Below are 55654 nucleotides of genomic sequence, written 5' to 3'. Positions count from 1 at the left end.
CCGGTAGCTACGTTCGGAATCGATAACCGCTGAAAGCATCTAAGCGGGAAGCGAGTCCTAAGATGAGTCATCCCTAGGAATTTAATTCCTCTAAAGAGCCGTTCGAGACTAGGACGTTGATAGGCAGGGTGTGTAAGCGTTGTGAGGCGTTGAGCTAACCTGTACTAATGACTCGTGAGGCTTAACCATACAACCCTAATGGGTTTTGTATACAAGCTGTGTTACAGACTTAGTGAAAGAATATATAGCGCTTAATGAAGTGCGAACTCAAAAAAATCTCGAAAGAGTTATCAGATTTCCGAATTATTATTTACTGCATTTGCGGTAGATAAAGCAAGAATTTGCTTGGTGACAATAGCATTGTGGTACCACCTGATCCCATCCCGAACTCAGTAGTGAAACGCAATCGCGCCGATGATAGTGTGGGGTCTCCCCATGTGAAAGTAGGTCATCGCCAAGCGCCTAATATCTCTCGTAAGAGAAGCTCGAAAGAGCAAGTCTACTAACTTTGACATGTTAGCGACTTTAAAAGAATTTAGTATACTGCGTAAGCAATTTACTAAAGGAGCGGTAGTTCAGTTGGTTAGAATACCGGCCTGTCACGCCGGGGGTCGCGGGTTCGAGTCCCGTCCGCTCCGCCAACATTACGATAAGCCCTGCTAGCAATAGCAGGGCTTTTTCGTATCTGTTATTTAAAGAATGAATAATAGTGACCTGTTAAAGTAGTTTGCTAAAGCAGCGGTAATTCAGTTGCTTAGACGCTTGATTAGAGATCAACGGCCTGTCACGCCGGGGGCGAGGGTTCGTCTCTTGATAAGAGTAAGTCCGCTCCGCCAACATTACGATAAGCCCTGCTAGCAATAGCAGGGCTTTTTCGTATCTGTTATTTAAAGAATGAATAATAGTGACATGCAAAAGTAGTTTGCTAAAGCAGCGGTAATTCAGTTGCTTAGACGCTTGATTAGAGATCATCGGCCTGTCACGTCGGGGGCGAGGGTTCGTCTCTTGATAAGAGTAAGTCCGCACCGCCAACATTACGATAAGCCCTGCTAGCAATAGCAGGGCTTTTTCGTATCTGTTATTTAAAGAATGAATAATAGTGACATGCAAAAGTAGTTTGCTAAAGCAGTGGTAATTCAGTTGCTTAGACGCTTGATTAGAGGTCAACGGCCTGTCACGCCGGGGGCGAGGGGTCGTCTCTTGATAAGAGTAAGTCCGCTCCGCCAACATTACGATAAGCCCTGCTAGCAATAGCAGGGCTTTTTCGTATCTGTTATTTAAAGAATGAATAATAGTGACCTGCTAAAGTAGTTTGCTAAAGCAGCGGTAATTTAGTTGCTTAGACGCTTGATTAGAGGTCAACGGCCTGTCACGCCGTGGGCGAGGGTTCGTCTCTTGATAAGAGTAAGTCCGCTCCGCCAACATTACGATAAGCCCTGCTAGCAATAGCAGGGCTTTTTCGTATCTGTTATTTAAAGAATGAATAATAGTGACCTGCAAAAGTAGTTTGCTAAAGCAGCGGTAATTCAGTTGCTTAGACGCTTGATTAGAGATCAACGGCCTGTCACGCCGTGGGCGAGGGCTCGTCTCTTGATAAGAGTAAGTCCGCTCCGCCAACGTAAAGACGAAAGCCTATACAGCAATGTAGAGGCTTATTTCGTTTTAGAAATGAATGAATTGTCAGCGAGAAAGCGAAAGTTCAGCTGTGTGAATCTGATAATGTGATTGTTATTAGAGACTGTCGACTCGTCACACGCTAAGACGCACTGGTATAACTCTTGATAAGAGTAAGTTAGCTGCGGCAACATAAAGAATAAAGATCAAAGCCTCTACCGTAGTGATTTAGTGCAAGGTAGAGGCTTTTTTAGTTCTGGAATTTAGTTTTTATTTACTCAATATTAATGCAGAAGTAGAATATTCGGTTGGTCAGGATGTTTTTAGAAACTGCCGACCTATGAGACGTTCGAATTTCAAGATCCAAGAATTAAGGTTCTATTGCAACATGCAGACTTTTTGTTTTTAGCAAATTAAGAAAGTTTTTGGCTTATTGCATCAATCTTGTCTAAATGAAAGTAAAGGCTTTTTGTCATTATGGGTAAAGGCTTTGACTCTTTAACTCTAGTCAATACAGATACAAGTAGTTTCGATTGTACCCAAAACTCACATTTTTAAACAAAAGATGCATTTAATGTACTTTTTTTGATTTAGATGTTTTTATATTAGTGATGAGTAAGATATATTGCTCTTTTAAGCAGGTAGGTGGAAGTATGGATTGTCGTTTAGGTTGTGGTGCATGTTGTATTGCTCCGTCAATTACCAGTCCAATACCCGGCATGCCTAACGGTAAACCTGCAGGGGTTCGCTGTATTCAGTTAAATGACGATAATTTGTGTAAGATTTTCGGCGATCCATCAAGACCTGCTGTTTGCGCAGAATTTACCGCGACAATGGATGTTTGCAGTACATCAAATGAGCAAGCATTGATTTTGATCACTGAGCTAGAAGCTTCAACGTCTTAGTATGTACCTTTAATTAGTTTGGATATGACTTTATGCAACTGACCCGTTATACCGATTATGGCATCCGTATTTTAATGTACCTTGCTGCACAGCCAAAAAGAGAGACTTTATTTCGTATTGCTGAAGTCACGGAAGTCTTTGAGCTGTCTTCTAATCATGTTGCAAAGATTATTCATCATCTGGGTAAGCTAGGTTATATACAAACTTTACGTGGTAAAAGTGGTGGGTTTAAATTAGCAGTGAAGCCTAGTGACATTAATCTTGGTCAGCTTGTTGGTGAATTAGAGCCTTCACTGGCCCCTGTTAATTGCAGTGAACCCTATTGCCGCTTTACGCCAGCATGTAGTTTAAAAGGTATTCTTGCGAACGCAGTTGCTGCATATATGAACGTGCTGAATGACTGCACTTTGGCTGATATCGTTAAGAATGCAGATGAGTTAATGGATACCTTACCTGATTTATCTATCTCAATACTTGAACTGAACTAGTGGCTTTATTACTGATCATTGTTACGGGCAACAGCTTTGAAGTATGGACTAGGCTAATTCCTTCGGCTTCTAAGCGATGTAAATTTTGATTCAAAAAGTGCACTGTTTCAGGATATGGGTGTGCTATTACAACAATATTTTCATCGTTTTTTGCTTTTAGTATGATCTGCTTAAATTGTTTCTCTAGTGCCTGCTCACTGACATCGTTATCTAAAAAAATTTGTCTGCGTAATAATGGCACCTCATGTTGCTGCGCCTGCTCACTGGCAACACTAAAGCGGGTTGTCCTGCTATCGACAAAATACAAGTCCTGCTCTTTTAAGCTTTGCATCAGCCAAGTCATTGGGCTTTCAAGTTGTGTGAGCAAACTGCCCATATGGTTATTTGCCCCTTTAGCATAAGGGATATTGGCAATAGAATCTTTTAGCTGGTGTTTTAACTCTTGCTCATCCATTTCATTCGTTAAACCACCTTGGCCTAGGTTTTTACCATTGAGTGCCTGCATGGGAATATGCAGCATAATTTCATGGCCACGCTGATGGCCTTGCTTTGCAAGTTGCTGACCTAATGGAGTATGAGGTATTACCGAAAGGGTAATGCCGTTTGGTAAAGACAAAACCGCCTCATCGGTTTGACGATAACCAATATCGTCAATGATGATAGCGATTTGGGTTGCTTGAACTGGAACCGTTAACAGTAAAGCTAAAAGTATCAATATATAGCGCACAAAGTCTGCTTTAATTATGAGTTGTTATCCATGCAATAGCGGAAGAAATTTGACCATCCTGTGGTTCATCATATTGCGCTGTAGTTTGTTCAATTATATCCAGATAATCTGTTTTTAGGATAGCATCATTTGATATTTTAATGTCCGGTTCAATGCCTTTAGTGTGAATGTCGTTACCATCTGGCGTGCTATATTTTGCAATCGTGAGCTTTATAGCGTTGCCCATATCCAGCATGGGGATCAAACTTTGCACCGTACCTTTTCCAAAGCTGGTTTCTCCCACTAGCGTGGCGCGGTTATTTTCTTGTAATGCTGCAGCCAGTACTTCTGATGCCGATGCTGAGCCCTTATTAATAAGTACTACCATAGGCACGCCTTTAAATATGGTAGGTTGCGATGCATAGTAGTTTTCATTTGCATCGAAAAAACGCCCTTCAGTTGAAACAATTAAACCTTTTTGCAAAAACAAATCAGCAATACTGATGGCTTGACTGAGTAGCCCGCCGGGATTGTTTCTAACATCAATAATAAGACCTTTTAATTGCTGTTGTTGCCATAGTTTAGCTTGGTTAATAATGGCATTGGTAGCGTCTTCCTGAAACGAGTTAAGTTGTATATAGCCGATATTATTATCAATAATTTTCGCATTAATTGATTTAATATGAATTAGCTCAGGGGCGAGATTAAATAGAAGTGTTTCGTTAGCTTGGCGCTCAATGGTGAGTGTTATTGGTCGCTTGTTGATACTGTGTTGCTTAATCTCGGTAAGTACATCGGTTAAATTGGTTTGATCAATCAGGGTGTCGTTAAGTTGCAGGACCTTATCGCCAGGTTGAATATTAGCGCGGGCCGCAGGTGAGTTGGCATAAGGAGTAATGATAGTGATTTGGTTGTCATCAGTTGCCACTTCAAAGCCGAAACCAAAGTACTGGCCATTATTACTGTCATTAATGCTTTGATAATCGCCAGTATCTAAAAAGCCTGAATAGGGGTCTAGTTTATTGAATATTCCTTCGATGGCGTATTCAATTAAGTCTTCGCGGTCTACTTCATTAAAGTAATAGGTATGAACCGTATCGATGACATCAAGTAAGAGTGAGTAACTGTATTCAGATTGGGTTTTATAGTGTTGCTCTGAACTGGATAAGTTCAATGAAAATGCAACGCTAACGCCTAATATGAAGCACAAGAAATAACGTGTAATTTGCATCATAACTGCCCCTTAGATACCTTGCGGTATTATTAGGGCGTCGATTGATCAACGATTAAACCTACGGAAGGTTTGATAACCGCCAAAGATTAAATTACTTTATTATTAGCGTGTTATCGACAATATCTCGCTGGGTTAATGGCTTGCCCTTTGTGTCTTATTTCAAAGTATAGGCCAGATTCTGTTTGTCCGCCTGAACTCCCAACAAGTGCAATGGATTCTCCTTTTTTAACGGTTTCGCCAGGTGGAATAAGTAATGACTGCGCGTGACCATATAAACTCATATAGCCTTCGCCGTGATCGATCACCATAACCATACCAAAGCCTCGTAACCAGTCTGAATAAATAACGGTGCCATGAGCAATAGCGGTGATGGTTTGTCCTTCAGGAGCGGCAATTACCGCACCTTTCCAGCTGATTTGTCCTGAGCGGCTACTGCCAAATTTGGACGAAACTCGTCCTTTAGTTGGCCATTTTAATTTACCGCGCAGCTTGGCTAAGCCATCCATTGAGGGGCTATTTTTGGCCGCCAGCACCGCTTGTTCAATAAGGTGTTTTAAGCTGGCTTCTTCAATTTGTAGTTGTTCAAGCTCTGCGCCTTTGCTGGTCAAGGTGCGTTGAATTTGTGCTAAGGTTTGTTGACGTTGTGATTGTTCTTTAGCGAGTTGTTTAGCCTGCTTTTGTTGCTCAAGAATTAAGGAATTAAGTTTTTGCTGTTCATTAACTTGCTCAACTTTAACTAGCTCTAATTGCTCAATAGTTGTTTTTAAACTGGTAATGGCTTTAATACGGGCATTATTAAGGTATTGATAATACGCTAACATCCGCTCAACTGTGGCGGGATTTTGCTGGTTAAGCATCATCTTTGAATAGTCATGGTTACCGGCAAGGTAAGCGCTAGATAATTGTTTAGATAAGGTCTTTTGCTGCGTAACTCGCAGTGTATCTAAGTTGACTTTTTCAGCATCAAGTTCGCGAAGTTTAGTATTTACCGCAGACAGTGAGTTTTGGGTTTGATTAACTTTTTGAGCAGCATTAGAGATAGCTTGCTCATCTCGCTTTAACAACGAAATGAGCTTTTCTCGTTGACGACTGGTGTCCTTCAAAGAGCTTTGTTGTTGGTTAATCTGAGCCTGAATAGATTTCAGCTCTGATTGACGCTTACCAAGATCGGCACTTTGAACTGATGATGTCAGTATCACCAAGCCAGCAAACATGCTGGCTTTAAACAAAAGTCGTTTTTTCACGAGTGGCTAGTTACTCTTTGAGTTTAATGATTGAACGGCCGGTCATTTCCTGCGGCACTTCTTGTTCCATCAAGGTTAACATAGTCGGCGCAATATCGCTCAATCGTCCACCTGCATCAATGGTGGCTTCACGGCCTACATAAATGAAAGGTACCAACTCACTGGTATGGGCAGTATGAGCTTGACCCGTTTGTTCATTGGTCATTTGCTCAGCATTACCATGATCGGCAGTAATAATGCATTCGCCGCCGACTTTCGCTAGCGCCTCTACTACACGACCAATACAAGCATCGACTGCTTCACAGGCTTTAACCGCAGCATCAAATTTACCGGTATGACCGACCATGTCACCATTTGGATAATTACAAATAATCACGTCATAGTCAGTAGACTCAATGGCAGCAACTAATTTATCAGTGAGCTCGGTTGAGTTCATTTCAGGCTGCAAATCATAAGTTGCCACATCTGGCGACTTAATCAAGGTGCGATCTTCGCCTTCAAATGGCTCTTCTTTGCCGCCATTAAAAAAGAAGGTCACATGGGCATATTTTTCTGTTTCAGAAATACGCAGCTGTTTTTTACCCTGTTTTTGTAAGGTTTCACCTAAGGTATTGACCAGATCTGTTGATGGAAATGCCACCACAGCGTCAATGTCATTAGCATAGTTGGTTAGCATCACGAAGTTGATTGCAGGGGTAACTTCACGTGTAAAGCCAGCAAAATCGGTTTCGACAAAACAACGAGTGATTTCTCGGGCGCGGTCAGCGCGAAAGTTCATGAAGATTAACGCATCGCCATCAGCTAAGCTTGCGGCCTCACCTATGGTCGATGCAGCGACAAACTCATCGTTTTCATCACGTTCGTAAGCGGCGTCTAGTGCATCAACAGCACTGTCATAGTTGAATTCACCTTTACCTTGAGCAATTAAGTTGAACGCTTTTTCAACTCGATCCCAGCGGTTGTCGCGATCCATGGCGTAGTAACGACCAATCAATGAGGCTACCTTACCGTGACCCAAGCTTGCAAATAACTCATCAAAATGGATCAAAGAGTTTTTTGCGCTACGAGGTGGGGTATCACGACCATCTAAAAAGGCATGTAAATACACCTTAGTGGCACCGCGCTCAACCGCCATGCGGCACATGGCTTCAATGTGCTCTTCATGGCTGTGAACACCACCTGGCGACATTAAACCCATAATATGCACAGCGCCATTATTGGCGATAGCTTTATCGATTGAAGCGCACAGTGCCTCATTTTGATTAAACTCATTGTCAGCAATGGCTTTGCTAATGCGGGTAAGCTCTTGGTAAACAATACGGCCAGAACCAATATTGATATGACCCACTTCTGAGTTGCCCATTTGACCGTCAGGTAGGCCAACATCCATACCTGATCCGGAAATTAAACTGCTTGCATATTGGGCGGTTAACTTATCTAAAACTGGAGTTTTCGCATGAAAAACCGCATTTTTATGCGTATTTTCACGATGACCCCAGCCATCTAAGATAAGTAATGCCAGTGGACGTTTTGGTGTCGTCATGGGAGTACCTTTAAGTTTTAAAAGAAAAAGTTTTAAGAGAAAGCTAAAATTTTAATGGTATGGATATTACTTCTTTTTCAGCTCCTGAAAAAGAAATTTACCTTTGAAGAGGGGCTCAGTAGAGGCAATTTACGATGAATAGCTTGCCCAGTCACAATCTCGTGCAAGATGAATAAGGCTCAATAACAACACATTTAGTCAAAAACCTGTGAGCTATTGCCCTTAGGGTAGTAAGCAAATGCAATGTTTCGTCGTTAAAGTGCTGCCCATGGCACAGTAGAGAAGATGATTAGGCTTGAATTTGCTGCATTATAAAGATGCAATCGGTATACTCTGTGGCTTATTAATTTTAGCCATTTTTAAAGTAGGCAGAGAAGATGCAAGAATATATCGAATTTTTTCAAGCTAACCCTGTATTAAGTATCGCATGGGTTGGTTTATTTGCTGCAGTTGTGGTGATGACCATTAAATCAGCAACCTCAAAAGTGAGCAACGTCAATACTCAAGAACTGACCATGCTAATGAACAAGCAAGGCGCTAAAGTTGTTGATGTGCGCTCTCAAGACGATTACCGCAAAGGTCACATCGTTGACGCTATTCATGTGCCATTAGCAGAAATCAAAAATAATAAAGCGACTGCCCTTGAAAAGTTTAAAACCAGTCCCATTATTACTGTATGTGCTGCTGGAATGACATCTTCGCAAGCTGCTCAACTTCTTGTCGCTCAAGGGTTTGAGAATGTTCATAACCTAAAAGGCGGTATGGGTGATTGGCAAGCGGCAAACTTACCTGTTGTTAAAGGTAAGAAGTAAGATAACAAACTGGTGAGACCCAATTTACCGGGATGGTCTAAAATGTTGTCTAACGGCCACATTTTAGCGACAAGCCCAAATTTACGATTAGCTTCGCAGAAGAGCTAAAAAACATTTGAAGGTAGGAAATCATGGCTGAAGTAGCAAACAACGAAGAGCAAGCACCACAATTCAACATCCAACGCGTTTACACAAAAGATGTGTCTTTTGAAACGCCAAACAGCCCAGAAGTTTTCCAAAAAGAATGGAATCCAGAAGTTAAGCTGGATCTTGATACTCGTAGCAACAAGCTATCTGATGATGTTTATGAAGTGATCCTTTCTCTAACTGTTACTGCACAAAATGGCGAGCAAACTGCTTTCTTATGTGAAGTTCAACAAGCGGGTATCTTCTCTATCACTGGCTTAACTGAGCAACAACTTGCTCACTCTTTAGGTGCTTACTGCCCTAACGTACTATTCCCATACGCACGTGAAACAGTAGGTAACTTAGTTTCTCGTGGTACTTTCCCACAGCTTAACCTTGCTCCAGTGAACTTTGATGCACTATTTGCACAATATGTTCAACAGCGTCAGCAAGAAGCTGCTGCAGCACCAGCTGCTGAAGAAACAAACGCATAATATATGAATAACACTGCTGAAATTGCGGTTTTAGGGGCGGGGTCTTACGGCACCGCCCTTGCCATTTCTCTTGCAAGAAGTGGCCACAAGACCTTACTTTGGGGTCATGAGCCTGAGCACATGACCGCGTTAACTAACGATCGCGCCAATAATGCCTTTCTACCAGGGATTACCTTTCCTGATAGTCTTGAAATTGAAGCCGACTTAGCCACCGCACTTGCTGCCACTAAAAATGTATTGGTTGTGGTGCCAAGCCATGTGTTTGGTTTAGTACTGCAACAGGCCAAGCCTTTGCTACGAGATGATGCACGCATTGTCTGGGCGACAAAAGGTTTAGAGCCTGAAACAGGTCGATTACTGCAAGATGTTGCTCTTGAGCATCTTGGGGATAAATTTCCATTAGCAGTATTATCAGGCCCAACCTTTGCAAAAGAACTGGCTGCAGGTATGCCAACAGCAATTTCGGTAGCGGGCACCTGCCCAAGCTTCACTAATGATTTAGTGGAACTACTGCATAGCCCGAAACGTTTACGTGTTTACGCTAATGATGATTTTACCGGCTTACAATTAGGTGGCGCAGTTAAAAACGTTATCGCAATTGGCGCTGGCATGTCTGATGGCATTGGCTTTGGTGCCAATGCACGCACCGCATTAATCACTCGTGGTTTGGTTGAGCTAACCCGTTTAGGCGTTGCTTTAGGTGCTGATGCTAATACCTTTATGGGTATGGCAGGCCTTGGTGACTTAGTACTAACTTGTACCGATAACCAATCACGTAACCGTCGTTTTGGCTTGGCATTAGGTAAAGGCTGCGATGTCGATACTGCTCAAGACGAAATCGGTCAAGTGGTTGAAGGCTATCGCAACACCAAAGAAGTTTACACTTTAGCTAAACGTCTTAATGTTGAAATGCCTATCACTGAGCAAATTTACCAAGTATTATATCAAGGTAAAAGCCCAACAGATGCCGCTAAAGAGCTACTGGGTCGAGACCAAAAGTCTGAAACCATTAGTGAATAGCTAAAGGCATTGTGTAAGTGTGAATGCGACTAAAAGGGTGCTAATATAGCGCCCTTTTTTGTGGCTTAAATATACCGCTTGCTAGCTGATTAACGCTGTCGAGTAGGCAGCGTAAACTGTCACAATAATCGCCCCCAATCATTTTAAAGAGAGTAAGCTTGTGAAACATCATGACGTGATCATTATTGGCGCTGGCGCAGCAGGACTCATGTGCGCCTCTACTGCTGGCTATCGAGGTCGTGATGTTCTAGTGCTAGATAATGCTAAGCAAGCAGGCCGTAAAATTCTCATCAGTGGCGGCGGTCGTTGTAACTTCACTAATCAAAAAGTGGAACCTCACAACTTCTTGTGTGGTAACAGCCACTTTGTAAAATCTGCCTTAGCACGTTACCGTTCAAGTGACTTTATCGAGTTAGTTGAGCGTCATGGCATTGAATATCACGAGCGTGATCATGGGCAGTTATTTTGTAATGACTCAGCTAAAGACATTGTCAGCATGTTAATTACAGAGTGTGAATGGGCTGGCGCGCAAATACAGCTACGCACTGAGATTGTGTCGGTCACCAAAAATGATGCTGGGCAGTTTGCAGTCGTGACCTCAAACGGTGAGTTTAGTTGTGAGTCACTGGTGATTGCCACCGGCGGCCTATCCATGCCGAAGCTTGGCGCATCACCTTACGGTTACAAGCTTGCAGAGCAATTTGGACTAAAAGTGTTACCGACCACAGCAGGCTTAGTGCCGTTTACATGGCATGCCGAGCAAAAAACGCGTTTTGAACCGCTTTCAGGCATTGCAGTTCCATCGACTATTACTGCGGAAGACGGCACCCAATTTAGCGAAGCATTGTTATTTACCCATCGCGGTCTTTCAGGGCCCGCTATTTTACAAATTTCAAATTACTGGCAAGCAGGCCAAAGTATTAGCATTAACCTGTTACCCAATGAGTCAGCGAAAGATAAAATCGACCTAGCGCTTGCAAATCACCCTAAGCAAAGCCTACGTAACACCATTAGCCAATGGCTACCAAAGCGCTTAGTTGAAGCGTTATTTGAAGAAGCACTGCTTGATAAAGCCTTAAACCAGTTAGGCCACGGTGAACGCGATCAGATAGCAAAAGACCTTAATGAATGGTCAATCGTGATGAACGGTACCGAAGGCTATCGCACCGCAGAAGTCACCTTAGGCGGCGTTGACACTAATGAGTTATCATCTAAAACCATGCAGTCTAGCAAGGTTACTGGATTGTACTTTATTGGTGAAGTGATGGACGTCAGTGGTTGGCTCGGAGGGTTCAACTTTCAATGGGCCTGGTCGTCTGGTGTGGCGGCCGGGATGGCGGTTTAGCTTGTTTATCGCGCCAGAGCAGGGTAAACAAGCTCACTACTGCAGCTGGGTATTTTCATAGCAAGCCTGATATTCAGCTAGGTTCGTTGTCATCACCTGAGTTAACGCATCTGTGAACTCTTGCTCATGGGAATCATGGTATTGCAATGAATGTAGTGGTACTTTCCATTCATGCATGATCTTAATATTTTTATTATAAAAGTCAGTTATATCAACCAGTTCAATATCATCGCGTTTTTCACCGATAAAGTAGGGAAATATCGTTGATGCCAAGCAAATATCATTAGAATTTACCACTTTTTCAAATGCCATAAATAGGCTTGAAGTCATTAAGCTTACCTCGGGTTTCTGGTTAACTTTTTGCGCGCAAAGTTCAAAAAGGTCATTCAAGTCTGCAATGGGACCATTATTGGTTAATACCAGTTTGTGATTAAAAATGGCCTCCATGGTGATTTCATTTTTCAAAATAGGGTGGTTCTTTTTAACGGCTAAAAACCAATATTTCACCTCAGCTAACGTGCTAATTTGGACATTTTCCTGCTGACGAGTACGAGTGCCAAAAGCGTAATCAATTTTACCTTGGGCAATATATTGTTCAACGTTGTCAGCCCAGGGGTGGATGTCAACGGTTCTAGATATGCCTAAGTCTTGATTAACCTGTTCAATGGCATCAAGAATAAAGCTCGACATATGCTCTGGCGCAGCGATATGTAGCACTTTCTGCTGCAATGGCTGCCTGTTTGCAACCTGGGCCATTTCATCGTAAGCGGCAATGATGGCTTTCGCTAAAGGGTATAGGCGCGAGGCCATGGCGTTGGGCTGTAAGCCATATTGCTTTCTGATAAACAGTTCATCATGGATAACTTCACGCATGTTGCTTAGCGCTCGGCTTATCTTAGGCTGAGTGCTATTGAGTTTCTCTGCCACTATGCTGCCATTTTTAAATTCGAATAAACCGATCAGCACTTTTAACGTAAAATAATCTAGTCTTGACAGTTGTTTTTGCATAGTTTTTTACCAAGTGAGCCAGTTTGGATGAGTAAGTTAGCATAATATGTAGTTGCTAAAGTGTGCTTAAATCACACAAATACCTAAATAGGGGTATGCTTTGGGTTTTGTACGATCTATTTCTCATTATATTCAGTTAGATACTGCATTAATTTGAGGTGCTTGTTGTTGGTTTGTTCTGGTTTGGTGACGTTGAGGTTTAAGATGCTAAACTTTTATCTGCCTTGTTGGTCACAGGGGGCTTTAATTAATGAAAACCATTCCCAATACGCAGATAAAGCGTAAAAGTATTGATAGTTTCCTAGATAATGGCGAGTTAGTAGCGGAATACATCACAGAGGTGACTTTGTACAAAAAAATCCTTATTGCGTTTATTGCACTTGTCATTAGTGGTTGTGCTGCACGTATTGAGCAAACTGCTGGCAATGGTAATGCTGTCGATGGCTATAGCGTAATGACTGATGCTCAACGATGGAATGAAGCTCGTTTACTGCAATTTCACCAGCAGTGGCAGGGCACACCATATCGATTAGGCGGATTAACCAAAAAAGGCTTAGATTGTTCTGGTTTGGTGTATGTGGCTTATCAAGATCTCGTGGGGCCCAGTATTCCAAGAACTGTGCAAGGTCAAACAAGCTTAGGTACTCGCATTGCTAAAAGTGACTTACAAAGTGGTGACTTAGTGTTTTTTAAAACCACGGGCAGTGGACGTCATGTTGGGGTGTATTTGTCTGGTAATCGCTTTTTACATGTATCGACCAAAAAAGGGGTGATTATTTCCAGTATGGATAATGTTTATTGGAAACCGCGATACTGGTTTGCTAGTCGTATTTAACACCGTTTCGCTATCTGTTGATCAATCTCTCCGCTATGGCAGATAAATTATGTTATTTTAGCCTCATCTAAGTCGTTATTGTTTATGTGATCAAGTTTAAGGACCCAGTCATGACTAAAGCTAAAATCGGTATTGTTACTGTAAGTGATCGTGCCAGTGCAGGTGTATACGAAGATTTATCAGGTAAGGCCATCATTGCTGTACTAAATGAGTACTTAACCTCTGAATGGGAACCTGTTTATAAAGTTATCCCTGATGAGCAAGATGTGATTGAAGCCACCTTGATAAAAATGGCCGATGAGCAAAATTGCAGTTTGATTGTGACCACTGGTGGTACCGGCCCTGCTAAGCGTGATGTGACCCCTGAAGCCACAGAAGCGGTGTGTGATCGCATGATGCCAGGCTTTGGTGAGCTAATGCGCGCTGAGTCATTAAAGTTTGTACCAACGGCTATTTTGTCTCGTCAAACAGCAGGTTTACGCGGTGATTCACTGATTGTTAATTTACCAGGCAAGCCTAAGTCAATTCGTGAATGCTTAGATGCGGTGTTCCCAGCGATCCCTTACTGTATTGATTTGATGGATGGCCCTTTTTTAGAGTGTGATGAAGCGGTGATTAAACCGTTTAGGCCGAAAGCAAAATAGTGCACTAAGAAGTTTATTATAGTGATGAATAAAAACCAGCCGCGGCTGGTTTTTATGTTTGTAATCTAGCATTAAGCCCCTTTTCGGAGGATTAAGTTGGCAGTGTAACCGGTAAATATCACCAAACTTGGTATGGCAACAAGATGGGCAAATATATCGGGTTCAGTACTAAAGTTTAGCCAAAATAGTAATCCCCAGCTTATTAATAAATAGCCAATGCTGAGTGCGATATGCGGTATGTATTTTTTCATTGTAGTTTCCTTACTGGTATTTCATTCACTAAGTTATTACTGGCTGAGCTCCTCAATGACCAGCTTTAAACTTACATCTACCAGTATAAAAACTAGACAATCCATTAGTAAGTGTCATTATTGACAAAATCAGGGTCGATAGTGACATTGTTTGGGGTTTCTCATGAAAAGGATTTACATTCTTGCTGCGGGTAATGTTGTCGCAGGTGGTTTAGTCAGTTTTCTCGATGTGTTCAGTTTCTGTAATAGTTATTGGCGGCGGATGCATGCCGAGGTGACTGAAGACTTATTCCATTGTCAGGTCATTTCCAGTGATGGCGAAAACGTTAAAACCACCCAAGGATTCGAAATTCCTGCCAAAGGCTTTGAGCATCCTGAAGATATTTTGCAAGCTGATGCGGTTATTTTGGCAGCCTCTTTTGTGACCAATCGGCAGGAATTTCAAGCGCTGTTAACCGATTTTGAGCCATTGTTTGCGCCGCTAGCCACCTTTGTGGAAAGTGAAAAACCGTTAGCGGCTTATTGTTCTGGGACACTATTGCTAGCGGCATCGGGGCTACTTAACCAAAGGCGAGCCACGACGGTGTGGTGGCTAAGGGAAATGTTTGAGCGCAACTTTAAAGAAGTTGATTTGAGTATGGATACATTCATTGTGTCTGATGGTCAGTTTCACACCGCTGGGGCGACTACCTCAAATTTAAGTTTGGCGCTGCATTTGGTATCAATGCTGGCTGGCGAGGAGCTGGCGCAACAGATGTCGAAGATATTATTGATTGACCCCAATCGCTCTCAACAGCCTTTTATGACCATGTCTATTAATCCTGAGCAACATAATGATGAGCTGATCCAAAAGGTGCAGTTATGGATGCAGGTGGATTTGAGCCAGCATTGGTCATTGGATGACATTGCCGATAAATTTGCCGTAGGTAAACGCACCTTAATCAGACGCTTTAAAAAAGCGGTCAATGAAACACCTGCCAGTTATATGCAGCGCTTACGTGTGGATGAGGCCAAGCGATTACTTGAAACCACGGAACTGGGGATTGAGCAAATTGTTGAACGAGTGGGCTATGAAGATAGCAGCTCATTTAGGAAGTTATTTATTCAGTTAACTAGTTTGTCGCCAAGAGCATATCGACAAAAATTTAACACCCATACTTGCTGCTGATTTAAAATATAGATAAACAAAAAGCCAATAAAATCGGTGGTTTTATTGGCTTTTTTAATCGTGTTGGCAAGGTTTTACAATCCATTGATAGTTTGCTTTAAATCATAACCTGGCTCAGTGACAATGGTTTCTAGCGTAGCTATCCGCGTTTGCAGTTCTTTATTTTGCTGGCGAAGCATGCTGATTTCAGCATTATTATCTTTGTCATGTTTTGTCGATTTTATCTTGACGTAATGCTTAAACATTTCCGTGGCAGTTGTGCCCAGGGTAATGATGATAACTAAGGCCACAATGGCGTATTCTTGTTCCATACTAAACTCCTTCTATTTGATGAACCCAAGCTTGGGTTAATAACAATGACGATAGAGGCCATTTGCTGATAAAGCTCAGCAAAATGACCTGTGTTATCGACGCTTATAAACCAAAAACCACTTTCTCGCTTTTCAGCAGTTTCTCTAGTCCTAAAGCAAGTGCAACTGACAAGACTAATGTGGCACCTGAAGACACCAATAACTGCAGCATTGGGATTTCTCGCCCTTTAATAAAGGCCATTAGTGCTTGTTGCTGACCTGATACAGGCAACCACTCCAATACATCTGGTGCAATGTTATAGCTGGCAGCCATGGATAAGGCTAATGGGACAAATAGCACCATGGTTAAATAAGACTGGGCCTCTTTAAAGCTTTTGGCCATGAAAGACACAAACAGCTGTAACGTTGCCGCCATGATGGCGAGTGGAATGCCGATAAATAGCATCAGTCCCATAAAGTCAGGCGAGATGTTGACGCTAAAGCCGAGTTCCTGCCAAGGGACAAAGGTATAAGCGAATTTAGACACCAGCAAGATCAGCAGCAAGCCCAGTAAAGCAAAGCAGGTGACCGCAATGATTTTTCCCAGCACTAACTGTCGCGTGCTGATTGGGTGACTTAGCAACAAGGCGAGCGAATTACGCTCGCGTTCACCGGCACTGGTATCAATGGCCAAGTTCATGCCAGAGATAAACACCGAATAAATCATGGTGAAAATCGCGATACCCAAGATAAAGCCACCTTTAGAGTCAGGTGTAGCCTGATCTTCTACAATCACTTTAACTGGCTGTACAACCACTGGATTAATTCCGCGTGCAATTAAGCGTAAACTGCCCATTTCACTGCTGTAAGCTTGCAACTGTAGCTCAACTCTACGAATTGATTTTTGTAGCTTTTCATTAGAGTTATCTGCAATTAAGGTTACTTCAGCAGGTTTAGCTTTAGCCATATTCTCGGCGTAATCGTCACTAATAATAAGCTCAATGTCTTTGACATCTTTTACGCTGACGCCTTCATCTGTCGAGGCATTGATGCCGCGATTATTGAGAAAACGGACTAAATCAGGCGCATTGTCACTGTTAGTAATATTAATGTTTAAATCTTCTGGGCTTGATAACTGTCCGATTAACACCATAAACATGCCGCACATTAATAGCGGTGTGCCGATAGCATAATAAAGTCCAGCCATGACAGAGCGTTTGTCGCGCATGGCGTCGATGAGTTCTTTGCGAACCATTGCAATAACTGTTTTCATTAGGCTGCGATCCCTTCGTCAGTTCCAATTAATTGTATAAATGCATCTTCAAGTGAATCCTTGCCTGTTTGTTGGCAAAGCTCTTCTGGGCTGCCTGTGGCAACGACTTTACCGTCTGCCATCACAATCACTTGGTCACAAAGTGCGGCAACTTCTTGCATAACATGACTTGAAAACAGCACGCAGTGTCCAGCGGCCTTGAGCGAGAGCAAAATGTCACGCAGTAAGCGTGTACTCATCACATCCAAACCACGAGTCGGTTCATCCAAAATAATATTGGTCGGCTTGTGCACAATAGCCTGCGCTAATGCAGTTTTCATTCGCTGGCCTTGAGAAAACCCTTTGCAGCGTCTATCGGCAATATCTTCAAGTTTGAGCTGAGCAATCACATCTTGGGTTGCTTGTTTAGCGTCATTTTTTGACATGCCACTGAGCTCGGCAAAGTAGCTGATGTATTCTCTAGGCGATAAACGCTCATAGAGGCCAAATGGATCTGGGAATAAGCCCAGTTGTGCTTTGGCTTTAGTTGGCTCTTTAGCGACATCAATGCCGTCAATTTCTGCATGACCTTCATCGGCGGCAAGTAAACCAAATACAGTGCGTAGACAGGTGGTTTTACCTGCGCCATTAGGGCCAAGCAAACCCGTTATATGACCGTCATGTGCGCTGAAGCTGAGGTTATCAAGTGCTTGCACGTCACCAATTTTTTTAGATAGATTCGTTACAGTAATCATGATTATTCTTCCTCAGTTGTCGTTGGAATAACTTCAACGGTGTTGGCATTTAAGTAAAAACTACGGCTCACATCTTTTTCTAAACACTCGCCATCGATATTGTCCAGCGAGCCACTCGTGACTAAATCTGCCATTAACTCATTGCCGCAACTTTGATATGCGACCCCGTGAGTGGCGAATTTGGAGATAAAGTGTTTTGCATTGCTGAGCTTTTCGGTGGCCATTTCGCCCCAGCTTGGTGGAGTGGCAGGATCTAATTCGCCAGATAATAATAAGGTGGGGATGTCGCTTTCGATGGCATCACTAAAACTGCTATCAACTTGCGGCATATGCCATACGCTACAGGTGGCTTCTAACCCTTCAATCATGGTGGTTGCCATGTACGAGCCTTTGGCTCGTTGGCGAATGTCATCAGTAAGGCGGTGTATGTCTTCTCCACACACCACAGATGCATGCATTCCCATTGCAATCCCAGTACTGTCGGCAGTAAGGGTATAAATACCTAAAATGGGTTGATAGTTACCGATAGATGCTTGATGAATCGCATGGGGAATTAATGCGCGAATATTGGGCATATATAAGGCCATACGAATTGCGCCGTTAAACTTGCCACGGGTTAAAGTAAAATCAGCGATTTCATCGGTTTGTGGATCGCGGGTTTGCGTGACGATAGCCGCTTCAGTTAATGCGTTATCCACCTGTTGAAAATCTTGCTCAAGCGTAGGAAACTGCTGCTGACATTGGCTGTTTTTCTGACAATCTTTAAATAATAAGGCGTAGCCCCTATCAATAGCACTACCTATTGCAATCACACTTTGCTGCATTGGCACCACACCATCTAAAGTAACGGTGGCGAGCGCTTGCGGATATTCGCGCATATAAAGTTGCGCCATACGTGTGCCATAAGACACGCCGTATAAATGGAATTTGTCGTAGTTTAAGTGTTCACGTACAGCTTCAAAGTCCTTAAGTGCCGTTAAACTGCCGTACTGGCTCACATCAGCATCAATCTTATCGAGACACTTTTGCGTGTCTGCAACATAGTCCATGTCGTCATCATTAAAAGATAAGGCTGACATATTGTCGTCATCACAAGCCAAAATACTGGATTGTCCAGTACCACGTTGGTCAATTAATAGAATGTCTCTATCTTGACGCACTTTCGCCAGCACGCGATTAAAGCCTGCCGCATTTTCAATGGCTGACTGACCTGGACCACCTGCAATGGCTAACAAAGCTTGTTTTTTAAAGCTGGGTTTAATCGCAGGTAATACTGCGTAATGAATCCCAATTTGCTTGCCATCTGGTATCGCTGGATTTTCTGCCACCGTTAATGAACCGCATTGAACTTGCTCTGATAGGCCATCAACATAACAAGCTGATAGTGGTGCCTGATTTGACGTAGTCTCTTCTGCTGTCACTGACAAGCTAAGCATAGAGAGCAAACCAACTTGAATTGCGCTGATTAATTTTGATTGGCGAACCAATAACTTTGGCTTACGAACCTTATTAAACGTTCCTTGCAACATAACTTTCCCGATGTTCATAACATCTTTCCTTTTTGCATTTCAGGATGATTGTGGTAACTTAACATTAGTGTATCGGTGTATCAATGTATTAATACAGTAAGTAAAGGCTAATGCTAGAACTAATAAAAGTCAACCCCAGTAGTGGTGAACCTATTTATCGACAATTGCATGAACAAATCGTGCGATTGATTGTGGGCGGCCAACTGCAGGTAGATCAAGTACTGCCATCAGTGAGGCAACTTGCTGAACATTTAGCGGTTAACCCGATGACAGTATCCCGTGCCATTCAACAATTAGTTGAACAAGGCTGGTTAGAGCGCCGCCGTGGACAACCTACTCGTGTTGCTAATAAGCAAGATGCGCCTACGACGACAAGTTTGCAGTTATTAGAATCTCAAGCCAATGATTTAATAACTAAAGCTAAGCAATTAGGCATTTGTTTGGATGATCTAAAGTCGTTGATGGAGCAGCAGTGGGATAAGTAGTCCTAGTTTAATTTAATCTTTTTAAATACTGATAACAGCAAGCAGTAAGCACAAGATAACAAGGAACAAGTTGATGGAACACTCTGAAGTGATTCTCGAGTTTCAACAAGTCGATAAACGATTTGATGACCAAGCTGTATTAACCCAACTGAGCTTTAGCTTATCGGCTGGCATGGTTGTGGGCTTATTGGGGCAAAACGGGGCGGGTAAATCGACCTTAATGCGTGCAGCCTTAGGCATTTTAGAAATTGATGCAGGTAATATTACTACTCTAGGTGAAACCGCCACTGACCTGTCTATCGATGCGAAGGCTAAAATTGGCTATGTGCCACAACAGCCGTTTGGCTATGAAGGTTTCACTATTGCCAGTGCACTTGAATTACACAGTAGTTTTTACCCGCAATGGGATAAAGCACTTGAAACTGATTGGTTGGCTCGTTTTGGGCTTGATAGTAAACAACAAGTGCAAAAGTTATCAGTAGGGCAGCGTCAATCTTTAGCGCTAATTATGGCGATGGCGTATCGTCCCCAGTTACTGATCCTTGATGAACCAGTTGCCAGTTTAGACCCTATTGTGCGTCGTCAGTTTATGGGCGACTTATTTGAGTTAGCGCTTGAGTCTGGCTCTGCAGTGCTATTTTCATCTCACATTACCTCCGACCTTGAACGTGTTGCCAGCCATGTCGCACTGCTCAAACAAGGTGAATTAATCTTGTTTAAAGAAATTGATGCCTTACGGGAAGAGGTTGTTTTAGTGCAACTCGCAGATAACCAAGATTTACCCGAGGAGTTAACGGTGTTAAATCGCAATCAGCAACAAGTGTTAGTGGATAATGCCGATCAAATCGACATTGCTGGCGTGGTCAATACTACCTCATTAAATCTTGAACAACTGTTCATGGAACTTCACCGATGAATAGCCCGTCGCCCTCAACACAACCTAGCGCTAAAGTGACTAAAAATGCTTTTCGCAACCCATTTAAAGGATTCTACTCACTATGGCTAAGAGACTTTGGCAGTCTGAGCTTTTTGATGGGCGCTTTGCTGAGTTGTGGCCTGACAATACTCACCATAATAACTAAGCCTGAAAAAATTGACGTCATCAATCTTGCTTTAGGCATGACTATTTTATCGATGTCTTGCGCAGTAGCCTGGCAATTGATTAAATTGTCGGCCAATGAATGCGCAATGCTTATCCCTCATTATCGACAGCAGGTATTAATACAAGCTAGCAGTATATGGGCGGTGAGCTTATTTCTGAGTTTCGTGGCAATTGAGCTAAGTGAATTAACCAGTATCGCGACATTGATGCTTTTTGTCAGTATTGGTACTGGGTTTATTTATGCGTGTTTAATCAAACCGCAGCGATTCAATTATGCCATGCTGGTGTTTTTAGTCTTACCGATTACACCGCAATTAATTCACTATATTCCGCAATTACTGGCTGATTATATTGTATTGATCCCGGTGTTATTAGGGTTCTTAATTGATCGGAAGCTAAAACGTTTTAGCTGGAATCAAGATGCTCGTGCCATATATTTAAATGGCCTAGAAACGGGGTGGATGGTTGGCCCAATAGTGGGACAAAACCCTTGGTTTATTAAGCTAAGTCGCTACCTACATCCTGCCAGTTTTTTTATTGGCCCAATGCTCGGCATGGTGTTGATTGCATCATTGGTATTAAGTGCTGTTGGGGTGTTATTTGCAGCTTACATAGATGCAGACTTTCCCATTTTAATGGTGCTTTCTCAGTTAATGATTATGGTATGCGCATTAATTCACTGGACACGTGTTCAGCGTTGGCGCGCAGCCGAGACGCTATATATGCTACCAAGCTTTAGCGGTAAATCTGGCTTGGTAGAGCAGTTTTTTAAGTCGCAATTACGTTTGATGGGTATCGTGATAATGATTATGTCACTGATAACCCTGTTATCTGCTCTGTTTAACTCACAGATAACCCTGATGGTGGGCTTACATATCGTCGTGACGACGACTTGGGCATCTGGTTTGGCCTTAGCGTTCGGTGCAATGAGTCGATCTACTCTGCACGTTAGCTTATCTATGCTGCTTGTCTTTAGTAGTGCTATATGGCTTTCAACTTCATTAGTTGGCTTACGGGAGCAAGGTTCTATAAACGTTGGCTATTATTGGGGAGATTTAGGTTTACTCCTGTTAATGGGAGTTTTACTCGTTATCAGCAGAAACAAATTATGGAAAAATGGTGTTGCTGGTTTGTAAAAATCGACCTAAAACTGTGAATTGCGCTTAATTTAGACTAAAAACGCTTATTATTCCTGATGGCTTGCAGTAGAATGCCCGCAAAAGCGGAACACTTGTAAGCTTAAAGGTGGTTAGTAATGTCTCTTGAAAAATTTCACTTAGTAAGACTGCTACAGCAGCAAAGCCAAGCATTAAAAGATAAAATCGCCCTCGAAGGATTTGAGATGGCCGCTCCATGGAATAAAGTTTCTTGGAGCCAGTTTGATACTATTACCAACAAAGTCGCACAACTGTTGATCGACTTTGGACTAAAAGCCCAGGACAAAGTTGTCATTGTGGCGCAAAACAGCCCACAGTGGAGCTGTGCTGATATCGGCGCATTAAAAGCCCGTACTGTTGTCGTACCTGTATACCCAACAAGTACAATGGAACAAGCGGTGTTTATCGTAAATGATGCTCGCGCTAAAGTTATTTTCGCTGGTGATGAAAGCCAGTATGTCACCGCTCGTAAAATTCAAGCTCAATGCCCAAGTGTAGAGCACGTGATTGTATTCGACAGTCAAGTCGCATTAGTATCAGATGAGCATTTTCATTTTGATGACTTATTAATTTCTGAGACCTCGCCAGCAAGTGCAACCGAGCTAGAGTCTCGTTTATCACAAACCAGCCTTGATGATTTACTGACCCTTATTTATACCTCAGGCACCACAGGTGACCCAAAAGGTGTGATGCTGGATTACCGTAATATCGCTTCTATGGTTGAGCAGCATGATGCTGAAATCGCCTTTAAATCAGGTGATGTATCGTTAGCCTTTTTACCATTAAGCCATGTATTTGAGCGTGGTTGGACCTTCTACGTACTTTGCCGCGGTGGTCATAATGTATATCTAAATGACACCAACCGCGTTAAAGAAGCCATTGCTGCGGTTAGGCCTCATACTTTATGTGTGGTGCCACGCTTTTTAGAAAAAGTGTATAGCGCAGTTCATGACAAGGTGAATAGCGCCCCGGCAATCCGTCAAAAGCTGTTTAACTGGGCAATCGGTGTGGGTGCGCGTCAGTTTGAAGTAAGCCAAGGCCGTAAACGTGCCAGTTTCGCTTTATCTACACAGTGGAAATTGGCCAACAAATTAGTCTTTAGTAAATTGCAAAATGTACTGGGCGGACGCCTTAAATTTATGCCTGTGGGCGGCGCTGCATTAGATGTTAATGTCGGCGGTTTTTTCCATAGCATTGGCGTACCTATTTTATGTGGTTATGGCATGACAGAAACCTGCGCTACAGTAACCTGTAATACGTTAGATAACCGAGTATCGGGGTCAAACGGCAAGCCATTACATGCAATGGAAGTTAAAATTGGCGATAACAACGAAATTCTAATTCGCGGTGAGACGGTAATGCGTGGTTATTATAATCGCCCACAAGATACCGCAGAAGCTTTTGAAGATGGTTGGTTAAAAACCGGTGATGCCGGCATGCTAGATGCTGAAGGTAACTTATATATTACCGATCGCATTAAAGAGTTAATGAAAACCTCAAACGGTAAGTATATTGCGCCGCAACGGGTTGAAGGTAAGGTCAGCTGTTGTCCGTTCATCGAGCAAGTGGCTATTGTCGCAGATGCGCGCAACTATGTTTCTGCTTTGATCGTACCTGCATTTGAGTCGTTAGATGCGTGGGCAAAACAGAAAGGTATTACTTACGAGTCGCCGCTGGAATTACTGCGTCACTCTCATGTGATTGAGCATTTTGAGCAACGTTTAAAAGAGCTACAACATGAATTGGCTGGGTTTGAAAAAATTAAAAAATTCACCTTACTACCGGAAGCATTCTCAACTGAGTCAGGGTTAATCACCCCAACCATGAAGTTGCGTCGTAAGAATATTTATACTAAATATGACCGTGAAATTAATGCGATGTACGCTCGCTAGTACGGATTAAATCAGTACGGCAGTACGAATAAGTTACTGGTTTACATTTATTTCAAAAGGGAGCTGATAGCTCCCTTTTTTTGTGGCCATTATTTATAGGTGACTCAAACACGAAGGTCGCTTAAGCTATCGGCTGCCGAGTTTAAATCCGCTGGTTATAACAGCTTAAAAACAATAATAATAAAAGGACTTACCTGTGTCTGATACTCAATTTACCCTGAATCTTACGCCACGTTTTTGCGAAACCGATGCCTTAGGCCATATCAATAACACAGTGATCCCAGTGTGGTTTGAAGCGGCGCGTGAGCCGATTTTTGAGATTGTGAATCCCGGCCAAGATTTGTCGAAATGGAACATGATTATTGCTGGTTTTACGATAGCTTTTAACGCACCGACTTTTTATGGTGCTGAAGTAACGGTAAAAACCTATGTGAGCCGAGTGGGTAACAGCAGTTTTGAAATAGCTCAAAGCTGTTGGCAAAATGGTCGCCAAACAGCAGAGGCCAAAACCACCATGGTGCATTACGATTATCAAGCAGAAAAGAGTAAGCCGTTAACTGATGCAGTAAAAAGCCAACTAGCGCAACTAACTGGCCCTGCAGAGTAATCTAGCTTATAAGCTATTCGCCATGCTGCTCTAATGCTGCTAATAATTCAGCAGTCAGAGTGGCTTTTTGGCCAGTTTTAAAGTTAAACATCACCACTTTTGCGCTGCCTGTAGTGGTAATCGCTTGTTGGGCTTTACTAAAAACACGGTAATGCATCATAAAGCGGTCTTGTTTAATATCGCTGATAGTGATGCCAACCAGTAGCGTGTCAGGAAAGGTCACTGGGCGCTTAAATTTCGCTTGAGTTTCACTAAGCACTGGGCCCACCGAGGTTTTTTTCAATTCATCCATCATGTTTATTTGACTGAAAAATTCAATTCTTGCGGTTTCAAAATAGCGAAAATACACCGCATTATTGACGTGATTAAGAGCATCCATTTCTCCCCATGCCACAGGGATTTCAGTAATAATTGAGTTTTGCGCGATAAACTGTTCCATAACACCACTTTATTTAAACGTTTGTTTGAATTTTGTGCAGCATATCAGTCGCTAACAAATTCAACAACCTCGGCTAATTCTTTGCTATCGATTTGCCAATATGCTTTGATGATTAATAATGATGTCATTGCTAGGGAACGCGCAGAACTTGAAATCCTTAAACTATGCTCGCTTGCAGCAGCTAATCAGCGAACCCATAAATAGTTGGCGCGCCTTGCCAGGCGCTATTATCACCTACTTTAAAACCGTTATCGGCAAGCTCACCGTGGCGCAAAAGCTATACTTTATTGCGTTTCTGCTGATGCTGGTTTTTGATGGTTTCACCTTAGTGGCTATCATTGCCATGATTGCGATGATGGTCGAGTTTTGGCCACTATTTACTAAAACCTGGCATAGTTTGGCCGGCAAAGCCTTTTTATTATTATTTTATGCGGTGATAGCTAACTTTTCACTAGTATGGGCTGGTACCGTGGTGAATGAAGTCACCGGTATTTCGGCTCAGCACTTAGCTTATACCCACAATTTAGTGGTGCTGCTGTATATGCCTGTGTGGTTTGTGGTGATCAGTGGCATCGCTTTAATGCTGCTTCAGTTTGCTATCCCACTATATTTTGTATTTCGACCATTTTTTAAATTGGTTGGTGTGAAAGCGATTAGCTTTACCAACAGCGAGCATTACCGTAAACGGACTATTTTGTTACGGGTGATCCTGGCTTATATCGTGCTGACCAATATCTTGCTGCTGGGAGATTTTGAACACAGTTTTGATAGCATTGACCCCAAGGCCAGAATGGCGAGCTTATTAAAAGAAGAAGCCAGTGTGCAGGGAAGAAATGTTGTTAAAGCGCCAGAGCCTACAACGCAAGAGCCAATTCCTGCAAAGCCAATCGCTGAAGAGAAAATCCCCCAAGAGCTTGAACAGCTGGTTAAAGATATGACGGGTAATTCTATCGCTGAAATTAACCAGGGTAATTTAGCGCCAGCGGATATTACTGCAGATTTAGCAGAGCCTACCTCTGAACAATCAACACCTGAACAAGTTGGCTTTGAAGAAGTTGAATTTGAAAAGACTAAGCAGCTGATTGAAGATATTACCGGAGAATCAATCGAAGATATTGCGGCCGATGATTCATTTAATATTAACCTTAGCGATGAAAATACTGAACGCCGTTATGACTTAGTGCGTGAAGCTTACCGAGTGTTGGTAAGAAGCATGGTAGCAGGCTTTGTGTATTATTTTGAAGCTGACCAATTTTCTCGTTGTGAGCACATTAAAGACAGTAAAGTGGTTGAGCTTAATGACTATGAAATTTTAGAGATTAGCGCTGATAAAGAGAAAGGTAAATACGGCTACACATTTACAGTTAAGCAGTGTATTTCTCCTGCGTTTCCAGCGTCTTATTATTCGGCCCAATAAGTGGTTTTGCAAATTTGAAGGCTGGTTTTAGATAGCTTATTTTGTAAGACGTAAGCCATAAAAAAACGACCATCAAGGTCGTTTTTTTATGGTCGTTAACCATGCTTAATCAATGGTTAACTCAGCAAAGCTTTTGATTTGCGCAAACTTAGCCGTTTTTTGGTTTTCAAAACGCACCATATGGCGGGTATGTAGACCTGCTGCTTCAGCGGCTTTTAGCTCTTCTACCACATCAGAGATAAACAATACCTGCTTAGGGCTCAAGCTGATGGTATTTAAGATATTGCAGTAGGCCTGCTTATCTAATTTGTTACCGGTACGGGTATCAAAATGGCCACTAAATTTAGGGGTTAAATCACCCGCATCGCTGTGGCTAAATAATAGTTTTTGCGCTTCAGCAGAGCCTGACGAAAAGCTATAAAGACGAATATTGCTCGCTTCTAAGCCTGGCATGGCATCAATAAAATCTGGATAGATATGGCCTGTAAACTCGTTAGCGGCATAACCTTGCTTCCAAATTAACCCTTGTAAGGTTTTTAATGGCGTAGCTTTGCGGTCTTCATCAATCCATTGAGAGAGGATTTCAGTAACGCGTTCAATTGACGCATCCGCTTCTAATGCTAAGTCGCGTACATCACTGATACAGTATTCAACTAGCGGGTTATGTTGATTTTGCGCTAGAAAATCACCCATAGCCTTTTTTGAATAAGGAAATAGTACATCTTGAATAAAATCTAGATCAGTGGTGGTGCCCGCTGTATCTACGATAATCGCTCTAATACCCATAATGAATATGTACTCCAATCCTTAAGTTTGCCTGCTGAAGATCCTAAGCTTTATTGGGGCTATTGGCTAGTCCAAATAACAACTTGTGGCGCAGTAACGCACAAATCAGTCGGCAGTATTTATATTTTTGCTAGCTACGCAGATGAAAACAGCCAATATTCAACAATCTTACTGTAGAAAAGGTGAGAATGTTAACAACATTAGGTATGATGAATTCAGTTACTTAGCTAAAAACATCATCACCTTAAAAGGCTATTACTATGATCTCAAAATGGGCAAAACGATTTTTCCAAATGGCAGAACTGGTAGGCTCTTGGAGTAAAGATCCCTCTACCCAAGTGGGCGCGGTGATCACCAAGCATAACCGTATAGTGTCTGTTGGCTTTAATGGTTATCCCCATGGTATTTCTGACAGTGCAGAAACCGATGACCGTGATATGAAGCTACTTAAAACCCTGCATGCGGAAGAAAATGCCATTTTATTTGCTAAGCGAGATTTAGATGGTTGTGATATTTGGGTGACCCATTTTCCTTGCCCTAACTGTGCTGCCAAGATTATCCAAACCGGGATAACCGGGGTGTTCTGCCCTGAGCAAAGCACAGACTTTTTGTCTCGCTGGGGCGACAAGATTAAAATTAGCCAAGATATGTTTTTACAAGCTGGGGTTAAAGTGAACTGGTTACCGATAAACGAACTTAGCGACGATTAACCTTACTGTAACTAATACGCTGAAGAAGTCGCCTTATTGGCGACTTTTTTTGTGGTTGATTTTCGGGTTATAGCTTGCGTCATTTTATTTCACTGCTGTACTCATTCACCCCTAGCTAAGTTTTTCACAACTTACTAATACTTAAAAAGTATAAAAATCAGTATTGTTATTACTCGCTCAATTAGATTTTATTCAATTATATTTTTATCAATTAGATTTATCTCATGAATATGATCAAGGTCAAATTAATGTCTACCTATTTTAAGTAACATCTTTAACAAGGCATTAAAGATTTGGTTTGTCTTGATTGATAAAAAGAACTAAAGAAAAATTGATGAGGTAGTAATGATGAACAAAAAAATAGCGATGACAGTAGCCTTAGTGGCAATGTGCATGATTGGCGGCAGTTTTGCAGCTGATGGCGGCAACCCTAAAAAGGGTAAACATCTGTATAAAAAACAATGTAAAGCTTGCCATAGTGTCGGCACCGAAGGCCCTGAGTTAACCCCAATGGCAAAAACCATGAGCCAGTGGGACAGATTTTTCAAGCGCGATCAACATAAGGCTAAGCCTGAAGTATTCAAAGCCCTATCAGAAAAAGATCTGAAAGATATTCAGCAGTTTTTATATGACCACGCAGCGGACTCTGATCAGCCACAAACCTGCGGCTAGCGGAAATCGTGCGTCCTGATGGCGGCTTAGACTTAATGCAAAAGTCAGAATAAGCCAGCAACACCATCAGTTAATCCAGATAAAAAGCAGAAAAATTGAGTTTATCGCTCAGGGATTTCTGCAGCCAAAATTTAGCCTAAACCTATGTATTTGGATGGTTTAGGCAAAATAAAAGGAAGCCAAATTATGCGTACCTTAATATCAATACTCGTTGCCAATGCATTAGCGTTTAGTGGTGCGGCCATGGCCGCAGCACCGTCATCAGCCAATGATGATGCTCAAAAAATGGCAGAGCTAAAACAGCAATTAACCGAAATAACCGAAGAGCTTGACGATCTTAATTCACGGGTGGATAAAACTGAGCGCCATAGCGCCTTAGATAGATTAACTATCACAGGTGACTTTAGAACCAAAGTGCATTCATTGCACTATCAAGATGTGACTTGGAATCCTGCCATTAATGTTAATTTTTCAGATTTTGGCGCCAAAGCCATGTCAGGAGCATTTGGCGACCCTACTAGCGCTGACTCACCACTTGGGCAAATGATGGCGACCAATCCTGCTTTAGCTCAAGCATTTCAAAGTGGCCAATTACAAGGTGTTATGCCCTATGTACTCGCGCCTAAAACAGTTCAAGACATCGACAATGACTTACTTTATACCACTCGTTTACGCTTAAATATGAAAGCTAAAGTGTGGGATAACGTCAGCTTTGCGGGTCGTTTATCTATGTATAAAAACTGGGGCGATTCAACTGGCACACAAGTGTTTGATTCATGGCGCTCATTCACCATGGATGGCACCAGTAGTGGCAATACCAGTGGTGATTGGCTCAGAGTGGAAAGAGCCTATTTTGACTGGCGTAATATAGGTGGCAGTCAAACTTACCTGTCAATTGGTCGTCGTCCATCAACTTACGGCCCACCAAGTCATTACCGTGAAAACGAAATGCGTGGCGGTACCCCATCTGGTCATTTAGTTAACTTTAACTTTGACGGCGCCACTTTAGGTTACAAACTCGGTGAAATTACTGGTATTGATGGCCAAGTGGTGCGCTTTTGCTATGGCCAAGGTTTTGAGTCTCAGTGGGGCAATGGCGAAATGTTTGGCGATATCGTCACCAAAGATACCCATTTAGGCGGCTTTAATATTGATGCCATTAACGATGGTAACCACTTCTTACAGTTAACCTTATTTGGCGCCAAAGATGTTAATGATGGCTTCAAAGGCACCATGGCATTTCCAACTCAGTTGGCAGGTATATTTGCGCCAACCATGTATCAAGATATGCAAAAGTTCGACAACTTTAACTTTGTCACCCGCGTACAACCCAGCGGCGTGATTGGTGATATGTACTTAGGTGGTTTGGGTTATGCCTATGAAAGTGATGAAGACTTTAAAGCCTTTGCTTCATTAGGCTGGACTCGCGCTGAGCCAAATGGCAACAGCGGTATGTTTGGTGGCATGTTATCTGATGCCGTTTTTGAAGCGCAGCTTAACAGCACCGGTACTGAAATCATTATGATGCCAACGGTTGCTGATGATGCCTCAACAAAAGACGGCTATGGTATTTATGTTGGTTTCCAAATGCCTGCACCAATGGGTAAATTTGGCCTTGAATATAACTATGGCTCTGAATACTGGACGCCGTTCACCCAAGCTCAAGATGACCCAATTGGCAGCAAATTAGCGACTCGTGGCCATGTTGCTGAAGCCTATTACATCTTTGATATCAATCCTAAAATGTTTATCAAGGTCGCAGGGCTGTATTACGACTATGAATATACCGGTAGTGGCACTCCAGTGGGCGCACCGCAAAAAATTGATGATGTGATTGCAGGCTCTGCCTATTCCATGTTGCCTGTTGTTGATACTGCTTATGATGTAAATGCATCATTAACAGTTAATTTCTAAACATGGTGCCCCTGCGTGGCAGGGGCTAGGAGTGCTATATGAAAACCATGAAATTAGTAGTCGCATTAGCCTTTTGCAGTCAGATGGCCTATGCAGAATTTGATCATAAAGAAGTGATTGAGGGGCCGTTTACCCAAGGCTCTGACGTCACTGAGCAATGTATTGAATGCCATGAAGACCATGCGAAAGAGTTTATGAAATCTTCCCATTGGACTTGGGAGTTAGAGCAAGAATTACCAGGCCGCACTGTGAAGCGCGGTAAAAAAAATAGTATCAATAATTTTTGTGTCTCCATTAGTGGTAACGAGCCGCGCTGCACCAGTTGTCATGCGGGTTATGGCTGGAAAGACAACAGCTTTGACTTTACTGATATGACTAAAGTGGATTGTTTAGTGTGCCATGACACCACAGGAACTTATATCAAAGAGCCTGCAGGCGCGGGTGAAGCGATGGCGAAAGTGAATCTTGAGCGGGTAGCACAAAATGTCGGCCAACCGGTTCGAGATAACTGCGGTACTTGCCATTTTTATGGTGGCGGTGGTGACGCGGTGAAGCATGGGGATTTAGACTCTTCCATGTCATATCCTGAAAAAGATACCGATGTGCATATGGACACTGACGGCAATGACTTCCAATGCCAAACCTGTCATACCACTGCAAGTCATCAAATCTCTGGCAATGCCATGGGCGTGTCACCGGGGGGAGAAAACCCCATTGGTTGTGAAAACTGCCATGACAGTGCGCCCCATGACAATAAAAAGCTTAATACTCATACTGCTGCGGTCGCCTGTCAAACCTGTCACATCCCATTTTTTGCTCGTAATGAGCCAACAAAAATGCGCTGGGACTGGTCAACAGCAGGGCAAGAGTTAACTGAAACCAAAGACAAAAACGGCAAAAAAACCTTTATGAATAAGAAAGGGAGTTTTGAATGGCAAAAAATGGTGCCGCCGCAATATGCTTGGTTTAACGGTAAAGCTGATGCCTATATGGCGGGTGATAAAATTGATCCAGCTCAGGTGATAAAACTCACTTATCCTTTGGGTGATATCAATGACAGCAAAGCCAAAATCTACCCGTTTAAAGTCCATACTGGTAAACAGATATTCGACAGCAAATTGAATATTTTAATTACCCCTAAAGTGTTTGGTAAAAATGGCTATTGGGACAAGTTCGATTGGGACTTAGCATCAAAACTTGGCATGGAAGCTAATACCACCATGAAAGACAAAGGCCTCAGTTATAGCGGTGAACATGGCTTTGTGGAAACTGAAATGTGGTGGCGTATCAATCACATGGTTTCACCTAAAGAGCAAGCCCTACAATGTAGCGATTGCCATAACAAAGGTCAGCGCCTTGATTGGCAAGCATTAGGTTATGACGGCGACCCAATGAAGAATAAAAAGGGCAAACGTCACCCAACTGATTAAGGTTATTGGTTTAATCAAAATCGTTTAAATTTGAACCTTGTTTACAGTGATTAAAAAGTGCTTAGCCCGAAAAGGTTAAGCACTTTTTTGTTGTTACGCTTGAGTCAAAGGAAATACTCGCGGCGGGTCGAGATTGAGCTGACTCAATAGTCGCAAGTTAAAGCAAGGCTTTATTGATGCACTAACACGCCGTTTTTAACCACATCCTTACAAGGATTCACCCCATAAGAGTAGGCCAGTTGCGCTGGAGTGCTGATATCCCATAAACAGAAATCAGCTGTCATGCCGGCGGCTAAACTGCCGACATTGGCTTCAATACCTAAAGCTTTGGCGGCATTAATGGTCACGCCTTTTAAGGCTTCCTCTGGAGTCAGCTTAAATAAGGTGCAGACCATGTTGAGCATTAATAAGGTTGAGCAAATCGGCGATGAGCCCGGATTAAAATCACTGGCGACCACCATAGGTACATTATGTTTGCGTAACAGATCTATTGGCGGCATTTGGGTTTCACGTAAAAAGTAATACGCGCCGGGTAACAAGGTTGCGCAGGTACCATGTTCACTGAGCGCGATAACCCCTGCTTCATCAAGGTATTCAATATGATCGACTGATTTAGCCCCCATTCTTGCCGCCATAGCGGAGCCGCCTAAGTTAGATAACTGCTCAGCGTGGAGTTTGATATCTAAACCGGCCTGTTTGGCGGCGGTTAATACTCGCTCGGTTTGCTCAAGGTTAAAGGCAATGTTTTCACAAAAAACATCCACTGCATCGGCAAGGTTTTGCTCGATAACCGCAGGCAGCATGTCGTTAATCACCATATCAATATAGGCATCACTTCGTGCGGTGCTGTTTGCAGTGTCTTTATATTCCTCAGGTATCGCATGAGCGCCTAAGAAAGTGGTTTTAACATCAACATGATGATTACGGCCAAGTTCGCGGGCCACTTTAAGGATTTTGACTTCGGTTTGGGTATCCAAACCATAGCCTGATTTAATCTCGACCGTGGTGACGCCTTCTTTGGCTAAGGCGTTTAATCTTTGTCTGCCAAGTTCAAATAGCTCGGCTTCGTCAGCTTCACGACACGCTTTTACGGTTGAAATAATCCCACCGCCAGCGCGGGCGATATCTTCATAGCTGGCGCCTTTGAGGCGCATTTCAAATTCGTTAGCGCGATTGCCAGCAAAAATTAAATGGGTGTGGGCATCAATCAGCCCTGGGGTGATCCAGCCGCCTTTGCCGCGATAGATGGGCATTTCAAATACATCAAATTCAGGCATTTCTTTACGCGGGCCCATCCAAGCAATTTTACCGTCTTTTACTGCAATGGCGGCATCGGTTATTGCGCCATAAGCGACTGAACTGCTTGGATCCATTGTTGCAATATTGACATCAATCCACACATGATCCCACGACATAACCGCTCCTGAAAATACTCATTTTTTAGACTTTATCACAAAACAGTACTTGTTTTAACTTGTATATACAAGGTAAGGTTGTTGGTAGATTTTTAATCACATCAAGGGCTGGGCGAAATCCGTGTTGGCTAAATTTGCACAAATAAAGCAATCCATTCTGGCTCGTATCGAAGCGGGTGAGTGGCAAGAAAATGATCAAGTGCCATCAGAAAATCAACTTGCTGAGTTGTTTTCTTGTAGTCGCATGACAGCAAGAAGAGCATTGACTGAGCTGGTGGAGGCTGGGGTGTTAGAGCGCACTCAAGGTATTGGTACTTTTGTCGCGGGGATTAAATCGCAGTCATCATTATTGGCCATTCGAAACATTGCCGATGAAATTAAAGACCGTGGTCATGGCTACAGTGTTAAGCAGCTTAAGTTAACCCAAATTGCTGCCACAAGACCCGTTGCGGTGGCCTTAGGATTAGAAATTGGCGACCTTGTGTATTACTCGGTATTGCTGCACTGCGAGCAAGATGCGCCATTACAGGTCGAAGAGCGCTTTGTGAATCCAGAATTAGTGCCTGACTACTTACTGCAAGACTTTACCCAATTAACCCCCCATGAATATTTATCCAAGGTGGCGCCTTTAACCGAAGCCCGTCATCGCATCGAAGCCATTATTGCCAGCGAGCAAATGCAGCAATTATTAAATATTGAGCCAACAGAGCCTTGCTTACAAATTTTGCGTCGCACTTGGTCACGCAAAGGCGTGGTGAGCTTTGCGCGCTTGGTTCACCCCGGCAGTAAATTTAGTTTAGGGGGCCATTTAACCTTTAACAGTTAACTGCTTCTAAACAGAACATCATTAAAAAAACCTAAAAATATTAGACATCAAGCTGACAATGTTAGTTGAAGAGGAAAATATGGATAACACCATTAGTAAAAGACACGACCCTAGCCGCCGCATTATTGCCCCTCATGGCAGTCAATTGAGTTGTAAAAGCTGGATGACAGAAGCGCCAATGCGGATGTTAATGAACAATCTGCATCCTGATGTAGCCGAGCGCCCTGAAGATTTAGTGGTTTATGGCGGTATTGGCCGCGCGGCGCGTGATTGGCAGTGTTACGACAAAATAATTGAAGTACTGCAACGTCTAGAAGATGACGAAACCTTGATGGTGCAGTCAGGTAAACCTGTGGGGGTATTCAAAACCCACACTAATGCGCCGCGGGTGATTATTGCTAACTCTAACCTAGTGCCACATTGGGCTAACTGGGAACACTTTAATGAGCTGGATAAAAAAGGTTTGGCGATGTACGGCCAAATGACCGCCGGTTCGTGGATTTATATTGGCTCCCAAGGCATTGTTCAGGGCACTTATGAAACCTTTGTCGCCATGGCCAAGCAGCACTTTGGGGGCTCATCTGCGGGTAAGTGGATTTTAACTGGTGGCCTTGGCGGCATGGGCGGCGCGCAGCCTTTAGCCGGCACTATGGCGGGTTATTCAGTATTAACCTGTGAAGTAGATGAAACTCGCATTGATTTTCGTCTGCGCACTCAATATGTCGATAAAAAAGCTACCAGTCTTGATCAAGCATTAGCCATGATTGATGAGGCTAATGCCTCTGGTAAGCCTGTGTCCGTTGGCCTATTGGGTAACGCTGCCGATATTTTTGCTGAGTTAGTTGAGCGTGGTATTACCCCTGATGTGGTGACCGATCAAACTTCTGCCCATGATCCATTAAACGGTTATTTACCTCAAGGCTGGACATTAGAGCAAGCTGTCGAAATGCGTAAAACTGACGAAGCGGCAGTGGTTAAAGCGGCTAAGCAGTCAATGGCGGTGCAAGTTAGAGCCATGCTGGCGCTGCAAGCGGCAGGGGCGGCCACAACAGATTATGGTAATAACATTCGTCAAATGGCCTTCGAAGAAGGGGTTGAAAACGCCTTTGATTTCCCCGGTTTTGTGCCAGCTTATGTGCGTCCACTATTTTGTGAAGGAATTGGTCCGTTTCGCTGGGTGGCATTATCGGGCGATCCTGAAGATATTTATAAAACTGATGCCAAGGTCAAAGAGCTTATTCCTGATAACCCTCACTTGCACAACTGGTTAGATATGGCCCGCGAGCGGATTGCCTTCCAAGGTTTACCGTCACGAATTTGTTGGGTGGGATTAAAAGACCGTGCCCGTTTAGCATTAGCGTTTAACGAGATGGTTAAAACGGGCGAGCTATCAGCGCCGATTGTCATTGGCCGTGATCATTTAGATTCAGGCTCAGTTGCCAGCCCAAATCGTGAGACCGAATCCATGCTCGATGGCTCTGATGCGGTATCTGATTGGCCGTTAATGAATGCCTTACTCAATACTGCAAGTGGTGCAACTTGGGTGTCATTGCACCATGGCGGCGGTGTGGGTATGGGCTTTAGTCAGCACTCTGGCGTGGTGATTGTTGCCGATGGCAGTGATGATGCAGCAGTGCGTTTAGGCCGAGTATTATGGAATGACCCAGCCACAGGCGTGATGCGCCATGCTGATGCTGGATATGAACTTGCGCAACAATGCGCTGAAGAACAAGGCCTAGATTTGCCAATGCAAGGAGCTAAATAATGACTGCAACACCTTATAAACTGCTCCTAAAACCAGGCACACTGACGTTAGCGCAATTACGCCGTATTGGCCGTGGTGCAGTTCATCTAACCTTGGCAGAAGAAGCGATTCCTGAAATTAATACCAGTGCCGCGATAGTGCAACAAGTATTAGATGAAGGCCGAACTGTATATGGCATTAATACTGGCTTTGGCTTATTAGCTAACACCAAAATTGCCCCAGAAGATTTGCAGTTATTGCAGCGCTCAATCGTGTTATCACACGCTGCGGGCACAGGCCAATACATGCAAGATGCCACAGTGCGTTTAATGATGGTGCTAAAAATTAACTCATTAAGCCGCGGCTTTTCAGGTATTCGCTTAGAAGTGATTAACTTTCTTATTCAGTTGGTTAATGCCGGTGTTTATCCCTGTATTCCAGAAAAAGGCTCAGTGGGCGCATCGGGTGATTTAGCCCCGCTATCGCACATGTGTTTACCTATGCTGGCAGAAGGTGAAATGAGCTACCAAGGTCAAATCATTACAGCAGCAGAAGGGCTTGAAATTGCAGGGCTTAAACCAATAGAACTGGCTGCAAAAGAGGGGTTAGCACTGCTTAATGGCACCCAAGCGTCAACCGCTCTAGCCCTTGAAGGTTTATTCCATGCTGAAGATTTATTTGCTGCAAGTTCAGTTATTGGTGCCATGAGTGTTGAAGCGGCTATGGGCAGTCGTAGCCCGTTTGATGCCCGTATTCACGCGGCTCGTGGCCAACAAGGTCAAATTGATTCAGCGGCTATCTTCCGTCACTTGCTAGCTGATGAGTCTGAGATCAGCCAAAGCCATGTTGATTGTGAAAAAGTGCAAGATCCATATTCTTTGCGCTGTCAGCCACAGGTGTTGGGGGCATGTTTAACCCAAATTCGCCATGCTGGTGAAGTGTTAGGGGTTGAAGCTAATGGTGTGACCGATAACCCACTGGTATTTCAAGACACCGGCGATATTATCTCAGGTGGTAACTTCCATGCTGAACCTGTTGCTATGGCAGCAGATAACCTTGCCATTGCTATTGCTGAGTTAGGCTCAATTGCCGAGCGCCGCATAGCACTGCTCATTGACTCTAGCTTATCGAAATTACCGCCATTTTTAGTGAAAAATGGTGGGGTGAACTCAGGCTTTATGATTGCACAGGTGACGGCGGCGGCATTGGCATCTGAAAACAAAACCTTTGCGCATCCAGCTTCTGTGGATAGTTTACCGACCTCGGCGAATCAGGAAGATCATGTCTCGATGGCAACTTTTGCAGCTCGTCGGTTGCGTGATATGTCTGAAAATACCCGTGGGGTGTTAGCGATTGAGCTATTAGCTGCAGCGCAAGGGTTAGATTTTCGCACTCCATTACAACCCAGTGATGCGGTAGTGAAAGCCAAAGCTGAGCTGCGTGAAGTGGTAGCGTATTACGATAAAGACCGCTTTTTTGCGCCGGATATCGAAGCGGCGACAGATTTACTCTATAGCGCCAGCTTCAATACTTACTTACCTGCGGGTATGTTAGTGAGCTTTTAGGGGGTAGCGAGTTAGCAGCTTGAAACAAAAGGCTTGAACAAAAAGACTCAAAACAAAAAAAGGACCAGCGGGTCCTTTTTCTATTATGACGATTTTGATAATGCTTACATGGTAAAACCAATGGAGATTATTGCCGCTTCGGCACTGGTGTCGTAACCCGCGCCGATGACAAAGCTATCAAACACTGTGTAGCGCACGCCAACTTCAGCGCCCCAGTCTTTATCACGGTTAGATTCCCAGCGCGGCTTGCCGTTAACTTCGCGGGTGGAAATATTGTTGGTGTAGTTTTGTTCGTTTATAAAAACCGTGGCGCCGCCATAGAGATTAAAATTTTCAGTTAGGCTATAGCTTAACCCAAAGCGCCACATGTATTCTTCGGCATAAGCTTCAGCCGGCTCTGGTACATCAAGGTCGTATTTATCACCCCAAGCATAACCAATATAATAGCCCCAGTCGGCGTAATCAGGGTCAAAATGTTTCATGGCAAGGGTGATACCAAACATATCGCCGCGGCTATCGATAAAATCCACTAACAAGGCAGTCGAAGGCTTAAACTTTTGTTCATCCGTTTCTGCGCGGGCGTTACTGCTAACCGAGAGAATGCTCAGTGTTAGGATGACTGCTAGCCAAGTGTGTTTCATAGGAACCTCAATTCGTTTTAATGTTCCAATGGTAAGTGAAGGGAGCTCTAGGTCAATTAATGTGCTCAACTTTGCAACCAATATCATTAGTTTACTTTGGTATGCTGTCGCCTTGTTTGAATGCGGTGGTGATTTGATGGCGAACTTGTTATCAAATTGAAAGCGGGTTAATTAATCGATAAATATGCTATTTTGGATCGTTCTCAATAAGTCTTTGTTCTCTATAATGGCTTTGGATGTTGTAAACCTAGTCTTTCAATCAGTATAAATGTGTAAGGAATTAATGCGTGGATAACGAGTTACGTGATGATATTGCCAGTTGGTTGCTTGATATTGGGGTGAATAGTCAGCCCTCTGACAGTGTAGCAACATCAATATTACTGATGGTGAGCTTTATTTTGGCAACTATCGCTTATTACATTACCAAAAAGGTATTTGTAAAAGCGGTTAATGCGATGATCCGTAAATCGACCGTGACTTGGGATGATATTTTCATGCGCTATGGCGTATTGGAAAAATTGTCCTTGTTAGTGCCAATCATGACCTTGGACTTACTGATCCCGATTATTTTAACCCATCAACAGTTGCTGGGCTCAGTCATTGACCGTGGCCTAAGCGTGCTGGTGGTCATTTTTGTTATTCGGGCGATTTACGCCTGTTTAGATGCGGTAAATGAAATTGCTGATGTCAGGCTGATTAGTCGCCGCTTACCGGTTAAAAGCTTCGTACAACTATTTAAACTATTTTTATTCTTTGTTGGTTTTATTATTGGCATATCAGTGATTGCAGATGAGTCGCCAATTTACTTTTTAAGTGGTTTAGGTGTTGCCACCGGTTTAGTGATGTTGGTGTTTAGGGACACCATTTTAGGCTTTGTTGCTGGGATTCAATTAGCTGCTAACCGTATGGTGAGTAAAGGCGATTGGATTCAAATGGACAAATATGGCGCTGATGGTGCTGTAGATGAGGTATCACTCAATACGGTTAAAGTGCGTAATTGGGATAACACCATTACCATGATCCCTGCCTATGCGTTGGTATCAGACGCCTTTAAAAACTGGCGCGGCATGTCTGAAAAGGGCGGCCGCCGAATTAAGCGTTCGATTACTCTTGATGTAAATAGTATTCACTTTCTTACTGAAGACGATATGGCTCGATTATCTAAAGTGAATTTATTGAAAGATTATTTTCCTAAGGTTTGCTCGGAAATTTCCCATGCTAATGAGCTGGTAAACGATATTGATATGCCGGTAAATGGCAGACGCTTGACTAATGTGGGTACTTTTAGGGCTTATTTAGATGCCTATTTACGTCAAAATAATAAGCTGCACAAGGATATGACGCTGATGGTGCGTCAACTTGCGCCAACGCCAGAAGGCTTGCCTATTGAGTTATATGTATTTACCAATGATGTCCGCTGGGCTTTTTATGAAGGTATTCAAGCAGATATCTTCGATCACGTCTTTGCCATATTACCTGAATTTGGTTTACGTGCTTTTCAAAAGCCCACAGGTGAAGATATTCGCAGTATTAAGTCTCACTAGTTTTTTGGCTGCTCATCCGAGGGGATGTAGTGCGGGATGACCTTAGGGTGGCGGCCGTTAATATGGCGGAAAAAATCTAAAATACGATTCATGTCAGTGGCGACATCGCCACTGGGATGCAGCGGTTGATTAATCACAATAGACTTGGTTTTAAAATCTAATCCCACGGTGATTATTGGCACCTTGGCTTTAGTCGCAATATGATAAAAGCCAGTTTTCCAGCGGGTAACTGCGCTTCTGGTTCCTTCTGGGGCTAGTGCCAGCTTGTACTGATTATCGTCACTAAACAGCTGCGCCACAGCATCGACCATATTGTTGTTTTTACGTCGGTCCACAGGGCTGCCACCTAAGGCTTTAAAAAACCAACCCCAAGGTGGAATAAACAGCTGATGTTTACCTAAAAAATGGATTTTTATCCCCAGAGCAAAGCGGGCAACTATGCCGACAATGAAGTCCCAATTACTGGTATGTGGGCCAACCACCATAATGAATTGTTCATCAGCGGCGACCTGGCCGTCTAATTTCCAGCCATTAATGGCCAATAGCCATAAACAAAATTTACTAAACATGCGCTATTTTCCAGTTTATTTCACTCTGATACGCTAGAATCTAACCATAACAGAATGAATTTATATATTAATTTCACAGAATCTCATGTTACAGATATCGCTTATCTCAACATGTTTTATAAGCCAAACCGCAGTTGGGATTAACACGACACAGCATGCTTACTGGGTTATTAATCTAATGCAAAAGTACTAAATCATTGTTATTACTGTGGCACTCGTGTTGGGTAATTTCAACCTTGGTACAAATTAAGGAGAGTGTGTGAAGCACCCGATAATTATTTTATTCGCCGTTATTTTTGGTGGTTTTACTTCTATGTTAGCGGCAGAAGATAAACCAACAGCGACTCAAACCGCCTCAGATGTTGCACTCAAACAAGCTGAATTAAAAATCGTGCCATTAAAACCTGCTTCAACTGCCAAGGTCGAAGTTGGCGTGATTGAACCCGTTGCCGATTTAAAGGTAGAGCTAAGCCCTTCAGATAGCTCACCTAAAACCACGAATACAGCAGATATTGCAGCAGAGCAGCTAGTTAGTGCCGTTACCGACACCTTAACTTCAGCGCCGGCTGAGGCTGAGGTTGAGGCTGAGACTGAGCCTGATGCCGTCAGCGCAGTTGTCTCACTTGAACAACAATCCGTGTCACTAGACGAAGTTAATACCAATAGTGCTATACCTACAGATAGAATTAGAGCAGTGATTTCACAGCAAGAACAAGCCTGGAATAGCGGCGATATTGATGCCTACATGCAAGGCTATTGGCAAAGTGACAATTTACGTTTTGTGTCTAATGGTAAGTTTAGCTACGGTTGGGATGTAATTCTTGCTAGCTATAAAAAAAGTTATCCTGATTCAGCGCGCATGGGCAAACTGTCGTTCAATGTGAAAGAGATTAAAATGCTCAGCAACTACGCCGCATTGGTTGTGGGTCGTTGGCAATTAGAACGTACAAAAGACAAACCTAATGGTGTGTTCACCCTACTGATAGAGCGTATTGATGATAAGTGGGTGATAACCCATGATCATTCATCTGATTAATTGCTTGGCTGCGAATAGATTAATTCGGACTTAGGGTGTTATAACAAAATGCTGTTGCCCTAAGTTTCGAGCTTTGCCGTCATAACGCACTTCATAAAAGTCGATGTTGCCGTTTTTATCTCGCATTACCACACTGGTTGAGCGGGTGCCATATTCTGGATGGCGAATAAAAATCGACGACAACAGCCTTTCCCACTCAATTTCAATGCCAGTACTAGGTAGGCTGCTATCTTCAGCTTGAGATTCATCACGCATAAATGCCAACATTTGTTCAATATTGGGCTGCTTTTCAGCTAATAGATGCTGCTCTAACGCCTGTAATCCCTTGGCCATTTTCGGCCAGACGTCATCTATAGCGCCATTACTCACAGCATGAAAACCTTTAGTTAATGGCGTGTTCTCAGCAGTGACGCTATTAAAACAGTAAAGTTGCTGCTGTTGCTGATAAACAAGATTAAACGGACTGTAATTAGCGCTGTGTTGGCGTAGCCAATCAAGGCTGACATCTTGGCGAAGATCGAGAGCGTTAACCACCAGTTCGCCGCGACTTCTTAGGCCATCGGCTTGTTGATTGCGAATATTGGTAAGGCCTGCAAAGTGACCTTGTTGATTCACTCCAAGCCAAGTGCCGCCAGCTTGTAGGTCTTTGCCTGCTAATATCGACTGAGATTGAGGTAAATTGCTGTTAGCAACTGTTTGCCAAAAATGGGCTGGATCGGTGGCGCGATGATGAAACTCATCACGATTAGCGCACACAATCAGTGGCCATTGGGGATGCATGTCTACCGCGATAAATAAAATACACATAGGCTTGGTTAAGTCGGCTCAGTTATTCGGTCGATGATAAAACATCATAGCCTGAATAACATGAACCTGACAGTAACCCTCGCTTAATGCGGCGGCTTAATTAGTGGTGATGTTTATGCTCTGTTGGCGCAGCCGCAGATTTATCTGAGGTATTAGCACCATGGGAGTGATTGTGGTTATGATCATGGTTATGACCGCTAAACTTAATCATTAAGCGACTTAAGAACTTACGTGGTCCTAAGCGCAGTAAGCTAGCACTAAAGATTAATCCCACCACAACTAATCCCGCAATATTAACGTTATTTGGCAAGGTGAGTAACTGGTGCCAATCAACCAGATACTGGTGTGCGAATAACAACGCGACGGCTAATACAGCTGACAATGACAAGCGCATGCTCCAGCTCATTAGCTTTAACTGGCTAAGGCTAAGCACAGGCGCTGCAATAAGTGCAAATGCCACTGCGACATTGCTCCAGCCGCTATAGGCTAATGATAATGCCAGTACTGCCGCGCCTAAATTACAAAAACGCATCGGTAGAAAGACGACTAACAAGATTAATACTTGCAGTGCTGGGTGCTCAAGATGTACCGACGGATGACCAATGAGGTTGGCTAAAATTAAGCTAAGGGCAATCCAGGGCGCGCTGCGATCCACTAAATGTGCAAACCCAAAGCGCCAAGCCGATTGCGGTAAATTCTCGTGGGGATCGGTAAGTTCAACTTTACCCAAGCTGAGTAACGTGCCAATCGCCAACAATGAAATAGCTTGATATATGGCAAACCAAGGCCCCAATAATAGCAAGGTGATCAGCAAGGCTTCAGGGCCCGCTAGACGCTGTAACCAGCGACTGGAGAGGCTACTGTTTTGCGGGGTTAACCCAGCTTTGAAGCGCGCAGTGGCAATTAAGTAACTGGCAATTAATATTGGCGAGATGGTCAGTAACCAAGACATAAACTGATCCGAGCCATGGCTGTGATGGGCGTGGGCATGGCCACCACTGTCCATTAACAATAATACAGTTAGTAATGCGACCCCCAATAAACTGCCAATGCCTGCTTGGTATTGATAGCGACCTTGATGATCTTCTTCGTGTTGTCCGTGGGGCTGATGTAGCACCACATGCAAAATTGATCCGGTAACAAAGGCTTGTAAATAAACGGTATTATCTAAGCTGAGGCTATCGAGTAGTTGCTCGCCAGCAAAGTAACCCAAGCCTGTGAGTACCATCATCGCAGCTAATACCGCACTGGCCCAGCGGGTACCAACCTGGGGTTTTAATAGCCACCAAATTGCCACACCAACGGGTAAGCGATGCATAATCACTCCCAGCGCTAATAAGCTAGAGTTACCCTCTTGTTGGGCTAAAACCATGGCGCCACCATCGGTAATGGTGTGCAGCAATAGTCCGCCAATCCCTAAAGTTAGGGTCACGTTATGGGTAATATCTGAGTAGCGGTGGAAAAGCCGTTCACTGGCTGTGGGACCCCATAAGCCAAGCACCACGAACAGCAAAGTGATAAAACCACCATGTTCAAGGAGTTCAGGCAAAATATGGATAAGCACCAACCCGCCTAATGAGACGAAGATAAATCCATCTAAGCCTTTTTGTAGCCCACTCCCTGATGAGAAGTAGCGATAAAAAAGCGGTCCGAATAAAAGTGCAATACAACTAGCAGCTAGATAGAGCATGGGATCCAAAGAATCAATGAAACGGAAAAAACACCGCAGTATATCGCAGTCTTTCAATTAACTTAATACTTGCTTTGCTTGATTATCACTCATGATGACAATTTACACGGTAAAGATAGCCTTCAGCGTTGCAAGATAGAGCGAAAGTCACGGTTATTTCTGCCAAATGACTGTATTAAGTATACAATAGTAGTTCATTGTTAATAATTAATAGAACTAATGTAATGGACATCTTTTCTGCTGCAGTCATGCTTTTCCTGATTATGGACCCTTTGGGCAACTTGCCTATTTTTGCTTCAATTTTGCGACATATTGAACCCAAAAAACGCCGCCGAGTGCTTATTCGTGAATTATTGTTTGCGCTGGCAATCATGTTGCTGTTCTTGTTTGCCGGCGAGGTGATCCTTAATTTTCTTAGCCTGCGTCAAGAGTCAGTGAGTATTGCAGGCGGGATTATTTTGTTCTTAATTGCCATTAGGATGATTTTCCCACAACCGGGCGGCGTGGTAGGTTTAGCCGCCGGTGAAGAGCCATTTATTGTTCCTATGGCTATACCGTTAATGGCTGGGCCATCAGTGTTAGCTGCATTAATATTATTGGCGCACAGTGACAGTAGCAGAATGATGGATTGGACTATTGCCTTAGTGGCGGCTTGGGGTGTGAGCGCAGTTATCTTACTATTCTATAAAGTCTTTACTCGCATATTGGGCGAAAAAGGCTTAACCGCAGTCGAGCGTCTAATGGGGATGGTGCTGGTAATGATTTCGGTGCAAATGTTCTTAGACGGGGTGTCGAGCTATTTAAAAACTGCCGGCTAATCAGCTCATGTCCGGCATCGCTATAGTCAACAAGGCCGCTTAATGCGGCCTTTTGGTTTTCTACGCAATATTCTCTACCTTTCAGTTTATCTTCGATTATTTTTTACTTCTTTAGTTGTATAAAAATCGCTCTAAAAAGTTGTGTAAAGCCGTTTTAGCAACTTTACTTAATATTACTCTTTGATTCATCTTCGTTGTTTGGGCGTTCATTATGCGCATTGTATTCGCTATCTTTTTTAGCTGGGTTATTTGGGGCTGTAGCCATAGTAATAGCGCCGAAAACGGCTCTAATCAGACCCAATTAACGCATCAAAATAATACCATTCAATGTGGGGCAATACCTCCTCCTTTAGATATGTCCGGCGTTAAACAGAATTTAATCAAAAGTGGTGAAATAACGACAGATATGAGTGAACAACAGCAACAAGAGATTGTTCGTCGTTATATCGCCAAGCGTAACAATGCATTTAAAAAGTGCAATCAAAGGAAGTAAAGGAGGCATAGGATGCCTATTCAATGGAGTAAAATCTTTACTGGTGCTATGACCATATTGGCAATGACTCTTTTTTCGTTAAACGCCATGGCAGCGCCGAGTCAATACGCTTCTCCTGCAGATGCTGGGGTAATGAATCAGCAACAGATCCAATACTGGTTGATTAAGCGCGGTGAGCTGGCAATTGATGCCAGCGAGGCAGCAAAGCAAGCTGCGGTAGAGAAGTTCACTCGCAAAGCAAGTCATAATTATCTGCCTGCTGAGGTCAAAATACTAAAGCAAATAGCTGCCAAGAATCGATCCCAACGAATAAAAGTCTCACCAGTATCAGCTCCAGCATTGGCTGACGCGGATGTCACCAAAACCGTGAATGTGCTGGCGGTATTGGTCGACTTTCCTGATTTACCCTATAACGCCAATCGTTTAACCAAGTCTGATACGTCAATGTTTTATGACGATTATTCCGTACAACATTATCAAGATTTGCTTTTTTCTCGATCTGGATTTTCTGGACCTAACCGTGAGGTGCTTCAAACGGCTTATCAATATTTTGCTCAAGCCTCTGGTGAGAGTTTTTTCTTTCGTGGTCAGGTTAAAGGCTGGGTAACCGCCAGTAACAATGCTGCTTACTATGGCGCCAATAATTCGGTTTTCAGTGATAATGATATTGCAGTACCTGAATTGGTTATGGAAGCCGTTACTCAGGCCGTTAAAGGGATGAGCGCGACAGAATTAGCTGAATTCGATAGTGAAGATCCATTTGATTTTAATAACAACGGCAATGAAAATGAGCCTGATGGCATCATAGACCACATTGTCATATTTCATTCCAGTATTGGTGAAGAGGCGGGCGGCGGCGTGTTAGGCACCGATGCTATTTGGTCGCATCGCTTTTTTGTTGGTGCCAATAGCCAAGGACAAGCTCTTCCTGGCACGTCAATGAAAGTTTATGGCTATACCATTCAGCCTATCGACTCAGGTACTGGGGTCGTTACCCATGAGTTTGGTCATGATTTAGGCCTGCCTGATGAATACGACACTAATCTGGGGGATGGCGCGCCAGTGGGTTACTGGTCGTTAATGGCAAGTGGTACTTGGGTGGGTCAAGCGCAAGCGGGTAATCCTTATATTGCTGGCAGTAAGCCTGCGGGCTTAAGTCCTTATGCCCGTTCATATCTGCAACAACGTTACCAAGGCAAGTGGGTCAATGAGCAAGCCATCGACTTGGCCGATATTACTGCTGAAGGTTTGACTGCTGAGGTTTTTGCAGCAGTTAATGCTGATGCTGTGAATCAATTGTCCATCGCATTACCCAATCCCCCCTTCGCCTTTAAGTCACCTTTAGTTGGCGACTATCAATACCATTCAGGTAAAGGCCATCAACTTACCAATAGTCTGAGTTTCGAGGTAGATTTACCCGCTGACGCACAGATTGAGCTTGTTATGCAGGCACATTGGAGCATAGAAACAGATTATGACTATATGCAATTGTTGATTGATGGCGTAGCCATTGTCGGCAACCATACCAGTGCCAGTAACCCTCTGTTCAACAATGTAGAGCACTATATTTCTGGGGTATCGAGCGATATAGCTGGCGCTTCAGGAACAGATGCTTGGGTTGAACTGGTTTATGACTTGAGCGATTTTTCAGGGCAAAGTGTGCAAGTTGAAATGAGCTATGTAACGGATCAAGCTGTAGGTGACTACGGTATTGTTATTGACCAAATTGAAATTAATCAGCAAGGCGTCAACATTTACCAAGACGGGGCCGAAGAGCAAGGCAAAGTTGATTTAGTGGGTTTTTCAAGGATCGATGATACCTTACCCGGTTTGCCGCAACGCTATATTGTGCAACTGAGAAACCATCAAGGTATTGATGCGGGCTTGCAAAGTGTCGGCTACGAGCCCGGTATTTTATTATGGCTCGAAAATAACAACTATGAAGATAACAATGTCGCCGAGCATGAAGGTTATGGCTTTATTGGGGTTATTGATGCTGACCAGAGTCTAATAACTGACGGGTCTTCAAGTGTGCAGGTACGTGATGCCAGCTTTAGCTTATATCCTCAGTCAAGCTACGCTAACGATAGCGCTCTAAGTAACTATAGTTTATTTGATGATAATGCTGATTACTCAGCGCCCCTGCAACCACAATCAGGCATGGTGTTACCTGAACTGGGCTTAACGATGGAGGTGCAGGCGCAATCGTCAGACAGCTCAAGGGCAATAGTCGAATTTAAACTAAATGGTGTAGTTACTTCAGAGTTTATGGGCGAAAACCAGACAATTGCTGGCGACGATGGATCTCAAAGCAGTAGTGGCGGTAGTTTAGCTGGGGTGTATTTGTTGCTACTGAGCTTACTTCTTGTAAGGCTCTCGACTAAAACATAAGGCCATAAGCTTTATGGTTACTTTACAAATAGCCATGATGTTGCCAACGTATGGTAAACCGCATGGCTTTGTTGGACTAACTTTAACAAGATTGCTTTAGTGTTAAGGCGTTAATTTGCTTAACCGCATAAGGAAGGAAAATTTCGCTAACAATAATGTCTTGGTTGGCTAAGTTAAAGTAACGGCGACGCCCCCAAAGTGAAGAGGTGACAGGTTGGGACAGGCGGGTTGCCAGTTGGGCTAGCTTAGTGCAGCTTTCAAATTCAGCGACCTCTATTTTGCCCGGGACAATATCAGCACTGGTAAACAGTAGTTCACCCAATGGGCGCTTACCTAAGGCTTTAAAGTTGTGTTGATCATTGGCTAGGTTCTCAGGGATTAAGGTGCGTGCAAACACCCAAGGCTCGCCATCAAGGCACAGCAGTACTTCTCTTACCCAAACCTGCTTTTGCTGCGGGCATTCCCCTGCTAATGGTGTAGTAAGTTGTTCGCCAAGGACTTTAACTTCAAAATCGTGGCAACAGCCTTTAAGCTTTTGGGTTAAACTACCGGTAGCGAGTAACCATTCTTTTAGTGCCGATTGCGGCATAGAATTGATTGCATCAGGTGAAAACCACTGGATTGATTCACCATACGGGAAGCTAAGACTGGTCACGTTCATTCAATACTCGTTACAATATACTCAAACGAGTGCAGTTTATCATGACAGAGCAATGGCTGGATAGCCGCTGCTATTAGGCAGATTTAAATAATGGAGTTTGATTAACTATGGCAAAGTACCTATTCGCAGTGTTAGTTGCACTGTTTTTTTTCCCCAATGCGCATAGCGCAGATGACAAAGCCACTGGGAACTTTGCTTACTATGGTTTCGAACCTGACATTGTCACTAACTATATCTCTAACCGCAAAAAACTCGGTTTTGTAAAAATCAGTGTTGAGTTAATGGTTAAAGATCCTAAACAATTGCAGCAGATAGAGCACCATGATCCGTTACTGCGAGCCGCCATCGTTGAAGTGCTAGGAAATCAGCCTGAAGACAAGGTTAAGTCCTTGACCGGAAGAGAGGATATTCGTCGTGCGTGCTTTGAAACGGTTAATCGACTGCTAGAAGCTGAAACGGGTGAACAGTCCGTGGTTAATTTACTGTTTACTAAATACCTATATGATTAATGAACATTTGCATGAAAAACAGTAAAGCTGGCAACAAAACGAACAAGCAAACATCTGCGCCGACTAAGGTGGCAAGCAAAGGCGTCGCTCATACTCAAGTGAAAACACTACACCCGCGAAATAAGCATAATCAAGGTTATGATTTCGAAGGATTAATAAAAAAGTGTCCCAAATTGTCCCACTTTGTCAGACCAAACCCCTACGGTAATCTTTCAATCGACTTCTCAGATCCTGAAGCGGTCAAAAGCCTCAACGCAGCAATTTTATTGACTGATTATCACATTGAGCAGTGGGATATTCCGGCAGGGTTCTTGTGCCCGCCAGTACCAGGTCGAGTAGATTATTTGCATTACATTGCTGATTTACTGGCTGTTAATGGTAAAGCGCCTAAAGGAAATAAGATCCGTGCATTGGATATTGGCACCGGTGCTAATGGTATTTATCCATTATTAGGGGTTAAAAGCTATGGTTGGCAGTTTGTCGCCAGCGATATTGACCCAGTTTCAATTGCAAATGTCGCTGAAATTATTAGCCATAACCCTGATTTAGCATCGAAAATTGACCTGCGCCAACAGACTAATCCTCAAGCTATTTTTAGCGGAATTATCGGGGATAATGAGCGCTTTGATATTACTCTGTGCAACCCGCCATTTCATCGCTCATTAGCCGAAGCGAGTCAAGGCAGCGCCAAGAAAAATGCCAATTTAGCCGCCAACAGAGCTAAAAAGCACAGCCAAAAGCCAGCCGTTAGCTCAAGTAGTGCCGCACTTAATTTTGGTGGGCAAAAAGCTGAGTTATGGTGTGAAGGTGGTGAGCAGCAGTTTTTAACGAATATGATTAAAGAAAGTCAGCAGTTTGGGCAACAATGTTTGTGGTTTAGCTCATTAGTGTCCAAGTCAGAAAACCTAAAGCCCTGTTATCAATTATTAAAACAGTTACATGCCGATAGTGTGCAGACCATTGAAATGAAGCAAGGCAATAAAATTACCCGGGTTTTAGCTTGGAGTTATTTGCCCGAAGCGGCAAGAAAGCAGTGGGCTAAATTTAGGCATAATGCTATTTAGCATAGGGTTACATGATGAGTGATAACAAGGTGGTCATCACCTTGTTATCAATTGTTTGCGTTAATAGGTAACGCTAAACTTTCATCGCATCAAATTCAATATTTTCTGCGCCGTGGTAAACCAAGAAGTGACGCCCCTTGGCTCTGGCAATAATAGTGATCCCCAACTTTTGAGCTAGTTCTAACCCCATCTGAGTGACACCACTGCGTGATAACAATACTGGTATACCCATCTTGGCAATTTTTATCACCATTTCAGAGGTTAAACGGCCAGTGGTATAGAAAATCTTATCGTGCCCATTTTCACCTTCAAGCCACATGTCGCCCGCGAGGGTATCAACTGCGTTATGGCGGCCAACATCCTCAATGAAAGCTAAAATTTGGTCGTCTTTACAAATGCCGCAACCATGGACGGCACCGGCATTTTTGTAGGTTTCATTATAAGCACTAATGTTTTTTAGCAGGCTATATAAGGTTGATTGTTGTAATTGGGGCGTTGGCAGCTTTATATCATCGAGCCCTTGCATGAAACCACCGTAAACAGTACCTTGACCGCAACCTGAAGTGACGGTTTTTTCAGATAATTGTTTATCTAAATCAGCTGTTTGCTCTTTAGTCAAAATGGCTGCAGAGTCAACATCCCAATCGACGATAATTGATTCAAGTAAGCTGGCATCGTTAATAAAGCCCTGATTTTTCAAGTAACCCAAAGCTAATGACTCAGGTTTTGCGCCCAAGGTCATTAAGGTCACTATGGGTTGCCAGTTCAAATATACCGTTAATGGTCTTTCACAGGCCACGAATTTATCAACACTCTCTCCTTGCTCATTAATTGCTTTAACTGCAATTGTAAGGGGAACTTCAGCATTGGTTTTGACCAGTTTTAGCGATTTATTAGCATTTGATTGGGTCATTGAAAGTGTGGCCTCTGAAATAGTTAACTAGCTCGGTAGTGAGGATGGTAATGAAAACTAATTAACTATCAGCATAGCAACTTTTATTCCCGAGGCGGCAATGTAGTTTGTAAATGCGTGATCTAACTCTGATGTTAATCAGCAGCGACTAATTAACGTAGCCTTATGTCCTAGTATAATTAGCAATATAGACAAATTGTCCTACTCTTAGTGGTAATTAGGAGATCTGGATCTAGCTTTTTGTTCTTATTTATCTGGCACTATTTTTGCAGTGTACTGATTAGTTAAGAGAAATAAAGTGGTTTTTAGCTTCTAAAAATAATCAAGAGCAACTTTTAAGTCGTTGTTAATATATATTTTATTTATCTCTTGTGGATTTATGTTTTAAGGGCAAGGCTTGTATGCAACACACTGAAAATGTTTGGCCTATGTATGTTTCGCTTAGAAAAGTCGAAAAAATGATGGGGCGTTGGCCCTCAATCACTTGGGAAGTGGAACAAATGGTTCCTGCGACTCATGAGGCACCTGAAGGGGCCAAATTAATATTGTTTCAACTTTATAAAGATGAACGTGGCAGTTACCGGATAAATTTAGACATGGATAACACCATGTTATATATCGTTTGTGATGAGTTATCGGATGGCACTTGGGTTCCTGCTGCTATCTCTGCAGACCAAAATATTGCCGCAGCCTGTTTGGAGTCTGAAACCCCAGTGCTGAATATCCCAATGCCAGAAGCACTGGCATGTTGGGTTGAAGCTTTCATCACCCGTCATGGCGAAGTTGAAATATCAGCTAAACGCCGTAAGCATGTGAACCGCCGAAAGGATACTGGCCCTAGCACAGATCACCTTCGGAGACATTAATGAGCAATAATTCGAAAGGTTTTTTCTCTCGTTGGACTGAGCGTCGTGAGCAAGTTGAAGCTGAAGCTGCTCGTGAGACTGAACTGCAGCAAAAGAGTGTGGCGGCAGAGGAAGAAAGCCTTGCTGACTCTTCCACTGAGGATGCCATACAAGAAGCGCCTCAGCCTGAGAAGATCCTTGAAGCTGAAGATTTACCGGATCCCGAAAAAATTGAAGTTGGAGGCAGTTTTGCTTCGTTTATGGGGGCGAATGTATCACCTCAAGCGAAATCAGCAGCGTTAAAAGCACTGTGGAAACAACCCCAATACAATGAAATCGACGGCTTACTCGAGTACGCCCTTGATTACAGTAATCAACCTAAATTGTCTGCCGAAGTTTCGGCTGAATTAGCCAAAAAAGTCTTCCGTAACGTCGTAAAAGACAAAGAAGAAACGGAAGAGCAAGAGTTACTTGCTCGTGAGGATGATGACACAGTTGTTGATACAACTGATGCCTCACCAGTATTAAATGATAAGAGCGAAATCGTGTCTGCCACTGACTTAGATACCAACCAAGACCAGAGTGATGTTCTGGGAATGGTTGATGAAGAAGCTATAACGGCTTCAAGTAGCGCTAAGGCTTAGTGTGTAGTTAAAAATTTTAGTCCACTATTTAGCGTATAAGGTGTTTTGTTTATCATTTTAAGCTGATGTATTTAAATAAATGTTTAAATACAAAATGGATTTGCAGCCCTGATAAATCACCTAAGCGTTAAAAAACTGTTCAGGAACGCAATGTGAGCAATAGTCAAACCCCGCTAGAACTAAAACAAGTTCGCCAGCAGGTATTAGCACAGACTCAAGTGATCCAAAACTTGATCCCGCCAACAGTCAGTTATACGACTGAAGGCAATGTGTTAGTCATCGGCCCAGAAGATTTGGCCCGATTAGCTGCGGATAAACTGTCAACCATGGCCAATACGGTTATTTTGGCAAATGAAGCCATTACCAGCCAAGATGAAGCTCATCTTGAAGCGGTAATGAACGCTGCAGTAAATAGCGAAAGCTATTACAACAAACTTATTTCTGTTAAAGGCTTTTTAGGTCAGTTTCAGGTAACCGTTGAGAATGAAGGCGCGGGTGAAAACCAAGCGGCGACTGAGTTAAGTCTTGTTGCTATTCGTAAGCCGCATTTTGATATGGTTTTAGACCTGAGCATGTCGCCATGTCTTAACCTTGAAATGCTACCACCAGGTTATTTCTATGTCGGTCAAGATGCAGATAAATTAGCTGATGCGCTGGAGCAAATTCCAGATTTAGTTGGTGAATTTGATAAGCCACGTTATGTGAAGGTGAACAGTGATATCTGTGCTCATAACCGTAATGGCGTCAATGGCTGTAATCGCTGTTTAAACTTCTGCCCTGCTGATGCAATTAGTAGCATCGAACAAAAAATCGAAATTGATCCTTACCTTTGTCATGGTGCGGGTAGTTGTACTAATGCTTGTCCTACAGGGGCTATCGCATTTGATTTACCAACGCCACAAGCACTTCATAGCTATATTCAAAAACTGGTTAGTCGTTACCTTGAGCAAGCACAAGCTGCCCCTGTCATCTTATTCCATGACGGTGCCGTTGGTGCAGAGCACATTACCGCTGATCTAGTGGGTGACATCATTCCAGTTGAGCTGGAAGAAATCACGGTTGCTAGCATTGATCATTGGATGTCAGCATTAGCATGGGGCGCACGTCAGGTATTAATTTTAAATACCGATGCGACTGCACCCACGTTAACGCAAATGTTAAATGGTGAACTAATATTAGCTAATAGCATTCTAGATGAAATGGGTCAGCCACAGCGCATTAGCTTGATAGACACCCAAGCATTAGCAGCCTTAGATGATAAGTTAGCCATAAGCCTAGATTGGCCATTAATCGTACCTGCTGCGTTCACGCCAAGTACCAAGCGCGAAACATTATACGCTGCAATTGATCATTTAAATGAACAAGCAGCAGCGACTGATAGTGCCATTGCAATGAGCAATGTGCCTTACGGTGTAGTTAACGTCGAAGTTGATAAATGTACCTTGTGTATGTCTTGTGTAGCAACCTGCCCAACACAAGCATTAACCGATGGTGGTGAATCACCGTCACTGCATTTTGTAGAGCAAGACTGTGTGCAATGTGGTTTATGTGAAACCTCTTGTCCTGAAAACGTGATTAGCTTAACGCCGCAAATCAATTTGGACCAAGCAGCACGTCAGCAGCGTCAAACGTTAAAAGAAGAGCCTCCGTTCGAGTGTATTCGTTGCGGAACCGCTTTTGCTACACAATCGATGGTTCATAGAATGATCGATATGATTGGTGGACATTCTGCATTTAACGCCAATATTGAGCGCCTAAAAATGTGTGGTGATTGCCGCGTAAAAGATATGTTTGAAGACATTCTTGAAGACCCAGAGAAGCAACTTCGATAAGAGATCCAATATGACCGAATTAGTTAGAGAAATTTCAGAAAACGATCAGCTACGGGCAGATATTTACCAATTATTAGCTGCATTACTACGTCGCCATCCGAGTGAAGAACTGCTGTCATTTTTAGCTGACATCGAAATAGAAACAGAAGCTGAAGATGATAACGACATGAGCACGGCTTGGCTGGCGCTAAAGGCAGCTGCGACCCAGTACACACAAGAGCAACTTGAAGAAGAATACTTCAATATTTTCTTCGGTGTTGGCCGTGGTGAAGTATTGCCATACGGCAGCTGGTTTATGACAGGCTCGTTAATGGATAAGCCATTAGCACTGTTACGCCAAGATTTAATGCAATTAGGTTTTGCTCGCGAAGAAGACGTTAAAGAGCCAGAAGATCATGTTGCAGCATTATGTGAAGTGATGGGTACCTTGATTTTAGAGGCGCCAGGTTATCGTCAATTAGCATTTTATCAGCGCCATATTGGCAGCTGGATTGCGCGCTTTTGTGACACCTTAGAGAAAACACCGAGTGCAGCGTTTTATGTGCCTGTGGCGCAGCTAGCAAAAGCATTTTTCATCATTGAAGCCAATGAGTTTGAGCAACTAAGCTTAGATATTCCAGTTAATTGCCCAGGTTCTGAAGCCGAAAAAACTGCTGCTGATGAAGCAGACAAGATTGAACCATCAACCAATGAACTTGCCTCTTAGGTAATTTTTAGGCTGTTGGTGCAAAGATTTATGCCACAGAGTTTGACTCTGTGGCATAGACTGAAAAGGAAGGCAACTTCCATAAAAACAGAGAGTAATTTTACTCTTATAACACGCGTTAAATTAAGGAGAGACTATGAAGAAGCAAGCTTCCGACATGGGTCGTCGTCAAATGCTAAAAGCATTGGCTGTCGGCAGTGCCGCTGGCGCAGTTGCCACTGTTAGCGGACAAGCTCTTGCCGCCTCACCAGAAGCTACACCCGTTGTAGGTAAAAGTGATGGTTATAGAGAAACAGACCATGTACGTAGTTATTACGACACATTACGTAGTAGCAAGTAATTTAAGGAGAATATGTGATGCGATTAACCCGCAAAACAGAAGCAGTCAAAGTCGCAGATAAACCTGCACTTGGACTCAATCGTCGCCAATTTTTGAAGTCTGCAACCCTTGCTACAGGTGGTATTGCTGCCGCTTCAATGCTGGGCGCCGGAATGATGCGTAAAGCTGAAGCAAAAGATGTTGCTTACGATGCGCCGACTGAAGTGATACGTACTATTTGTTCTCACTGCTCAGTGGGCTGTGGTATTTATGCTGAAGTGCAAAATGGTGTATGGACAGGTCAAGAACCTGCATTCGATCACCCATTTAACGCTGGTGGCCATTGCGCCAAAGGTGCTGCACTGCGTGAACATGGTCATGGTGAAAAACGTCTTAAATACCCAATGAAGCTAGAAGGCGGCAAATGGAAGAAACTTTCTTGGGAGCAAGCCATTGAAGAAGTGGGTCAAAAAGCCCTCGATATTCGTCAAGAATCTGGTCCTGATTCAGTATTTTTCATGGGTAGTGCGAAGTTTTCAAACGAACAAGCTTATATGTACCGCAAATTGGCAGCAATGTGGGGCACCAACAATGTCGACCACTCTGCACGTATTTGTCACTCTACCACTGTAGCCGGTGTTGCAAACACTTGGGGCTACGGTGCGCAATCAAACTCTTTTAACGACATGCGTAGCTCGAAAGCGATGATGTTTATCGGTTCGAACCCTTGTGAAGCTCATCCGGTTTC

54 protein-coding genes, 1 tRNA gene and 2 rRNA genes (1 of these 57 running past the window's edge) are annotated in these 55654 nt (G+C 43.3%); 38 read left to right on the top strand and 19 right to left on the bottom strand.

Going from position 1 to position 55654, the window contains the following annotated elements; genetic code table 11:
• The 5 genes from Q4557_RS11930 to Q4557_RS11910 all read left to right on the top strand — a co-directional run.
• Nucleotides 1-189 (top strand): 23S ribosomal RNA (locus Q4557_RS11930); the annotation flags it as partial.
• A 155-nt stretch (nucleotides 190-344) separates the two neighbouring features.
• Nucleotides 345-460 (top strand): 5S ribosomal RNA (gene rrf, locus Q4557_RS11925).
• A 104-nt stretch (nucleotides 461-564) separates the two neighbouring features.
• Nucleotides 565-641: transfer RNA gene (locus Q4557_RS11920), tRNA-Asp, on the top strand.
• Nucleotides 642-2267: 1626 nt separating this feature from the next.
• On the top strand, nucleotides 2268-2519 hold the full coding sequence (locus Q4557_RS11915) for a YkgJ family cysteine cluster protein (RefSeq protein WP_102435385.1): 252 nt from the start codon (nucleotides 2268-2270) through the stop codon (nucleotides 2517-2519).
• 32 nt (nucleotides 2520-2551) lie between these two features.
• Nucleotides 2552-3007 (top strand): Rrf2 family transcriptional regulator, encoded by a 456-nt coding sequence (locus tag Q4557_RS11910; protein WP_102435383.1) that lies wholly within the window; start codon nucleotides 2552-2554, stop codon nucleotides 3005-3007.
• Here the strand turns inward: Q4557_RS11910 and Q4557_RS11905 are convergent.
• From Q4557_RS11905 to gpmM, 4 genes are all read right to left on the bottom strand, one after another.
• On the bottom strand, nucleotides 2982-3734 hold the full coding sequence (locus Q4557_RS11905; protein ID WP_303412918.1) for a divergent polysaccharide deacetylase family protein: 753 nt from the start codon (nucleotides 3732-3734) through the stop codon (nucleotides 2982-2984). The genes Q4557_RS11910 and Q4557_RS11905 overlap by 26 nt on opposite strands.
• 10 nt (nucleotides 3735-3744) lie before the next feature.
• Nucleotides 3745-4947 (bottom strand): S41 family peptidase, encoded by a 1203-nt coding sequence (locus Q4557_RS11900; RefSeq protein WP_102476993.1) that lies wholly within the window; start codon nucleotides 4945-4947, stop codon nucleotides 3745-3747.
• A 110-nt stretch (nucleotides 4948-5057) separates the two neighbouring features.
• The gene (locus tag Q4557_RS11895; protein WP_198589350.1) at nucleotides 5058-6191 is read right to left on the bottom strand and encodes a murein hydrolase activator EnvC; all 1134 of its coding nucleotides are present in this window, start codon (nucleotides 6189-6191) and stop codon (nucleotides 5058-5060) included.
• A 10-nt stretch (nucleotides 6192-6201) separates the two neighbouring features.
• Nucleotides 6202-7734 (bottom strand): 2,3-bisphosphoglycerate-independent phosphoglycerate mutase, encoded by a 1533-nt coding sequence (gpmM, locus tag Q4557_RS11890; protein WP_303412914.1) that lies wholly within the window; start codon nucleotides 7732-7734, stop codon nucleotides 6202-6204.
• Nucleotides 7735-8111: 377 nt separating this feature from the next.
• On the opposite strand from gpmM, the gene Q4557_RS11885 reads away from it, so the two are divergent.
• The 4 genes from Q4557_RS11885 to Q4557_RS11870 all read left to right on the top strand — a co-directional run bounded on the left by Q4557_RS11885 (nucleotide 8112) and on the right by Q4557_RS11870 (nucleotide 11531).
• Nucleotides 8112-8546 (top strand): rhodanese-like domain-containing protein, encoded by a 435-nt coding sequence (locus Q4557_RS11885; RefSeq protein WP_076541491.1) that lies wholly within the window; start codon nucleotides 8112-8114, stop codon nucleotides 8544-8546.
• Between the two features lie 131 nt (nucleotides 8547-8677).
• On the top strand, nucleotides 8678-9166 hold the full coding sequence (secB, locus tag Q4557_RS11880; protein WP_303412911.1) for a protein-export chaperone SecB: 489 nt from the start codon (nucleotides 8678-8680) through the stop codon (nucleotides 9164-9166).
• A gap of 3 nt (nucleotides 9167-9169) precedes the next feature.
• A complete protein-coding gene (gene gpsA, locus Q4557_RS11875) occupies nucleotides 9170-10186 on the top strand; it encodes an NAD(P)H-dependent glycerol-3-phosphate dehydrogenase (RefSeq protein WP_102435372.1) in 1017 nt (338 codons plus the stop codon).
• Nucleotides 10187-10346: 160 nt separating this feature from the next.
• A complete protein-coding gene (locus tag Q4557_RS11870) occupies nucleotides 10347-11531 on the top strand; it encodes an NAD(P)/FAD-dependent oxidoreductase (protein WP_303412906.1) in 1185 nt (394 codons plus the stop codon).
• A 36-nt stretch (nucleotides 11532-11567) separates the two neighbouring features.
• On the opposite strand, the gene Q4557_RS11865 is transcribed toward Q4557_RS11870, so the two are convergent.
• Complete coding sequence (locus Q4557_RS11865) at nucleotides 11568-12539, bottom strand: LysR family transcriptional regulator (protein ID WP_102476501.1); 972 nt, start codon at nucleotides 12537-12539, stop codon at nucleotides 11568-11570.
• A 250-nt stretch (nucleotides 12540-12789) separates the two neighbouring features.
• Between Q4557_RS11865 and Q4557_RS11860 the strand changes: the two genes are divergently transcribed.
• A complete protein-coding gene (locus tag Q4557_RS11860) occupies nucleotides 12790-13374 on the top strand; it encodes a C40 family peptidase (RefSeq protein ID WP_303412903.1) in 585 nt (194 codons plus the stop codon).
• Between the two features lie 110 nt (nucleotides 13375-13484).
• Entirely contained in the window at nucleotides 13485-14018 is a 534-nt protein-coding gene (gene mog / locus Q4557_RS11855) for a molybdopterin adenylyltransferase (RefSeq protein WP_102531651.1), read from the top strand.
• A 71-nt stretch (nucleotides 14019-14089) separates the two neighbouring features.
• Here mog and Q4557_RS11850 read toward each other — a convergent pair whose 3' ends face one another.
• Nucleotides 14090-14269 carry a hypothetical protein gene (locus Q4557_RS11850; protein ID WP_303412900.1) on the bottom strand — a complete coding sequence of 60 codons (180 nt, stop codon included), beginning with the start codon at nucleotides 14267-14269 and terminating at the stop codon, nucleotides 14090-14092.
• 163 nt (nucleotides 14270-14432) lie between these two features.
• Between Q4557_RS11850 and Q4557_RS11845 the strand changes: the two genes are divergently transcribed.
• Complete coding sequence (locus Q4557_RS11845; protein ID WP_102531650.1) at nucleotides 14433-15437, top strand: GlxA family transcriptional regulator; 1005 nt, start codon at nucleotides 14433-14435, stop codon at nucleotides 15435-15437.
• A 74-nt stretch (nucleotides 15438-15511) separates the two neighbouring features.
• Here Q4557_RS11845 and Q4557_RS11840 read toward each other — a convergent pair whose 3' ends face one another.
• The 4 genes from Q4557_RS11840 to Q4557_RS11825 form a co-directional block, all read right to left on the bottom strand.
• A complete protein-coding gene (locus tag Q4557_RS11840) occupies nucleotides 15512-15748 on the bottom strand; it encodes a hypothetical protein (protein ID WP_102531649.1) in 237 nt (78 codons plus the stop codon).
• A gap of 103 nt (nucleotides 15749-15851) precedes the next feature.
• On the bottom strand, nucleotides 15852-17000 hold the full coding sequence (locus tag Q4557_RS11835) for an ABC transporter permease (RefSeq protein ID WP_303412896.1): 1149 nt from the start codon (nucleotides 16998-17000) through the stop codon (nucleotides 15852-15854).
• Nucleotides 17000-17734 (bottom strand): ATP-binding cassette domain-containing protein, encoded by a 735-nt coding sequence (locus Q4557_RS11830; protein WP_102531647.1) that lies wholly within the window; start codon nucleotides 17732-17734, stop codon nucleotides 17000-17002. Before Q4557_RS11830 ends, Q4557_RS11835 begins: the two co-directional genes overlap by 1 nt.
• A gap of 2 nt (nucleotides 17735-17736) precedes the next feature.
• Nucleotides 17737-19170 (bottom strand): alpha/beta hydrolase, encoded by a 1434-nt coding sequence (locus Q4557_RS11825; RefSeq protein WP_303412930.1) that lies wholly within the window; start codon nucleotides 19168-19170, stop codon nucleotides 17737-17739.
• Nucleotides 19171-19373: 203 nt separating this feature from the next.
• Here Q4557_RS11825 and Q4557_RS11820 point away from each other — a divergent pair, with 203 nt between their 5' ends.
• The 5 genes from Q4557_RS11820 (at nucleotide 19374) to Q4557_RS11800 (ending at nucleotide 24506) form a co-directional block, all read left to right on the top strand.
• Nucleotides 19374-19748 (top strand): GntR family transcriptional regulator, encoded by a 375-nt coding sequence (locus Q4557_RS11820; RefSeq protein ID WP_229370157.1) that lies wholly within the window; start codon nucleotides 19374-19376, stop codon nucleotides 19746-19748.
• Between the two features lie 73 nt (nucleotides 19749-19821).
• Entirely contained in the window at nucleotides 19822-20664 is an 843-nt protein-coding gene (locus Q4557_RS11815) for an ABC transporter ATP-binding protein (RefSeq protein WP_303412888.1), read from the top strand.
• Entirely contained in the window at nucleotides 20661-21986 is a 1326-nt protein-coding gene (locus tag Q4557_RS11810) for a hypothetical protein (RefSeq protein ID WP_303412886.1), read from the top strand. Before Q4557_RS11815 ends, Q4557_RS11810 begins: the two co-directional genes overlap by 4 nt.
• Before the next feature lie 119 nt (nucleotides 21987-22105).
• Complete coding sequence (locus tag Q4557_RS11805) at nucleotides 22106-23899, top strand: long-chain fatty acid--CoA ligase (protein WP_303412884.1); 1794 nt, start codon at nucleotides 22106-22108, stop codon at nucleotides 23897-23899.
• A gap of 196 nt (nucleotides 23900-24095) precedes the next feature.
• Nucleotides 24096-24506 carry a thioesterase family protein gene (locus tag Q4557_RS11800; RefSeq protein ID WP_102476496.1) on the top strand — a complete coding sequence of 137 codons (411 nt, stop codon included), beginning with the start codon at nucleotides 24096-24098 and terminating at the stop codon, nucleotides 24504-24506.
• A gap of 13 nt (nucleotides 24507-24519) precedes the next feature.
• On the opposite strand, the gene Q4557_RS11795 is transcribed toward Q4557_RS11800, so the two are convergent.
• On the bottom strand, nucleotides 24520-24945 hold the full coding sequence (locus Q4557_RS11795) for a thioesterase family protein (protein ID WP_102476495.1): 426 nt from the start codon (nucleotides 24943-24945) through the stop codon (nucleotides 24520-24522).
• Nucleotides 24946-25093: 148 nt separating this feature from the next.
• Between Q4557_RS11795 and Q4557_RS11790 the strand changes: the two genes are divergently transcribed.
• Entirely contained in the window at nucleotides 25094-26362 is a 1269-nt protein-coding gene (locus Q4557_RS11790) for a hypothetical protein (protein WP_303412881.1), read from the top strand.
• A gap of 105 nt (nucleotides 26363-26467) precedes the next feature.
• On the opposite strand, the gene mtnC is transcribed toward Q4557_RS11790, so the two are convergent.
• Nucleotides 26468-27148, bottom strand: coding sequence for an acireductone synthase (mtnC, locus tag Q4557_RS11785; protein WP_076541452.1), 681 nt, complete (start codon nucleotides 27146-27148; stop codon nucleotides 26468-26470).
• 260 nt (nucleotides 27149-27408) lie between these two features.
• On the opposite strand from mtnC, the gene Q4557_RS11780 reads away from it, so the two are divergent.
• The 4 genes from Q4557_RS11780 (at nucleotide 27409) to Q4557_RS11765 (ending at nucleotide 31874) form a co-directional block, all read left to right on the top strand.
• Nucleotides 27409-27858: a dCMP deaminase family protein gene (locus Q4557_RS11780; protein WP_102435917.1), complete on the top strand. Its 450-nt coding sequence runs from the start codon at nucleotides 27409-27411 to the stop codon at nucleotides 27856-27858.
• A gap of 345 nt (nucleotides 27859-28203) precedes the next feature.
• Nucleotides 28204-28530 carry a c-type cytochrome gene (locus tag Q4557_RS11775; RefSeq protein WP_102435919.1) on the top strand — a complete coding sequence of 109 codons (327 nt, stop codon included), beginning with the start codon at nucleotides 28204-28206 and terminating at the stop codon, nucleotides 28528-28530.
• 186 nt (nucleotides 28531-28716) lie between these two features.
• The gene (locus Q4557_RS11770; protein WP_102476493.1) at nucleotides 28717-30444 is read left to right on the top strand and encodes a DUF3373 domain-containing protein; all 1728 of its coding nucleotides are present in this window, start codon (nucleotides 28717-28719) and stop codon (nucleotides 30442-30444) included.
• 38 nt (nucleotides 30445-30482) lie between these two features.
• Complete coding sequence (locus Q4557_RS11765) at nucleotides 30483-31874, top strand: tetrathionate reductase family octaheme c-type cytochrome (RefSeq protein WP_303412877.1); 1392 nt, start codon at nucleotides 30483-30485, stop codon at nucleotides 31872-31874.
• A 170-nt stretch (nucleotides 31875-32044) separates the two neighbouring features.
• Here Q4557_RS11765 and hutI read toward each other — a convergent pair whose 3' ends face one another.
• Complete coding sequence (hutI, locus tag Q4557_RS11760) at nucleotides 32045-33289, bottom strand: imidazolonepropionase (RefSeq protein WP_303412875.1); 1245 nt, start codon at nucleotides 33287-33289, stop codon at nucleotides 32045-32047.
• Between the two features lie 121 nt (nucleotides 33290-33410).
• Here hutI and hutC point away from each other — a divergent pair, with 121 nt between their 5' ends.
• The 3 genes from hutC (at nucleotide 33411) to hutH (ending at nucleotide 37424) form a co-directional block, all read left to right on the top strand.
• Nucleotides 33411-34115: a histidine utilization repressor gene (gene hutC / locus Q4557_RS11755; protein ID WP_102435927.1), complete on the top strand. Its 705-nt coding sequence runs from the start codon at nucleotides 33411-33413 to the stop codon at nucleotides 34113-34115.
• Between the two features lie 91 nt (nucleotides 34116-34206).
• Nucleotides 34207-35880, top strand: coding sequence for a urocanate hydratase (hutU, locus tag Q4557_RS11750; protein ID WP_303412929.1), 1674 nt, complete (start codon nucleotides 34207-34209; stop codon nucleotides 35878-35880).
• Nucleotides 35880-37424 (top strand): histidine ammonia-lyase, encoded by a 1545-nt coding sequence (gene hutH / locus Q4557_RS11745; RefSeq protein ID WP_102520195.1) that lies wholly within the window; start codon nucleotides 35880-35882, stop codon nucleotides 37422-37424. The genes hutU and hutH overlap by 1 nt, the downstream gene beginning before the upstream one ends.
• Before the next feature lie 104 nt (nucleotides 37425-37528).
• Here hutH and Q4557_RS11740 read toward each other — a convergent pair whose 3' ends face one another.
• Nucleotides 37529-38065, bottom strand: coding sequence for a hypothetical protein (locus Q4557_RS11740; RefSeq protein ID WP_102476489.1), 537 nt, complete (start codon nucleotides 38063-38065; stop codon nucleotides 37529-37531).
• A gap of 287 nt (nucleotides 38066-38352) precedes the next feature.
• Here Q4557_RS11740 and Q4557_RS11735 point away from each other — a divergent pair, with 287 nt between their 5' ends.
• Entirely contained in the window at nucleotides 38353-39609 is a 1257-nt protein-coding gene (locus Q4557_RS11735) for a mechanosensitive ion channel family protein (protein ID WP_303412872.1), read from the top strand.
• On the opposite strand, the gene Q4557_RS11730 is transcribed toward Q4557_RS11735, so the two are convergent.
• Complete coding sequence (locus tag Q4557_RS11730) at nucleotides 39606-40178, bottom strand: lysophospholipid acyltransferase family protein (RefSeq protein WP_303412870.1); 573 nt, start codon at nucleotides 40176-40178, stop codon at nucleotides 39606-39608. The genes Q4557_RS11735 and Q4557_RS11730 overlap by 4 nt on opposite strands.
• A gap of 637 nt (nucleotides 40179-40815) precedes the next feature.
• Here Q4557_RS11730 and Q4557_RS11725 point away from each other — a divergent pair.
• A complete protein-coding gene (locus Q4557_RS11725) occupies nucleotides 40816-41214 on the top strand; it encodes an SgcJ/EcaC family oxidoreductase (RefSeq protein ID WP_102435939.1) in 399 nt (132 codons plus the stop codon).
• A gap of 30 nt (nucleotides 41215-41244) precedes the next feature.
• On the opposite strand, the gene Q4557_RS11720 is transcribed toward Q4557_RS11725, so the two are convergent.
• Both Q4557_RS11720 and Q4557_RS11715 read right to left on the bottom strand, forming a co-directional pair.
• Nucleotides 41245-42021 carry an NRDE family protein gene (locus tag Q4557_RS11720; protein ID WP_102531509.1) on the bottom strand — a complete coding sequence of 259 codons (777 nt, stop codon included), beginning with the start codon at nucleotides 42019-42021 and terminating at the stop codon, nucleotides 41245-41247.
• A gap of 100 nt (nucleotides 42022-42121) precedes the next feature.
• Nucleotides 42122-43711, bottom strand: a complete 1590-nt coding sequence (locus Q4557_RS11715; RefSeq protein WP_303412868.1) for a metal transporter — start codon at nucleotides 43709-43711, stop codon at nucleotides 42122-42124.
• 224 nt (nucleotides 43712-43935) lie between these two features.
• On the opposite strand from Q4557_RS11715, the gene Q4557_RS11710 reads away from it, so the two are divergent.
• The 3 genes from Q4557_RS11710 (at nucleotide 43936) to Q4557_RS11700 (ending at nucleotide 47413) form a co-directional block, all read left to right on the top strand.
• A complete protein-coding gene (locus tag Q4557_RS11710) occupies nucleotides 43936-44529 on the top strand; it encodes a YhgN family NAAT transporter (protein ID WP_102435945.1) in 594 nt (197 codons plus the stop codon).
• A gap of 211 nt (nucleotides 44530-44740) precedes the next feature.
• Nucleotides 44741-45022, top strand: coding sequence for a hypothetical protein (locus tag Q4557_RS11705; RefSeq protein WP_102435947.1), 282 nt, complete (start codon nucleotides 44741-44743; stop codon nucleotides 45020-45022).
• Between the two features lie 12 nt (nucleotides 45023-45034).
• Nucleotides 45035-47413 (top strand): immune inhibitor A domain-containing protein, encoded by a 2379-nt coding sequence (locus Q4557_RS11700; RefSeq protein ID WP_303412865.1) that lies wholly within the window; start codon nucleotides 45035-45037, stop codon nucleotides 47411-47413.
• An 82-nt stretch (nucleotides 47414-47495) separates the two neighbouring features.
• On the opposite strand, the gene Q4557_RS11695 is transcribed toward Q4557_RS11700, so the two are convergent.
• The gene (locus Q4557_RS11695) at nucleotides 47496-48074 is read right to left on the bottom strand and encodes a chorismate lyase (RefSeq protein ID WP_102435951.1); all 579 of its coding nucleotides are present in this window, start codon (nucleotides 48072-48074) and stop codon (nucleotides 47496-47498) included.
• A gap of 107 nt (nucleotides 48075-48181) precedes the next feature.
• On the opposite strand from Q4557_RS11695, the gene Q4557_RS11690 reads away from it, so the two are divergent.
• Both Q4557_RS11690 and rlmF read left to right on the top strand, forming a co-directional pair.
• The gene (locus Q4557_RS11690; RefSeq protein WP_102435952.1) at nucleotides 48182-48583 is read left to right on the top strand and encodes a flagellar basal body-associated protein FliL; all 402 of its coding nucleotides are present in this window, start codon (nucleotides 48182-48184) and stop codon (nucleotides 48581-48583) included.
• An 11-nt stretch (nucleotides 48584-48594) separates the two neighbouring features.
• Nucleotides 48595-49647, top strand: coding sequence for a 23S rRNA (adenine(1618)-N(6))-methyltransferase RlmF (gene rlmF, locus Q4557_RS11685; protein ID WP_241901053.1), 1053 nt, complete (start codon nucleotides 48595-48597; stop codon nucleotides 49645-49647).
• Between the two features lie 73 nt (nucleotides 49648-49720).
• Here the strand turns inward: rlmF and Q4557_RS11680 are convergent, their stop codons facing one another.
• Nucleotides 49721-50560, bottom strand: a complete 840-nt coding sequence (locus Q4557_RS11680; protein WP_102520200.1) for a formate dehydrogenase accessory sulfurtransferase FdhD — start codon at nucleotides 50558-50560, stop codon at nucleotides 49721-49723.
• A 401-nt stretch (nucleotides 50561-50961) separates the two neighbouring features.
• Between Q4557_RS11680 and Q4557_RS11675 the strand changes: the two genes are divergently transcribed.
• From Q4557_RS11675 to Q4557_RS11650, 6 genes are all read left to right on the top strand, one after another.
• Nucleotides 50962-51426 (top strand): DUF3305 domain-containing protein, encoded by a 465-nt coding sequence (locus Q4557_RS11675; RefSeq protein ID WP_076541409.1) that lies wholly within the window; start codon nucleotides 50962-50964, stop codon nucleotides 51424-51426.
• Nucleotides 51426-52049: a DUF3306 domain-containing protein gene (locus tag Q4557_RS11670; RefSeq protein WP_102435958.1), complete on the top strand. Its 624-nt coding sequence runs from the start codon at nucleotides 51426-51428 to the stop codon at nucleotides 52047-52049. Before Q4557_RS11675 ends, Q4557_RS11670 begins: the two co-directional genes overlap by 1 nt.
• Before the next feature lie 152 nt (nucleotides 52050-52201).
• The gene (locus Q4557_RS11665; RefSeq protein WP_102520201.1) at nucleotides 52202-53881 is read left to right on the top strand and encodes a 4Fe-4S binding protein; all 1680 of its coding nucleotides are present in this window, start codon (nucleotides 52202-52204) and stop codon (nucleotides 53879-53881) included.
• Nucleotides 53882-53891: 10 nt separating this feature from the next.
• Complete coding sequence (locus Q4557_RS11660; RefSeq protein WP_102435962.1) at nucleotides 53892-54587, top strand: molecular chaperone; 696 nt, start codon at nucleotides 53892-53894, stop codon at nucleotides 54585-54587.
• Nucleotides 54588-54723: 136 nt separating this feature from the next.
• Nucleotides 54724-54927, top strand: coding sequence for a twin-arginine translocation signal domain-containing protein (locus Q4557_RS11655; RefSeq protein ID WP_102435964.1), 204 nt, complete (start codon nucleotides 54724-54726; stop codon nucleotides 54925-54927).
• Between the two features lie 17 nt (nucleotides 54928-54944).
• On the top strand, nucleotides 54945-55654 hold the 5' end (the start) of the coding sequence (locus tag Q4557_RS11650) for a formate dehydrogenase subunit alpha (protein WP_102435965.1). 2140 nt of this gene lie beyond the right edge of the window; only the first 710 of its 2850 coding nucleotides appear in the window; its start codon is at nucleotides 54945-54947; the stop codon falls past the right edge of the window.

It is taken from the genome of Shewanella sp. 5_MG-2023, from assembly GCF_030547465.1.
Taxonomy (GTDB): domain Bacteria; phylum Pseudomonadota; class Gammaproteobacteria; order Enterobacterales; family Shewanellaceae; genus Shewanella.
Note: the sequence above shows the minus strand (reverse complement) of the source record. Positions and strands in the feature narration are given on the sequence as shown.

Bases quoted from the DNA above. Each gene is read 5' to 3' on its own strand.
- Q4557_RS11705 (WP_102435947.1), top strand. From the start codon at position 44,741: ATGCGCATTGTATTCGCTATCTTTTTTAGCTGGGTTATTTGGGGCTGT.
- hutI (WP_303412875.1), bottom strand. From the start codon at position 33,289: ATGTCGTGGGATCATGTGTGGATTGATGTCAATATTGCAACAATGGAT.
- Q4557_RS11720 (WP_102531509.1), bottom strand. From the start codon at position 42,021: ATGTGTATTTTATTTATCGCGGTAGACATGCATCCCCAATGGCCACTG.
- Q4557_RS11670 (WP_102435958.1), top strand. From the start codon at position 51,426: ATGAGCAATAATTCGAAAGGTTTTTTCTCTCGTTGGACTGAGCGTCGT.
- Q4557_RS11865 (WP_102476501.1), bottom strand. From the start codon at position 12,539: ATGCAAAAACAACTGTCAAGACTAGATTATTTTACGTTAAAAGTGCTG.
- Q4557_RS11860 (WP_303412903.1), top strand. From the start codon at position 12,790: ATGAAAACCATTCCCAATACGCAGATAAAGCGTAAAAGTATTGATAGT.
- Q4557_RS11910 (WP_102435383.1), top strand. From the start codon at position 2,552: ATGCAACTGACCCGTTATACCGATTATGGCATCCGTATTTTAATGTAC.
- Q4557_RS11810 (WP_303412886.1), top strand. From the start codon at position 20,661: ATGAATAGCCCGTCGCCCTCAACACAACCTAGCGCTAAAGTGACTAAA.
- Q4557_RS11835 (WP_303412896.1), bottom strand. From the start codon at position 17,000: ATGAAAACAGTTATTGCAATGGTTCGCAAAGAACTCATCGACGCCATG.
- Q4557_RS11765 (WP_303412877.1), top strand. From the start codon at position 30,483: ATGAAAACCATGAAATTAGTAGTCGCATTAGCCTTTTGCAGTCAGATG.
- secB (WP_303412911.1), top strand. From the start codon at position 8,678: ATGGCTGAAGTAGCAAACAACGAAGAGCAAGCACCACAATTCAACATC.
- Q4557_RS11655 (WP_102435964.1), top strand. From the start codon at position 54,724: ATGAAGAAGCAAGCTTCCGACATGGGTCGTCGTCAAATGCTAAAAGCA.
- Q4557_RS11830 (WP_102531647.1), bottom strand. From the start codon at position 17,734: ATGATTACTGTAACGAATCTATCTAAAAAAATTGGTGACGTGCAAGCA.
- Q4557_RS11775 (WP_102435919.1), top strand. From the start codon at position 28,204: ATGATGAACAAAAAAATAGCGATGACAGTAGCCTTAGTGGCAATGTGC.
- Q4557_RS11690 (WP_102435952.1), top strand. From the start codon at position 48,182: ATGGCAAAGTACCTATTCGCAGTGTTAGTTGCACTGTTTTTTTTCCCC.
- Q4557_RS11700 (WP_303412865.1), top strand. From the start codon at position 45,035: ATGCCTATTCAATGGAGTAAAATCTTTACTGGTGCTATGACCATATTG.
- Q4557_RS11795 (WP_102476495.1), bottom strand. From the start codon at position 24,945: ATGGAACAGTTTATCGCGCAAAACTCAATTATTACTGAAATCCCTGTG.
- Q4557_RS11695 (WP_102435951.1), bottom strand. From the start codon at position 48,074: ATGAACGTGACCAGTCTTAGCTTCCCGTATGGTGAATCAATCCAGTGG.
- hutH (WP_102520195.1), top strand. From the start codon at position 35,880: ATGACTGCAACACCTTATAAACTGCTCCTAAAACCAGGCACACTGACG.
- mog (WP_102531651.1), top strand. From the start codon at position 13,485: ATGACTAAAGCTAAAATCGGTATTGTTACTGTAAGTGATCGTGCCAGT.
- Q4557_RS11900 (WP_102476993.1), bottom strand. From the start codon at position 4,947: ATGATGCAAATTACACGTTATTTCTTGTGCTTCATATTAGGCGTTAGC.
- Q4557_RS11915 (WP_102435385.1), top strand. From the start codon at position 2,268: ATGGATTGTCGTTTAGGTTGTGGTGCATGTTGTATTGCTCCGTCAATT.
- Q4557_RS11825 (WP_303412930.1), bottom strand. From the start codon at position 19,170: ATGCTTAGCTTGTCAGTGACAGCAGAAGAGACTACGTCAAATCAGGCA.
- Q4557_RS11710 (WP_102435945.1), top strand. From the start codon at position 43,936: ATGGACATCTTTTCTGCTGCAGTCATGCTTTTCCTGATTATGGACCCT.
- Q4557_RS11885 (WP_076541491.1), top strand. From the start codon at position 8,112: ATGCAAGAATATATCGAATTTTTTCAAGCTAACCCTGTATTAAGTATC.
- Q4557_RS11850 (WP_303412900.1), bottom strand. From the start codon at position 14,269: ATGAAAAAATACATACCGCATATCGCACTCAGCATTGGCTATTTATTA.
- Q4557_RS11840 (WP_102531649.1), bottom strand. From the start codon at position 15,748: ATGGAACAAGAATACGCCATTGTGGCCTTAGTTATCATCATTACCCTG.
- Q4557_RS11805 (WP_303412884.1), top strand. From the start codon at position 22,106: ATGTCTCTTGAAAAATTTCACTTAGTAAGACTGCTACAGCAGCAAAGC.
- Q4557_RS11740 (WP_102476489.1), bottom strand. From the start codon at position 38,065: ATGAAACACACTTGGCTAGCAGTCATCCTAACACTGAGCATTCTCTCG.
- Q4557_RS11820 (WP_229370157.1), top strand. From the start codon at position 19,374: ATGCTAGAACTAATAAAAGTCAACCCCAGTAGTGGTGAACCTATTTAT.
- Q4557_RS11675 (WP_076541409.1), top strand. From the start codon at position 50,962: ATGCAACACACTGAAAATGTTTGGCCTATGTATGTTTCGCTTAGAAAA.
- Q4557_RS11660 (WP_102435962.1), top strand. From the start codon at position 53,892: ATGACCGAATTAGTTAGAGAAATTTCAGAAAACGATCAGCTACGGGCA.
- gpmM (WP_303412914.1), bottom strand. From the start codon at position 7,734: ATGACGACACCAAAACGTCCACTGGCATTACTTATCTTAGATGGCTGG.
- Q4557_RS11780 (WP_102435917.1), top strand. From the start codon at position 27,409: ATGATCTCAAAATGGGCAAAACGATTTTTCCAAATGGCAGAACTGGTA.
- Q4557_RS11680 (WP_102520200.1), bottom strand. From the start codon at position 50,560: ATGACCCAATCAAATGCTAATAAATCGCTAAAACTGGTCAAAACCAAT.
- mtnC (WP_076541452.1), bottom strand. From the start codon at position 27,148: ATGGGTATTAGAGCGATTATCGTAGATACAGCGGGCACCACCACTGAT.
- Q4557_RS11715 (WP_303412868.1), bottom strand. From the start codon at position 43,711: ATGCTCTATCTAGCTGCTAGTTGTATTGCACTTTTATTCGGACCGCTT.
- gpsA (WP_102435372.1), top strand. From the start codon at position 9,170: ATGAATAACACTGCTGAAATTGCGGTTTTAGGGGCGGGGTCTTACGGC.
- Q4557_RS11815 (WP_303412888.1), top strand. From the start codon at position 19,822: ATGGAACACTCTGAAGTGATTCTCGAGTTTCAACAAGTCGATAAACGA.
- rlmF (WP_241901053.1), top strand. From the start codon at position 48,595: ATGAAAAACAGTAAAGCTGGCAACAAAACGAACAAGCAAACATCTGCG.
- Q4557_RS11770 (WP_102476493.1), top strand. From the start codon at position 28,717: ATGCGTACCTTAATATCAATACTCGTTGCCAATGCATTAGCGTTTAGT.
- Q4557_RS11730 (WP_303412870.1), bottom strand. From the start codon at position 40,178: ATGTTTAGTAAATTTTGTTTATGGCTATTGGCCATTAATGGCTGGAAA.
- Q4557_RS11845 (WP_102531650.1), top strand. From the start codon at position 14,433: ATGAAAAGGATTTACATTCTTGCTGCGGGTAATGTTGTCGCAGGTGGT.